Below are 57671 nucleotides of genomic sequence, written 5' to 3'. Positions count from 1 at the left end.
CGTCTTCGCCGGGCTCGTGCTGCTCCTGCTGGGCATTCCCGAGCTCGGAGTGGGTCAGGCCCGCGGCAGCGACCTGGCCACGGTGGCCAGCGTCGGGCTGCTGAGCGTGATCATCGCCTGGGTGCGGCGGCGCCGGGACACCCAGCTGGTCAGTGTGCGGACGGTCGCCGAGGCCGCCCAGCTGGCGGTGCTGCCTCCGGTCCCGGAGCGGGTCGGCCCGGTGCGCTGCGCCGGGCTGTACCGGGCGGCGCAGCGGGGCACGCTGGTCGGCGGCGACCTGGTGGACGTACGGGCCGGGCCGTACGGGGTGCGGGCGGTGGTGGCGGACGTGCAGGGCCACGGGCTGGCGGCCGTCGGGACGGTGGCGTCGCTGCTCGGCGCGTTCCGCGAGGCGGTCCTGGACGACCCGGTCCTGGCGGCGGTGGCGGCGCGGCTGGACCGGCGGCTGACGGCCGACGCGGCCGCGGACGCCGTCGCGCACCCGGAGCTGTTCGCGACGGCCCTGCTGCTGGAGTTCCCGCCCGGGCTGCCCGTCGTACGGGTGGTGTCGTGCGGGCATCCGCCGGCGCTGCTGCTCCGGGGCCCCGCGGTCACGGAAGTGGCCGTGGATCCGGGGCCCCCGCTGGGCCTGGGGCTGGCCGGGCCGGCCGGCGCGGTGGTGACCGAGGTCCCGCTGCTGCCGGGCGACCGGCTGCTCGCGCACACCGACGGGGTCACCGAGGCACGGGACGCGGCCGGGAACTTCTACCCGCTGTCCGTCCGGGTGCCGGTGCTGGCGAACGACCCGGCCGGGCTGGTCCCGGCCGTCTGGCGGGACCTCGCCGCCTTCACCCGGGGCGGCCCGCGCGACGACGTCGCGCTGCTGCTGCTGTCCCCGGACCACGAGATCCGTACGGGGCGTCATCGTCCATGAGGTACGGGAGGAATCATGTCCATGCTGATCATCAGGGGGACCTTCCGGGCGAAGGGCCTCCAGCCGGACGGTGACACCGTCTCCTTCACCCCGGACGACGTGGCGGACTGGAAGCGGGTGCCCGGCGTCCACCGGATCCTGCCGAAGGCCGACGGCCGCGCCGCCGTCCGGCTGGAGGGCGTCGACGCGCTGGAGACCCACTACGGGGACGGCGCGTCGGGGGTGCGGCACCAGCCCCTGCCGCCGGCCCACCGGGCCGCGGACGAGCTGCTGACATGGCTGGGTTTCACCGACTTCCACCGCGACGACGAGGAGACCATCACCTCCACGATCCCCGAGGCGGTGCCCGGCTTCGTCCTCACCGGCGGCGCCGACGTCCACGGCCGGTGCGTGGCCCTGGTCGGCCGCAAGAACCCGCCGGCGTTCAACGGGTACGAGATCGACGTCGGCGTCGACCAGTTGAAGAAGACCGCCAACCACCACCTGGTCAAGGAGGGCCTGGCCTATCCGACGTTCTACACCGGCTTCCCCGACCACCTGCGCACCGCCCTGGCCGTCGCCGCGAAGGCGGCGAGGGACGCGGTCCCCCGGAAGGGCGTCTGGGCCCAGGACGTGACCACCGACGGCTTCAAGGTCACCGGCATGGAGTCGATCACGGCCGACAACGGGGCGGTGATCCTCCCGAAGCTGTTCCGCCGCCTGAAGGACTACCTCGACCTCGGGCTGGAGGGCCCGCCCCTGGCCTGCCTGCCGGCCTTCCTCGCCGGAGCCGGCGACGGCTTCTACCTCCAGGGGAAGGCCGACCGGCTCACCGGCCTCCACCGCATCGTCAAGGTCGGCGGAGACGGGAACGGCGACGGCGGGACCATGAGGATGACCCGCCCGGTCGAGGAGATCACCTTCGACGAGAAGTGAACCGGGCCGGCCGGCGCACGGGCCGGCCGGCCGGCGCGTCAGCCCCCGTTGGCGACGATGAAGGCGCGGACCATCCGGCAGGTGACATTGGACGGGCGGTGGATCCCGACGCGCACCGCCATCGTCCGTATCTTGCGGTTGGTGGCGCGCTTGGCGTCGTACGTCCCCGTGTCGAGCAGGGAGATCGCCAGGCGCATCGCCTTCAGACGGCGGTTGTGGTTCTCGTACCACTCGCGGGGCAGACCCGCCGGCAGCGGCTTCTTCTTGGGCATCGAAATGATCGCGGCAGCGGCCATCTACAGCCTCCCAAACGGTAGTTGGCTTCCTGTCGTGCTCCTTCGATTTTAGTGGGGGGCACTGACAAAAGCCCTGGCCGCGCGGAGTCTGACTACCCTGGCCGGCATGGAGATCTGGATCAATCCCGCCTGTTCGAAGTGCCGGAGCGCGCTGACCCTGCTGGACGCGGAGGGCGCCGACTACACGGTGCGCCGCTACCTGGAGGACGTACCGTCCGAGGACGAGATCCGGGAGGTGCTCGGCCGTCTCGGCCTGGAGCCGTGGGACATCACGCGCACCTCCGACGCCCTCGCGAGGGAGACCGGCGTACGGGACCTGCCGCGCGAGGACACCGACGAGGCACGGGCCCGCTGGATCGCCCACCTCGCCGCCCACCCGAAGCTGATCCAGCGCCCGATCATCACCGCCGAGGACGGCACGGCCGTGGTCGCCCGCTCCGAGGAAGCCGTCCGCGACGCCCTCTCCCGCACGGGCGGGGCCTCCTAGACCGGCGCCAGGAGACGGGCGATCTCGGCGGGCGCCGTCAGCGGCAGCGCGTGGTGGGAGACGCCGGGCAGTACGCCGACCCGCGCGTCCGGCAGTGCGGCGCGCGCGGCGGCGGCGGCCCGGCGGGGGTCGTGGCAGCGGGCCCGCCCCGCGAAGAGGACCTCCACCGGCAGCCCGCCGAGCCCGGCCGGATCCGGGCGCGGGCCGGTGACCGGCCGCACGGTGGGGAAGGCGGCCGTCTCCTCCTGGAGCCGCGTCCAGGCGGGGTCGAGCGGGACCCCGCCGGTCTCCCAGGCCAGGAAGGAGCGGATCCGGGCCGGAGCGGGCCTGAGCAGCATGGGCAGCGCGCGCAGGACGTAGCCGGGGCGCAGCCCGGTGAAGACCTGGGTGGGGTCGAGCAGGACGAGCCGGCCGAGGCGCCCGGGCCGCCGCGCGGCGGCGTGGGCGGCGATCCAGGCCCCGTAGGAGTGCCCGGCCAGCGTGACGGGCCCCCCGTCGAGCCCGCCGAGGTCGCGCAGGCCGTCGAGGAGCGCGTCGAGCCAGCCCGCGAGGTCCTCGACGGTACGCATCCCCCGTCCGGGTGCCGGGACGCTCAGCCCGGGATCTCCGACCAGGTCCACGGCGTGCACCCGCCGGGTGCGGGCCGGTCCGGCGGCGACGCAGGCACCCCACACGGTGGAGGTGGCCCCGCCCCCAGGCAACAGCACGAGCGGCGGCGCCCCGAGGGGACCGCAGCTGTTGACGCGGGTCACTCCGTAGGGCGTGGGCACGTCGACGGCCTCGACGGGACCTGGCCACTGGGCGAGCACCTCGTCGTAGGCGGCACGGAAGGACGTCCGGGACATGGCTGGCTCCAATGCCTCGCTCGGCGATAATCTCGCTCAGCGAGAGATCCTAGGCCGGGACGATGCGGGAGGCAACGTGCACGACGACGCGGGCGATGCGGCGGGCGATGGCATGGGCGGCAACGTGGGCGGCAACCTCGAACTGGTGCACCTGCTGCGCGCGGTGGCCGTCGAGTTCGGCCTCCGTCAGGCGGAGTTCGCCGCCGCGCACGGCATGCACCCGACCGATGTGCGGGCCCTGATCTGCCTCCTGGACGCCGCCCGCGCCGCCGAACCCGCCACACCGGGCCTCCTGCGCTCCCGGCTCGGCCTCAACTCGGCGGGCACCACCGGCGTGCTCGACCGCCTGGAGCGCCTGGGCCACGTGGAGCGCGTCCGCGACCCCGCCGACCGCCGCCGCGTCCTGCTCCGGGTCCGGCCGGAGGCGGTCCGACTGGGCCAGGAGTTCTTCGGGCCGGCGATCGACACCCTGCTCGGCGCCCTCACCCCCCTCTCCCCCGCCGAACGCACCACCATCCGCGACTTCCTGACGGCGGCCCGCGAGGCATTCACCCCCTGAGGGCACACTCGGCCCAGACGGTCTTACGCGGAACCGAACCTGTTGATCGACGTCCCCCTGAGCATCTTGACTTCACCGACGCACGTGCAGTCCGTGAGCGTGGACTCCTACCGCTCGGCGTCGATCATCACCAAGCCCGAGGACGTACGAGACGCGGTGCGAGCCTTTGGAGACCTTGAGGGGGAGGTTTTGCCAGCACAGCAGAGCGTGGAACTCATCAGACGGCAGATGGAGAGCCTGAGATGAGCAGCCCCCACCCCCTATCCGGACTCCAGGGAACAACAGTGGCACGGGCGGGCGGGGGAACGTCTGGAGCGGGATCACGGCGGCCCGCTGAACTTGGGCGGGGTCAGGCCGGTTTGGGGGTTTCCCGTCAGTCCCATCGTCCTTCCGTGTCGGGCTGGTCCCTCAAGGGCGCTCCTTCGTCGCGTCGCTACGCGATGTCGCTGCGCTCCACCCTTGACCGACCAGCCCGCCCCGGAAAGACAAGGACTGCCGGGAAGCCCCCAAAGGAACGGTCACGGGGCAGGAAGGGGAGGGGCGGGTCCCTCAGCGATGTGGCGAGGGGCCAGGCGTTGGCCATGTCCCGCATTCGGGCCCCTGCGCTGCCCGGCAAGGCCGGGGGCCCGGCTACCCGCACCCCCATGCTGATCAGGACCCCGTCCGGGACCGGTGGGCGCGACAGATCGCTACGCGCTTCCCTCGGTTCGGCGTCCGGCCGTATCGGGTCAGGCGGCCAGGTGCCGGTAGAGCGCCTGGTGGCCCTCAGGGGTGGGGTGTATGCCGTCTATGAGCAGGTCGGGCTTGCCCCGCAGCGGCTCCCACAGGTCGACGAAGTCGATGTGGTTGTCCTCGCACCACGTCCGGAGGGATTCCCGCAGGGCCAGCGCCCGGTTCTCCGTGAAGCGCAGGCCCTCGTAGTCGCCGGTGCGGTCCTCGTCCAGCCAGATGGGGCCCAGGACGACGAGGCGGGCGTTGTGCGCGTGGGCCGTCGCGGCGAGCGCGTCGAGTCCGTCCGTGAGGTTCGCGAGTCCATCGGCGTGCGGTGCGGAGAGCGGTACGGCGGAGTCGTTGATCCCTGCGGCGAGGAGGATGGTGTCGGGCAGGCGGGGGGATAGCAGGGCGGGCGTCTGCTCGCTGACGTCCGCCAGGGTGGTGCCGGGTATGGCGAGGTTGAAGAGCCGGTGGGCCGTCTCGTTCTCGGCGATGTGGGCAGCCGCCAGACGGGCCGCCCAGCCGCCCTGCGGATCGCAGCGGCCGTAGGCGATGCTGTCGCCCACGATCACGATCCGCGCCGCCGGGCGCAGCGGATTCGCGTCCAGGTAGGCCCAGGCGCTCTCCCCGGAGGAGAGGACGACGCGCCGGCGGGTGTAGTCGTCGACCTCGTAGGCGTCGGCTGCGGCGAGTTCCCGGTCGGTGAGGTGGAGAACGGCTCCGTCGACCACGGTGCCGAACCTGCGCTCCAGGATCAGGTGGACGTCGAGGCCGCTGGCGGCGATCACGTCAGGGTCGGTGATCTTCAGCGGCCTGGTCGCGTGTCCGGCCAGGGACGCGGGACGGCTGGGCACGACCCAGCCGAAGAGTGCCTGCTGGACCTTCGGGTCCATCAGCGTGCCGAAGGAGAACAGGAGGTGGGGGCGCGAGTCGCTCACGATGGGGCTTTCCTCAGGAATCGGTCAACTATGTTGATCAAGGTACCCACTCCCCGCCGGCGCCTGACGCCGTCTCGTCGTCATGTGGTGCGGGCATCGGCGACGGGCGGTCGTCGGACGCCAAGGCGGGAGGAGCACGTGGCGATCTGACGCGCCTGCCGGCTCCCTGTGCTGCTCTGGTGGGCATGAGGTGTGGGCAGTCGGGCCCCGGCGCGGCCGGGCAGGGCACGGGCCCGGATGCGGGACACGGCCTTGGCCCGGTCCCTCGTCTCTTCGCTGGAGGAGCCGCTCCCCTCCTCCTGCCCCGTGACCGTTCCTTCGGGGGCTTCCCGGCAGTCTTTCGGCTTTCCGGGGCGGGCCGGCCGGTCAAGGGTGGAGCGAAGCGACATCGCGAAGCGACGCGACGAAGGAGCGCCCTTGACGGGCCGGCCCGACACGGAAGGACGATGGGACTGACGGGAAACCCCCGGACCCGCCCTGAGACGGACGCACCGAGCCCCGCTCCCACCCCCCGCCCCGGCCTTCACGACGTCCCCACGCCCCGCCCCGCTAGGGTGGCCCGAGGAGCAAACACAGACAAAACGCACCAAAGGACCGGCGCCGTGACGGAGCAGCAACCCGACCCCAAGCCCAGGACCACCCCTCGCCCGGCCCGTCGCGGGAGCGACTGGATGTTCGGAGGGGTGTACGGGACCGTGCTGGCCAGCGGGCTGCTGGCCGCGCTGGAGCAGCAGGGGGAGGCGTACACCCCCTTCTACGACGCCAGCTGGGTCCTGGTCACCGCCGTCACCGCCGCGCTCGCGCACGGGTACGCGCACCACATGGCCGACCAGCGGGCCGGTTCCGTCGTGCACCGGTGGCGGCTGCTGGGCCGGGCCCTGGGGAACGAGTGGCCGATGGTCGCGGCCACCCTCCCCACCGTCCTGCTGCTCCTGCTCGCGGGGCTCGCGCACTGGGAGCCGTACGGGGTGACGGCCACCGGGCTCGGGCTGAACACGGCGCTGCTGTTCGCGTGGGGGGCCTTCGTCGCGGTCCGGGTCGGCTACCGGATCGCCCCGGCGCTGCTCGTCGGCCTGGCCGACGCCGCGATCGGGCTGGCCGTCATCGTGGCCAACGCCCTCATCAAGTAGCCAGCTGACGCTCCGCCTCGGCCAGGATCCACGTCAGCCGGGCCCCGAACTCCGCTCCGCGCGGGTCCGGGACCCCCGTGCGGGCGGCGTCGAGCAGGGCGTCCAGGGCGCGCCCGTAGGCGCCCGGTACGTCGCTCCAGTCCGGCAGCGCGAAGACGCCTTCGGCACCCCGCAGTTCCAGCCCCACCCCGGCGGCCGCGTGCGGCGCGCTCAGGCTGAGCACGGCAGTGCTGGCGGCACCGGAGGCGTGCCGCAGGGCCAGTTGGACCAGGTCGGACGGGCCCCGGGTGGCGGAGACGGCGGTGACCTCGCCCAGGACCGGGATCAGGACGGAGAGGGCGTGCGGGCCGACGTCCCACAGCCCGCCCTTGGCCTTGCGCCAGGGCGAGTCGGCGTACGCGCCGGGTTCGCCGGTGGGCGGGAAGACCGCGCCGAGCCAGTGCGCGGAGGCGGTGAACCATCCGGTGCGTGCGGCCTGTTCGAGGACCCACCCGGCCGTGGGCTCGGCGAAGCGGAGGGTGAGGAAGACGACGGAGGCGACGCCGTGCGCCGCGGCGGCGTCGGCGACGGCCCGGGCGTCCTCCACCGTGGTGGCGACGGGCTTGTCGAGCAGCAGGTGGCAGCCGGCGGCGGCCGCGCGTACGGCGAGCGGGGCCTGCACGTCCGGCGGCAGGGCGAAGGCGGCGACGTCGCAGTCGGCGAACAGCGCGTCGGGGTCTTCGTACGCCTTCACCCCGTACGCCTGGGCCAGCTCGGCCGCGGCTTCGGGGCGCCGGCCCCAGACCCCGGCGAATTCGGCCCCGGGGTGCGCGGCGAGGGCGGGGGCGTGGGTGCGGCGGGCCCAGGGGCCGGTGCCGAGCAGGCCGACGCGGGGGCGGGGGCGTGCGGGGCCGTCGCCCGGGCCGCCGGCGGAGGAGTTCAAATCGTACGAAATGCTCACCCGCTCAGTGTGCCCCACTCGGACGGATGTACAGACACCGACCCGAACAAGCCACCCGACCTGCGGCGTAAACGCCGGTAACACGGGGTTCACACATGGGCAACCGACGAGAAATCGCCACGGGGCACGCTGCCGTCAACACCGCAGCGATCCGCAGCACCCGCAGAGTCAGGATGGTCCCGTGAGCTACAAGGCTGAATACATCTGGATCGACGGCACCGAGCCGACGGCGAAGCTCCGCTCCAAGACGAAGATCCTGACGGGCGCCACCGCCCCCGGCGTCGCGGAGCTGCCCATCTGGGGATTCGACGGTTCGAGCACGAACCAGGCCGAGGGTCACGCCTCGGACCGGGTCCTCCAGCCGGTCTTCTCCTGCCCGGACCCGATCCGCGGCGGGAACGACATCCTCGTGCTGTGCGAGGTACTCGACATCGACATGACCCCGCACGCGTCGAACACCCGCGCGCTGCTGCGGCCGGTCGCGGAGAGGTTCGCCGGTCAGGCGCCCGTCTTCGGCATCGAGCAGGAGTACACCTTCTTCGACGGCGCCCGCCCGCTCGGCTTCCCGGTGAACGGCTTCCCGGCGGCGCAGGGCGGCTACTACTGCGGGGTCGGCGCGGACGAGATCTTCGGCCGCGACATCGTCGAGAAGCACCTGGACCACTGCCTGGCCGCGGGCCTGGAGATCTCCGGCATCAACGCCGAGGTCATGCCCGGCCAGTGGGAGTTCCAGGTCGGCCCGCTCGGCCCGCTGGAGGTCTCGGACCAGCTGTGGATCGCGCGCTGGCTGCTGTACCGCACGGCCGAGGACTTCAACGTGTCGGCGACGCTGAACCCGAAGCCGGTGAAGGGCGACTGGAACGGCGCCGGCGCGCACACCAACTTCTCCACGAGGGCGATGCGCGAGGACTACCGCGCGATCATCTCGGCGTGCGAGGCGCTGGGCGAGGGCAGCAAGCCGCTGGACCACGTCAAGAACTACGGCGCGGGCATCGACGAGCGCCTGACGGGTCTGCACGAGACGGCCCCGTGGAACGAGTTCAGCTACGGCGTCTCCGACCGCGGCGCGTCGGTCCGCATCCCGTGGCAGGTGGAGAAGGACGGCAAGGGGTACATCGAGGACCGCCGTCCGAACGCGAACGTGGACCCGTACGTGGTGACCCGCCTGATCACGGACACCTGCTGCACGGGCCTGGAGAAGGACGGCCTGGTCTGACCGCGGCCACGGCCGCACCGTACTGACGGCGGCGCCCGCCTCCCCCCGGGGAGGCGGGCGCCGCCGCCGTCGTGGTCAGTGGCGGCCGTCACGGAGGCGATGCTCCGCCGTGCGGCCGGGAAGGAGGACGCGCGCGGGTTCGTGTTCCTCCCCGCGCGAGACGGTCGCGGCGCGGGGCTGTCGTGGGAGTGGGACGGTTCGGCCCACGATGCGATACGGGCGACCGGGCCCGACGGGCGGAAGCAGCTGTCCGGCTGACGGTTTGTCGCAATTGTGGCGGCCACACGAAGAGTTGACGACACTATGTGAGATTTCGATCCACCCAGTGAGATGACGCCTGCCCCGGGCCCCCGTTTCTGCTTCAATGGCGCCCATGGCCAGCCATCCGTACTTCCCGACAGGTCGCAGCGACCTGGAGCCGTTCTGGCCGTCCCGTCAGGACCACGACTTCGACCGGGTGTGTTGCCGCGCCGAGAACGCGCCGGCCCTCTAAAGCCTCCGGGACCTCACACCAGACCCGCCCGGGGCCTTCGGTCTGCGCGGTACGCAACGACTACGTGCACACGCACACGCACACGTACGTCTTCTGCCGACCACTCCGCGTGAAAGAGCTGACCACTCATGACGAGCACCCGTTCCTTCGCTCCCGCCGCCTCCGCTGCGACCTCCGCCCCCCTGCCCTTCCCGCCCGCTCCGCGCCACCGGCTGCGTGCCGTGGACCGCGACGAGGTGGCCCGGGTCGTGGACCTGCTCCCGCCCGGCGCCACCTGGCTGCCCGCGCCCCAGCACGCCGTTCCCGCGCTGCCGGGCCAGCCGCCGATGGTCGGCTACCTGGTTCTCGTACCGGCCGACCAGCAGCCGATCGCGTTCGCCCCGCAGTCCGTCCCCGCGCCCGCCGCCGGACCGGCCGCCGGACCGGCCCCGCACTCCGCCCGGCCCGCGCCCGCGTCCCCGCCGGCCGACGGCGACGCGCTCGTGCGGATCGACGCCGCGCAGCGCACGGCCGAGGTCGACGGCGAGCAGCTGGACCTGACGTACCTGGAGTTCGAGCTGCTCGCCCACCTGGTGGCGCACCCGCACCGGGTGCACAGCCGGGACCAGCTGGTGACCACGGTGTGGGGCTACGGGCACGTCGGCGACGGCCGCACGGTCGACGTCCACATCGCCCGGCTGCGCCGCAAGCTGGGCGCGGCGCACCGCGGGGCGATCCAGACCGTCCGCCGCGTGGGCTACAAGTACACGCCCTGACCGCCGGGACGACGGTGGGCCCGTACGCGGGAAAGCGCGTACGGGCCCACCGTCGCCCGGACCGTGCCTAGGCGGTCCGCGCCGCGCGCCGGCGCGCGGCGAACCCGGCGGTCAGGTCGATCACGAGGAAGGCCAGCAGGCTGATCCCCAGCAGCGGGACGAACCAGCCGACGACGGCCGTCGCGCAGGCGGACGGCAGCAGCACGGTCACCGGCAGCCTGCGCCAGGCGCCGCGCGGCTGGGCACGGCCCACCGACAGCCGGCGGTCCTTGGTGGGGCGGCGCATCCACCACATCCGGTAGCCCCACACGACCAGGAACATCACCGCCACGGCGAGCGCGGCCAGCGCGAGCTGGTTGGCGATGCCGAAGGTCAGGCCCATGTGGAGGTCGATGCCGAAGCGGGTGAGCTGGGCGAGGAGCGGGTAGTCGGCGAAGCGCAGGCCGTCCATGATCCGGCCGTCGGCGGGGTCGACGGCGACCGAGTCCAGGTGCACCGGGAGCGTCTTGTCGTTCTCCTTGACGACGTAGCCCTTGCCCTTGGCGGGCAGGGTCACGCGCAGGCTCTCGGTGACGCCGGCGGCGCGGGCGGCGGCCACGGCCCTGTCGATGCCGATGTCGGTGACGGGGGCCGGCGGGGGCATCTCCATGCCGTCGGTCATGACGTGCCCGGCGTGTTCGTCGCCGCCGTCGGCACCGGCGGCCGCGCCCGGCTGGAGCGTGGCGGTGACGGCGGGGGTGGCGCCGCCGAGCCGGTCCTGGAGCTGTCCGATGTTCTCGCCGGCGTAGTTCGACCAGGTCAGGCCGGTCACGGAGAGGCCGACGAGCCCGGCGGCGGCCCACAGGCCGACGGTGCCGTGCCAGGACAGGGTCTTGCGGCGGCCGGTGGCCTCGCGGTCGGGCAGGACGAGGTCGGCCTTGCGGGCGCGGCGGCGTCCGATCCACAGGGCGAGGCCGCCGAGCGCGACCACCCAGAGCCAGCTGGCGGCGAGTTCGCTGTAGGTGCGGCCGGACTCCCCGAGCTGGAGGCTCGCGTGGAACTCGCTCAGCCAGGCCCGCAGGGGCAGCGCGTCACCGGAGGTGGTCAGCCGGCCGCGGACGTCTGCGGTGTAGGGGTCGACGAAGACGGTGACGGTCTCGCCCTCGGCCAGGCCCGGCTCCTCCATGATCACCCGGGTGGTGGCGTCGTCCTCGGGCGCGGGCCACACGCCGAGCACCTTGCCCCGGGGGGCGGCGCCCTGGGCGGCCTTGACCTGGGTGCTGAGCGGCAGGGCCCGCTCGCCGACGCTGTCGACGGTCAGCTCGTGGGAGTAGAGGATGCGCTCGGCCTGCCAGGAGCCCGCGTACAGCAGGCCGGTGGCGGCGGCGAGGAAGAGGAACGGGGCTATCAGCAGCCCGGCGTAGAAGTGCACGCGCAGCAGCAGCGGCCGCAGCGCGGCCCAGCCCCCGGCGGTGCGGCGGGCGGGCCCGGCCGGTGTTCCGGAGTCCTGGGCGGGATCGTTCTGGAGCTCGTCAAGGGACATGTCGGTCCTGGGGTTCGGCGAAACGGGGGACCGGCCCCAGGTCTCGTCCGTCGCCCGGGAACGCGACGTCAGGCGTGCGCGGGGTGCGGGACGGGTGCCGCCGGAAGGCCTCCGGCCGCCCTGCGGGCGGGGCCGGTGGTGCCCGGTGCGTGCGCGCGCGAAGGGGCGCGCCGGCGGCCCGCGGCGACGCGGTGGGCGTACGCGGCGGGGACCGCCGGCCGGGCGGGGCTCTGGCGGCACGGCCTCGGGGCCGTGGTGCGGGTGTCTCGCCGGCCGGGCGGGCCGCGGCGGACCGCGGTGTGGGCGTGTACGGCCCCGCGCAGCCGGCGCGGGCGTTCGTACCGGGGGCGGTGCGCGGGCGGGGCCGGTACGGGGGCCACCCGGGTCCGCAGCAGCGCGAGCGCGCGGGCGACGGGCCGGGCGGCCAGCAGCGCGGTGGCGCCGAGGGCTCCGGCGAGCCGGAAGACGGCGGCCTCGCCCCGGGCGAGCCAGGCGGCGCAGAAGAGCCCGGCGAGGACGTGCGCGGCGATCATCCCGAGGCCGCCGTGCCCGGCCATGCCGGCCATGTCGGCCATGCCGGGGAGGTCGCCCATGCCGGCCATGTCGCCCATGCCGGCCGCCGCGCCCGCGAGGTCGCCCCCCGCGCCCGCCACCGCGTCCGGGCCGGCGGTGGCCGTGGCGCCGCCGAGGGGGGCGTCCATCGGCATGCCGGGCACGTGGTGGTGAGCGGGCATCGGCTCCGGCGAGGGAGCGGTGTGCCGGTGGCCGGCGGCCTGGCCGGCGGCCTGGCCGGCGGTGAAGGCGAGGTGGAGGACGCCCTGGACGGCGAGCAGCGCGGCGGTGATTCCGGCCGGGCCGCGGCGTCGTCCGGCGGCGGCCCAGGCGAGGACCCCGGTGAGGGCGAAAGCGGCCAGAAGGCTGCCGAAGGGGACGTTCATACCGGACATGTACGAATGCCCCATCGCACCCAATGCCACGCACACGGCCGCGAACATCGCGGCCCGCGTGCCGCGCATCGGCGCACGGGAGGGGGATCCAGTCATGTTCCGGTCATGGTCTCACGGGGCCCGCCGCAGCGCACCGGAGGGCGGTACCCGATCATGGTCCGGTGAATCCATCGCCATGGTCATGGTCAGTGCCGCTGGGAGCGGTCTACGCCGGCGCGGTCCAGCTCGGGGCCCACGCGCTCGAACGGCTGGATCCGGTCGAGCGGGAACGGGTGCTGCGCGGCTGCTCGACGAACGTCGACAACCTCGCCGCCGGCCGCTGGGAGACGCTGCTGAGCAGCGCCTGCGTGGTCGAGGAGCCCATGCCGCTGCCGTACGCCCTGCTGCTGGTCGCGGTGCTGGGCTACGCGGAGTACGCGTACGGGGCGTGGTGGACGGCCGCCGTCTTCCTCTTCGGGCACGCCGCGGCGACGCTCCTGGTCTACGGGGTCCTGCGCCGCACCGCCGGCCGGGAGACCCGCCGGGCCCTGGACGTGGGCACGAGCTACGGGTTCAACGCCGTCCTCGGCGCCCTGACCTCGGCGCTGCCGCGCGGGGCGGTGCGCAACGGCGCCCGGGCCGGCCTGCTGGCGGTCGCCGCGCAGCCGGTGCTGCGGCGCGGGCGGACCTTCACCGACGCGGGCCACCTGGTGGCGCTCGGCCTGGGGATAGGCCTGTCGGTCGCCCTCGATTGTCTTTCCGGTTCGAAGCATCGGAAAATCGCTCACATCTGACCGAATTGGTCCGATCCGGATGGACGGCGTGGCGGACCACGCACGCACCACCGGGCCGGGCACACCGTCCCGCGCCCGCCGCTTCGCCGAGCAGGCACCCGCCACTTTTCCGAGCAAGCCCACCCCGCTGGAGCCGCCACGATGACCGCCACCCCCTCCACCACCGTCGCCAACCTCCGCGACCTCGGGGGCATCCCGCTCGCCGGCGGCCGCACCGTCCGCCCCGGCCTCGTCCTGCGTGCGGGCGCGCTGGACCGGCTCGACCTCGACGCCGACCCGGCGGTGGCGGCGCTGGGGCTGCGGACCGTCATCGACCTGCGCAGCGACGCCGAGCGGGCGGACCACCCGGACCGGATACCCGACGGGGTCCGGCTGCTGGTGCGCGACGTGCTGGCCGACAAGATGAGCGACCGCCGGATGCCCGCCGCCACCCAGCTCAAGGACCTCCTCGCCGACCCGATCGTGGCCGAGGAGCACCTGGGCGGCGGCAAGGCGCGGGCCCTGTTCGGGTCCGTGTACCGCTCCTTCGTCAGCACCGGCTCCGCGCACACCGCGTACCGCACGCTGCTCACCGAGGCAGCCGACCCCGACGCGGGCCCGCTGCTCTTCCACTGCACCGCGGGCAAGGACCGCACGGGCTGGGGGGCGACGCTGATCCTCGCGCTGCTCGGCGCCGACGAGGACACCCTGATGGCCGAGTACCTGTCGGTGAACCCGGCGGTCAAGCAGGCCTTCGCCCCGCTGATCGAGGGCTTCACCGCCGCCGGCGGCGACCCGGACATCGCGCTGGCGCTGATCGGGGTGTTCCCCGCCTACCTGGAGGCCGGCCTGGACGAGGTCCGCGTCCGCTACGGCTCGATGGAGAAGTACGTGCACGAGGGCCTCGGGGTGTCCGAGGAGACGGTCGCGGCGCTGCGCGCCAGGCTGAGGGCCTGAGCCGCTCCGGACCCGGGACCCCGTACACCTCGGAAGCGGGGAATTCACTCGAACGGGCAAGCGAGGGTGGGTGACCATCCGACGATTCGCTCGTTCTGCTGAACGTGACTGCGCCGGATACCGCCACCCGACCCCTGACCCCCGACGTCGAACAGGCCGAGGCCGCGATCGTCGAGCACTACCCGCGGCTGGTGCGGCTCGCCTACCTGGTGCTGCCGCCCGCGCTCGGCCGCAACCGGCGGGTGCTCACCGCCCATTCGCTGACCCAGCGGGCACTGCCCCGCGGCCGGCGGGGCTCCGGCCCGGCAGCCGTGCAGGGCGGGGTGCCGGCGCAGCGCGGGGGGCTGGGCGGGCCCGAGTCGGGTTACGCGTACGTCCGGCTGCGCGTGCTGCGTTCCGCCCTGGAGGCGGGGATCCCGCTGACCTTCAAGGCGCTCCCGCTGCGCGGGCAGCTGCCCGCGCTGCTGCCGCAGGTCTGGGGGCTGCGGCTGTTCCCGCGCGCGGGCGGGGCCGAGGAACTGGCCCTGGACCAGTGGCTGGCCACCCTGAACGGCCCGGGCCGGGCCGCCTGCGTGCTGCGGGCACTGGAGGGGCTGGCCGAGCCGGACGTCCTCCGGGTGCTCGCGGAGGCCGGGGTCGCCGACCCGGCGGCGGCGGTCGCGGAGTCCGGGGACCCGGCGCACGACGCGCTGTTCGCCTCCCCCGAGTTCGACCCGTGCGTGCTCCAGGCCCGGCCCACCGACCTGCTGCGGCGGCGCCGGTTCGCGCGGGCCGGGCTGGCGGCCGCGGCCGCGCTGGCGGTGTGCGGCGCGCTGCTGGCGCTGCCGGGCGGCGGCTGGGGCTCGGACGGCCCCTCCGCTCCGCTGTACGCGCGCAACGCCGCGGCGGAACAGGCCCTGGACCCGGCGCAGCTGGTGCGGGTCGCGCCCACGGTGTGGCGTACGTCCTCCCGTACGGACTACTCCGCCTGGCCGGCGCGCGGCGACCGCGCCCAGGACGCGGAGCTGCTGCGCCGGGCGCTCGCGGTGTGGGCCCGGCCCGGCGGGCAGGTGGTGGTCTCGGCGACCCCGGGCACCCCGTCGGGGCCGCCGATGGGGCCGGCGCAGCTGCTGTTCGCGGGTACGGTCGACCAGGCCGTGGTGGTCCTGCTGTACGACGGGCTGCGCGTGGTGCGCTACGCGGAACCGCGCAACGGGACGGCGGGCGCCGCCCTCGACTTCGCCCGGGCCGACGGGGCGACGGCGGACACCGCGACCGCGCTGGTCCTGAGCCGGGTCGACGGCAACGTCCGCTACCTGACGGCCCCCTGGGTGACCGGCGCGGCCCTGCGCGACCTGCTCAAGCCCGGGGAGCAGGCGGCCCCGCTGAAGCTCACCCCGGACGGGGTCACCCCGCCGGTGCTCGGTCCCGCCCCGAACGGCGACTGCACCAGCTGGAGCGCGCTGTCGCTGACCGGTGACGGCGCCACCCGGCTGGTGACCGACCTGGGCGAACTGACCGCGGCCCGGCTCACGTCGGGCGCGCCGGGCGCGGCGCGGGACGTGACGGAGGCGGCGGAGCTGGGCGAGTGGTCGAAGACGGCGTGCCTGCTGCCGTCGGTGCGCTCGCACGGGGTGCGCTCCGTGAACGCGTGGACGTACGCGAAGCAGCCGCTGCCCGAGGGCGACGGGACGGCCACCTGGCTGTGCACCCGCGCCGAGACCTGGCAGGGCACGGCGGACCGGGTGCAGGCCCAGTTCCTGGCGCCGGGCGCGCCGCTGGCGGCCCAGGCGGCCAAGGCGGAGGGGTCCCCGGCGTGCGGGCCCCGGGAGCCGCGGGTGCTGGCGGGCGTGCTGTGGAAGTCCCGGGCCGGGCAGTGGTACGTACTGGCGGCGGGCAGCGCGCAGTTCGCCTCGCTGTCGGCGTCGGGCGCCGGCGTGAGCGGCAGCGCGAACGGCAACCGGCTGGCCCTGAAGGCGCCGGAGGGCGCGCAAGTGGACCTGTCGGGCAAGCTCACGGACGGCAGCAAGGCGGGGGCGCTCCGCTAGGCCGTCTCTTCCGGATCTTGCCTGACCCGCGTCGCCCGGCACCGCACCTCGCCGCGTGGTCGAGGCACCCGAGGACGTCCAGTAATCGGGAGCCTCTCCGCCTTGCGATGCACGGCACCGGACGACCCGGGCTTAACCGGCAAGATCCGAAAGAGACGCCTAGGCCGGCAGGGCCGGCCCGTCGCGGTCCCGCGCGGGTGCCCGGGTCCCGTCGGCGCCCCTCGGGCCTGGTCCTCCGGCCCACCCCTTGCCTCGCCTATCGACTTTCGATAGGTTTCCATCGTGACTCGATGGAAGGGCATGCCATGGGAAAGCTGACAGTGGGGGCGCTGCGCGCCGTGCTCGCGGTGGTGTTCGCCGGCACGGTCTTCGTCCAGGCGTCGATGGTCTGGGCACTGGTGGACGGCGACCCGGAGGACGGGTCGCTCCCGCTGACACCGCTGCGGGTGATCACGATCCTGGGCATGGCGGCGGCCCAGGTCGCGCTGGTCTGCGTCGGACGGCTGGTGACGATGGTGCGCCGCGGGACGGTGTTCTCCGACGCCGCCTTCCGCTACGTGGACGCCGTGATCGGCGCGATCGCGGCGGCCGCCCTCCTGTGGTTCGCGGTCACGGCCCTCAACGCGCCGGGCCAGCGGGAGGACCCGGGCGTCACCCTCATCATGGGCGGGGTCGGGGTGGCCATCCTGGGGGTGGCGCTCCTCGTGCTCGTGCTGCGGATGCTGCTCGCCCAGGCCGTCGCGCGCGACGTCGAGGCCTCGCGGCTGCGGGCCGAGCTGGACGAGGTGATCTGATGCCGATCACCGTGGACATCGACGTGATGCTGGCCCGGCGGAAGATGTCCGTGGGCGAACTCGCGGACCGGGTGGGGATCACTCCCGCCAATCTGGCGGTGCTCAAGAACGGCCGCGCCAAGGCGGTGCGCTTCGCGACGCTCGCCGCGCTGTGCGAGGTGCTGGAGTGCCAGCCCGGCGATCTGCTCCGCTGGGAGGCCGGGGACCCCGGGGACTGACGACCGGCCCCCGGCCCCCGGGCGGACGCGTCCCGGACGGGGCGGTCCGGGGAGCGCAGAGGGGTTTTCCTGACGGGTACCCATCAGTACATTGACGCCATGTCTAATAGGCCGCCCTCCCCCGCCCCCGCCCCCGTGGCGTCGGAACGCACGGACCTCGCCCCTCGCAACGTCTCCTTCTCCTGGGAGGACACCCCGCTGCACTGGCTGCCCGGCGAGCCCTTCGCCGGGCACACCATCAACGTGCTGCACCTGCTGCTGCCCGCCGGCGAGCGCTGGTTCGTGCACGTCTACAAGCAGGCCCTCCCCCACATCGAGGACGAGCGGCTGCGGGCGGACGTCATCGGCTTCATCGGACAGGAGGCGATGCACGCCGCCGCGCACGACGACGTCCTCCCCCACCTCAGGCGCCTCGGACTCGACCCGACCCCCTACACCGCCCAGGTGGACTGGCTCTTCGAGAAGCTCCTGGGCGACCGGACGCTGCCGCCGGGCCGGGCCCGCACCTGGTGGCTGAAGGAGCGGGTCGCGATGATCGCCGCGATCGAGCACTACACCGCGTTCCTGGGCGACTGGGTGCTCAACGCGAAGGAACTGGACCGGCGCGGCGCCGACCCGATGATGCTGGACCTGCTGCGCTGGCACGGCGCGGAGGAGGTCGAGCACCGGTCGGTCGCCTTCGACCTCTTCATGCACCTCGACGGCACCTACCGCCGCCGGGTGCGGACCTGGGCCACCGGCTTCGCCGCCCTGCTCTTCCTCTGGCAGCGCGGCGCCCGCTTCTTCATGGAGAACGACCCCCACCTGCCGGGCGCCAAGGCCTCCTACGGGCAGTTCCTGCGGGCCGGCCGCAGGGGCGTCCTCCCCTCGGCGCGGGCGATGGCCCGCTCCATCCCGACCTACCTCTCCCGTACGTACCACCCCTCCCAGGAAGGCTCGACCGCGCAGGCGCAGGCCTACCTGGCCTCCTCGCCCGGCGCCAACGGCGGGGTGCGGCCGTGAGGCGGGCCCTGGCCGTCACGGCGGTGGCGGGGGCCGCCGTCCTGGCCCGGCGCGCGCTGCTCGAACGGATCGGCCGCTCCCCCCTGTGGCCCCTGCCCGCGCTGGAGGACCCGGTGTCGGGGTACTCCCCGCGCCGGACGCTGCACGCCGTGGTCGTCTCCCGCACCGAGCCCGCCGAGGGGGTGCTGCGGCTGGTGCTGGAGGCGCAGGAGCTGCCGTCCTGGACCCCGGGCGCGCACGTGGACCTGACCCTGCCCTCGGGACGGGTGCGCCAGTACTCGCTGTGCGGGGACCCAGCCGAGGCCGGGCGGTGGACGATCGCCGTCCGGCTCGTCGAGGACGGCCGTGGCGGCTCCCGCGAGGTGCACGAGCGGCTGGTGGAGGGCACCCGGCTGCGACTGCGGCCGCCGCGCAACCGGTTCGAGCTGGAGCCCGCGGACGCGTACGCCTTCGTCGCGGGCGGCATCGGCATCACCCCGGTCCTGCCGATGCTCCGCGCGGCGAGCGCCGCCGGCGCCGACTGGACCCTGCTGTACGGCGGCCGCTCGCGCGCCTCGATGCCGTTCCTGCCCGAACTCGCCCCGTACGGCGACCGGGTGACGGTCGTCGCCGAGGACGAGGCGGGCCTGCCCGACCTGCGCCCGCTCGCCGGGATCCGGCCCGGCACCCTGGTCTACTGCTGCGGACCGGAACCCCTGATGCGGGCCGTCACCGCGGCCGTACCGGACCCGGGCGCGGTCCGGCTGGAGCGCTTCGCGGCGGCGGCGCCGGCCGCTGCGGAGCCCTTCACGGTGGAACTCGCCCGCACGGGCGCGACCGTCGAGGTCGGCCCCGGCGAGTCCACGCTCGCGGCGGTGCGCCGGGTCCTGCCCGACACCCCGTACTCCTGCGGGCAGGGCTTCTGCGGAACCTGCCGGCACCGGGTCCTGGCGGGCCGGGTGGACCACCGCGACGACCTCCTCACCGACGGGGAGCGGGCCGGCTCGATGCTGCTGTGCGTCTCCCGCGCCGCTTCGGGCCGGCTCGTGCTGGACCTGTAGCGGCGGGGTACTCACCCGTACGGCCCACCGCCGTACGGGAAGTAGGGTGTCGGCATGACAACCGGGGTGCGACGCAGGATGGGTGTCGAGGAGCGGCGGCAACAGCTGATCGGGGTGGCCCTGGAGCTGTTCAGCCACCGCTCCCCCGACGACGTGTCGATCGACGAGATCGCTGCGGCCGCCGGGATATCCCGCCCGCTCGTCTACCACTACTTCCCGGGCAAGCTCAGCCTGTACGAGGCCGCGCTGCGGCGGGCCGCCGACGAGCTGGCGCAGCGCTTCGTCGAACCGCAGGAGGGCCCGCTGGGTCTGCGGCTGCTGCGGGTGATGGGGCGGTACTTCGCCTTCGTCGACGAACACGGGCCCGGCTTCTCGGCGTTGCTGCGCGGCGGTCCCGCGGCGGGCAGCAGCCGGGCCAACGCGATGATCGACGAGGTGCGGCAGGCCGCGTACGAACAGATCCTCGTCCACATCGGCGTACAGGACCCGCCGGCCCGGCTCGAACTCATCGTGCGGTCCTGGGTGTCGCTGGCCGAGTCGACGGCGCTGCTGTGGCTGGACGGGCGCCGCATCCCCCGGGGCGAACTGGAACTCCAGCTGGTGCACGACTTCGCCGCGCTGGCGGCGGTGAGCGCCGCGTACGACGCGGAGATGGCGGGGATCCTCGTACGGATCCTGGCGGACGAGCCGGCCGACGGGCCCTTCGGGGAACTGGTCGGGCGGCTGGCGGCGCTGGTGCCGGGACCCCGCCGCGGCGAGTGAACGGCGCTGGCGATAATGCCAGGCGTGATCATTGACGACGGGATGTTGTTCCGGCCGGCCGCGGAGAAGGACGCCGGCACGCTGGTGAAGCTGTACGACCAGGCCGCCCGGTGGATGCGCGGGCGGGGCATCGACCAGTGGAAGCCGGGGGACAAGGACGCGGAGCACTTCCGCGCGCGCATGCGCGACGGTGAGGTCTGGCTCGCCGAGGACGCCGACGGCCACGTGGTGGGCGCCTACGAGCTCTGGTGGTCGGACGAGGAGGCCTGGGGCGTACAGCCCCCGGTCGCGGGATACGTGCACCGGCTGATGGTGGAGCGCGAGGCCGCGCCCGCCGGGGCGGGGATGCGGATCCTGGAGCACGCCGAGCACCGGATCGCCCGCACGGGCCGGGAACGGGCGCGGCTGGACTGCGTGGCGAGCAACCCGAAGCTGCTGGCGTACTACCGGAGCGCGGGCTACCGGGTGGTCGGCGAGTTCCCCTCGAAGCAGGCCAAGGACGGGCGGGTGTACGGGGTGGTCCTGCTGGAGCGGCGCCTCGACGTCTGAACCGGCCGCCCGGAACGCGGAACGGCGGCGCCGGAGGAACTCCGGCACCGCCGTCCTGTCGTGCGCGGGCGGGGGTCAGGCCCGCTTGAAGACCGCGACCGTGCGCGCCGGGACGGTGAACTCCCCCGTCGCCGGGTCGTACGCCGACCGCTTCACCGCCGGGTCCGAGCCGCCCGCCTGCACCGGGTGCAGGGCGTAGCCGGTGCCCGCGAGGGCGGGGACGCGCTGGTGCTGGTCGGCGGGGGTGGCGTTGAAGACCACCACCAGGTCGCCGAGGGCCATGGTGAGGACGCCCGGGGTCTCCTGCGGCCCGGAGAGCGGGAAGGACAGCCGCTGCTGCACCGCCTCGGCGGTGGTGAGGGCGAACGCGCTTTCCGTCGTGCGGATCCGCAGCAGGTCGCGGTAGGCGGCCGAGGCGCCCCGGATCTCCGCGCAGCCCGGGACCGGGCCGCTCAGCAGGGGCTGCGCGTAGGGCCACTTGGCGCGGTTGTCGGCGGCGGGCGGCAGGCCGCGGCCGAAGCCGTTGCCGTCGCGGCAGTCCCAGTGCAGGGCGTTGAACCAGTCGCCGCTGTCGAAGGAGTTGCGGTCCAGCGACTTCGAGCGGAGCAGGTCGGTGCCCGCCTGGGAGAGGGCCGGGCCCTGGGAGAGGGCGGCCGTGGCCATGGCCAGGACCTGCATGCGCGCCCGGTCGGCGGTCGAGGTGGCGGCGGGCAGCTTGTAGGCGAGGGCGTCGTACAGGGACTCGTTGTCGTGGGCGTCGGCGTAGGCGAGGGCGTCTCCGGGAGCCGCCGCGTAGCCGGCCGGGGCGCCGTTGTAGTCGACCTCGGAGCCCTTGGTGCGGCGGCCCGAGGAGTCGGTGAAGGCGTACCCGGCGAGGTTGCCGGAGAGGCCGACCTTCAGCAGGTCCTGGGCGTGCAGCAGGCGGGTGCGCTGCTCGGCGGGGGTGCCGTTGGCCGGGGAGCCGTTGGGGTCGGTGAACAGGCCCGAGGCGAAGCCCTGGACGCGGGGGTCCTCGTCGAAGGGGCCGCCTCCGCGCACGGCGTCGCGGGCGCGGTCGGAGAAGGTGGCGATGCCGGTTCCGGCCATGTTCTTCTGCGTGGCCTGGACGAAGCGGGCGTCGTCGGCGACCTCGCCGAAGTTCCAGCCCTCCCCGTAGAGGACGATCTTCTTGCCGTCGACGCCGTCCTTGGCGGGCGTCAGCTCGTCGAGGGCCTTGCGGACGGCGAGGATGTTGTCCTTCGGGTGGTGGCCCATCAGGTCGAAGCGGAAGCCGTCGACCTTGTACTGCTTGGCCCAGGTGACGACGGAGTCCACGACGAGACGGCCCATCATGGCGTTCTCGGGCGCGGTGTTGGCGCAGCAGGTGGAGCTGGCGACGGTTCCGTCGGGCAGGAGGCGCTGGTAGTAGCCGGGGACGATGCGGTCGAGGACCGACTTGTCCGACTGGCCGGAGGCCACGGTGTGGTTGTAGACCACGTCCATGACGGTGCGCAGGCCGGCGCCGTTCAGGGACTGGACCATCCTGCGGAACTCGACGGTGCGCGCGGTGCCGTTCGGGTCGCTGGCGTACGAGCCCTCGGGGACGGTGTAGTGCAGCGGGTCGTAGCCCCAGTTGTAGGCGTCCTTCGCGGCGGCGGTGCTCACGCAGGCCTGCTGTTGCGCGGAGTCCGGCGCGTACGCCGTGAGGTCGCAGGCGGGCTGGGTGCGGTCCTCCGGGTTCTCGGGGATGGTGCCGATGTCGAAGGCGGGCAGGAGGTGGACGTACGAGGTGCCGGCGGCGGCGAGCTCGCGCAGGTGCCGCATGCCGGCCGAGCCGGTGTCGGTGAAGGCCAGGTACTGGCCGGGGTGTCCGCTGCTGGGGTCCGCGACGGAGAAGTCACGGATGTGCAGCTCCTGGATCTGGGCGCCGGTGAAGGGGACGGGTGCGGGCTTGCGCAGCTCCTTCCAGCCGGGCGGGGCGAGCCGGGGGTCGGCCAGGTCGACGGCGAGGCTGTGGGTGGAGTCGGTGGTCAGGGCGGTGGAGTAGGGGTCGGTGACCAGGTTGCGGACGATCCGGCGGGTGCTGGGGGCCCAGACGGTGACGGCGTAGCGGTAGGGCTTGCCGGTCCAGGAGCGTTCGCCGCGCACCGACCAGATGCCGGTGGTGTCGTCGCGGCGCATGGCGACGGTGCGGCCGTCGATCTCCAGGGAGACCTCCTGGGCGGTGGGGGCCCAGACGGACAGGGTGGGGCGGCCGTCCTTGAAGACGGGTCCGAGGGCCTTGTCGCCGGTGTTCGCCGCGTAGAGGTCGTCGAGGACTCCGGCGAGCTGGACGCCGGTGGCGGCGAGCACCGCCCCGTTCGCGGTGCGGGCGCTCGCGACGAGCTGGCCGCGCAGGGCTTCGCGTACCCGGTCGCGGTCGCGGGGGTCGACGGTGAGGGCGCTGTACCCGGCGAGGTGCGGGAACTTCTGCTTCTGGGCGGGGGTGAGCTGGGAGCGGGCCAGCCGCAGCCACTGGGCGCCGTTCTCGCTGAGGACGCCGTCCTGTGCGGTGATCCGGCCGTCGCGGGAGGCGAGGAGCTGGAGGGAGGCGGCGGCCTGCGGGGCGTTCCAGGCGAGGGTGTCGCGGTCGATCCAGACGGCCTCCGCCTTGGTGAGGTCCAGGGCGGCGGCGGAGCCGGCGGGCTGCGGCAGGAGGTACTTCTCGCGGCCGCCCAGCATCCACACCTCGTGGCCGGTGGCCTTCAGGTCGAGGGACTGGTCGGCGGGGAGGTCCTTCTGGTCGCCGTTGTGGAGGATGTAGCTGAGGCTCGTGGCGCCGGGGGCGAGGGGGACCTCGTAGACGGCGCCGTACGAGTCGGTGCGCGCCGGGAGCAGCGGCCTGGACCAGTCGGTGGGGGTGGCGGCGCCGGTCCACACGTGCAGGCCCCAGCCGTCGTAGGCGCCGTCGGGGCGCTGGTAGTGCAGGACGGCCTTGGCCGGGTCCTGGGGCGGCTGGGCGGGGCGGTCGGTGCGGACGGCCTCCGTGCCCTGTTCGAGCCAGATCTCGCCGGTCTTGGTGACGTCGAGGGTGCGGTCGGCGGCGACGTCCTTGTTGCCGTCCTTGTCGATGACCAGGTAGCCGACGGAGGAGGCGCCGGGCTTGAGGCGGACGTACGCGAAGGCGCCGTAGGCGTCCCGGCCGGTGAAGGGATGTCCCTCGGGCCAGGGGGTGGCTTCGCCCTCGGCGATGTCGCCCCAGGCGTAGAGCCGCCAGCCGGTGTAGTCGCCGTCGGGGCGGTGGTAGTGGACGACGGCGTAGTCGCGCTGGGTGGCGGTGGGGACGGTGGGCGGCGGGGTCTGCCCGGTGGCGGAGGTGGTGAGGGCGGCGGCGGTGCGGCCGGCTGAGTCGACGGCGACGGCCTTGTAGTGCAGGGGGGTGCCGGCCGGGGTGGCCGGGTCGATGGTCTGGGTGACCTTGTAGGGGGCGTGGTCGGCGGAGCCGAGGACCTCCCAGCGGCCGGTGCCGGTCTGGGCGGCGAACACGACCCGGGTGAGGGCGCCGGGGCCGCCGCCCGTGACGTCGGCGGACAGCTCGACGGTGCCGGTGGCGCCGGGGGCGGGGGCCTTGAGGAGCAGGGCGGGCCGGGCGGCCGGGGCGGGCAGGGGGGCGGTGGCCCGGAGGACGACGGCGCCGAGGGCGGGCAGGTTCACGGTGAGCTTGCCGGCGGGGGAGGCGGTGACCGGGGCGGGACCCGCGTAGGGGGTGCCGCCGGGGCCGGTGGCTCCGTACAGGGGGCGGTAGCGGGCGCCGGGCGGGGCGTCGATGTCGATGGTGCGGGGGGTGCCGCTGTTGTTGGTGGCGACCAGGTACTCGGTGCGGGTCCTGGGGTCGGTGCGGGCGAAGGCGTAGGCGGAGCCGTCGGCGAGGCGCTCGCTCTGGATGCCGTCGCGCAGGGCCGGGTGGGCCTTGGTCAGCTTCGAGAGAGCACTGATCTGCGTGTAGAGCGGGTGCTCCGGATCGTAGGCGTCGCTCCCGTGCGTGCGCGCCGTTCCGAGCTGGTCGTCGTCCAGGTAGTCGGCGACGCGGGTGGCGAACAGGGGCGCGCGGGCGTCCTTGTCACCGCCGGAGCCGGTGAAGCCCTGCTCGTCGCCGGAGTAGATCACCGGGTTGCCGCGGGAGAGGAACATCAGCTCGTTGGCGAGCCGGTAGCGGTCGAGCAGTTCCCGTTCCCCCGCCGCGGGCCGGTCCTGCTTGAGGAAGTGGGCGAAGCGGCCCATGTCGTGGTTGCCGAGGAAGGTCACCTGCTCGTAGGCGTTGGCCTTGTCGGTGGTGTACCGGTAGTCGTCGGCGAGTACGGAGCCCAGCCGGCCGGCGGGCGCGCCCTGGGAGGCGTACGCGCGGATGGCGTCCTGGAGCGGGAAGTCGAGGGTGGCGTCGAGGCGGCCGCGGGTGACGTACGGGGAGGTGACGGCGGTGTCGGCGGAGTACACCTCGCCGAACATGAAGAAGTCCTCGCGGCCGCGCTTGGCGGCGTACGCGTCGAGGGCGGTGGCCCACTGGGTCCAGAAGGCGGTGTTGACGTGCTTGACCGTGTCGATGCGGAAGCCGTCGATCTCGTAGTCCCTGACCCACTTCTCGTAGATCTTCTCCATCCCGCTGACGACCTCGGGGCGCTCGGTCCACAGGTCGTCGAGGCCGGAGAAGTCGCCGTGCCCGGAGGATTCCCCGGCGAAGGTGGAGTCGCCCCGGTTGTGGTACATCGCCGGGTCGTTGAGCCAGGCGGGGACCTTGAGGTCCTTCTTCGCGTCGGGCACGAAGGGGGTGCGGGGGAAGGAGCCCGGACCGGTGGCGGGGAACTTGCGCTTCCCGTCGGCGTAGTCCGCGTCGTCGAAGGGGACCCCGTCCTTGGTCAGGTAGGGGAAGGCCCCCTTCGACAGGTACGCGTGCGAACCCTCGCGGTAGTCGACGACGTCGGCGGTGTGGTTGGTGATGACGTCGAAGAAGACCTTCATCCCCTTCCCGTGCGCCTTGTCGATGAGCCGTTCCAGGTCGGCGTTGGTGCCGAAGTGCGGGTCGACCTGGGTGAAGTCGGTGATCCAGTAACCGTGGTAGCCGGCCGAGACGTCGGCGCCCGCGCCCTGCACGGGCTGGTTCTTGAAGATCGGCGCCAGCCAGATGGCGGTGGTGCCGAGCCCCTTGATGTAGTCGAGCCGGTCGGTGAGCCCCTTGAGGTCCCCGCCCTGGTAGAAGCCCTTGTCCGTGGGGTCCAGGCCGGTCTCCAGCCGGCCTCCGGTCAGCCCGCCGCGGTCGTTGCGCGGGTCGCCGTTCGCGAACCGGTCCGGGAGCACGAAGTAGAACTGCTCCCGGGTCAGGTCGTGGCGGGCGGGTTCCGCGGCGAGTGTGGCGTCCGAGGGCGGTGCCGGGGGCCGCGCGGCGGCGGCCGCGGGAAGGGCGGGCAGGAGCGTCACGGCCAGGGCGGCGGCGAGGGCTCCTGCGGCGGGGCGTATCAAGGGGTCTCCTTGGGGTCGGGCTGAGGTGCCGGGAGGGGTCAGTTGCGCCAGGTGTCGGTCAGCGTGACCTTGCCGTTGGCGGGGACGGTGGCGTTGCGGTTGGCGCCGCTCTCCCAGGTGACGTTCCCGGAGGCGTCCTTGCGGACGTACTTGTAGGCGAAGGCGGTCCCGGCCGGCAGGGTCACGTCGAGCTTCCACACGGGGTAGGCGGCCGGGTCGAGCTTGAGGGCGGCGGTGGTGTTCCAGCCGCCGAGCTCGGGGCGGTCGCCGGTGACGTAGACGTTCTGGCCGGGGACGGTGGTGGCGTTGACGGCGAACGAGGCGCCGGTTTCGGCGGCCGGCGGGGTTCCGGTACACGTCTTGGCGTTGACGTGCAGGGCGAGGGCGGTGCCGGCTCCGAGGGTGGCGGTGAACCGGCCGGCGGAGTCCACGGCCACGGCGCGGCCGCTCTGCACGTCGCAGTAGGTGCCGGCGGGCAGGGAGCTCTGGAAGGTGCGGGTCAGCGCGCCCGTCTCGTGGTTGATGGCGACGTACGCCTTGGCGCCGCGTCCGAAGGCGATCTGGTCGCCGCCGTTGTCCCACCAGTCGGTGACGCCCTGCCCGCGGGCGGTGTTGCGGAGGCCGACCATGGCGGAGATCTCCGGCCAGGCGTGCTGGCACTTCCACCCGTCGGAGTAACAGGCCCTGACGGTGCCGCCGTTGGGCGGGCCGGCGTCCTTGTCGGTCCACTCGTAGCCGGAGTGCACGTCCGGGGAGCCGTAGGGCCAGGCCAGCATGAAGACGTTGGCGAGGGTGTAGGGGGAGCCGTTCTTGTAGGTGAGGGTCTCGCCGTTGCGTTCGGTGTCGTGGTTGTCGACGAACACCCCGGACCTGGCGGAGGCCATGTACCCCCAGCCCTCCCCGAAGTTCTTCAGGTGGGCGAGGTTCTCGTTCTGGAACACGCGCTTGAGGTCCCGGGCGTACCGGAACTCCTGCACGTCGCCGTTGCCGAGGTACTCGGACGGCGACACGGCCTCCCCGGCGCCGAATATGGCCTCCTGCTTCCAGTAGACGGACGGGTCGGCCAGCCGGGACTTGATGGCGGCGAGGTCGGCGGCGGGCATGTGCTTGGCGGCGTCGATCCGGAAGCCGTCGACGCCGAGGGAGAGCAGGTCGTTCAGGTAGGCGGCGATCCGCCCGCGCACGTACTCCTCGCCGGTGTCGAGGTCGGCGAGCTTGACCAGCTCGCAGCTCTGGACGTTGCCCTTGTCCTGGTAGTTCGAGATCTCCGCCCGGCAGTCGTCCATGTCGGCGCCGGAGTAGAGGCCGGGGTAGGCGTACTTGCCGTACGTCGACCCGCCGGTGCCCGTGAGGGTGGCGCCGGGGTCGGCGGGGCCGGCCATGTGGTTGATGACGGCGTCGGCGACGACCTTCACGCCGGCGGCGTGGCAGGTGTCGACCATGCTCTTGAAGGCGGCGCGGTCACCGAGCCGCCCGGCGATCTTGTAGCTGACGGGCTGGTACGAGGTCCACCACTGCGGGCCCTGGACGTGCTCCTGCGGCGGCGAGACCTGGACGTACCCGTACCCGGCGGGTCCGAGGGAGGCCGTACAGGCGGTGGCGACGTCGGCGAACCGCCACTCGAACAGCACGGCGGTCACGTCCTTCTCCCCGGGCGGGGCCGCGGAGGCCTGCGGCGCCTGCGCGGTGAGGGTGGCGGCGGCGAGCGCGGCCGCGGCCAGGGCGGCTCTGGCGGCGCGCGTGGGAACGGATCGAGCCATGGGGGGGGTCCTCCTGGCGGGAAGGTGGGGATTGCACGCGACCGTAGGGGGCGCCCAGGAGTGTTGCAAGAGTTTGCGCAAGAGATTGCAGAATTGTTTCCGGCCGTCACCCGGCCGGGGTGGCTCCGGATGCGGACCCGACGGTCTCCGGGAGGGTTCGGGGCGGTCCCCCGGCGCTGACACGAGGGAGGCGGGCCCGGCGGCCGTACGGGGCCGGCGCCCGCACCGGAGGCGGCCGGAAGGCCGCGGCAGCCGGTGCGGGACGGCCCTCAGCGGGCGAGGAACGGGAGGAGCGCCGCCGTGAGTTCGGCGGGGGCGTCCAGGGCGATGAGGTGGGCGGCGGCGGGGAATTCGACCAGCGTCGCGCCCGGGATGCCGGCGGCGTAGCGCCGGCCGATGTCCTGGAAGTCGGCGACGTCGAGCTTGCCGATCCCCACGAGGGTGGGGACGGAGATGTCCGCGACGTCCCCGGCTCCGGGCCCCTGGGCGTGCTCGTCGCGGACCGCCATGTTCACGAGCGAGGTGCGCATGGACCCACGGACGCGGTCGGCCAGGCCGGGGGCGACGTCCTCCCAGCCGCGGGCCGGTCCGCGCAGCCACATGTCCAGGTTGACGCCGGTGGCGGCGTCCACGTCGCCCGCGGCCATCGCGGCCGTCTCCGCCGCGTCGTACGCGTGCATCTCCGCGGACCAGTCGTAGCCCGGCCAGGGCGCGGTGAACAGCGCCAGGGAGTGCACCCGGTCCGGATGGGCCAGGGTGAAGTCCACGGCCACGCGGCCGCCCCAGGACGCGCCGACGAGCCGTACGCGCGCGTGGCCGAGGTGGTCCAGGAGGCGGCGCAGGTCGCCGGTGTCGCTGTACGGGCCGGCCGGCGGGGCGGATTCGCCGAAGCCGCGCAGGTCGTAACGGATGACGGTGTACCGCTCCGCCAGAGCGGGCACGACCGCGTCCCACATGCGGTGGTCGGCGACGCCGGCGTGCACGAGGACGAGCGGTGGTCCGTCACCGGTGACGACGTAGGAGAGGTGGCCGAGGTCATCGGCAAGTGTGATCATCCGCAGATGCTCGCACGGGGCACGCGGCAGGGAAACGGCCGGGCGGACGGGGGCGAGGAAGCCGAAACGATTCGGCTACCGGCATTGGAGTGAACGGCCGTTCCCAACGGCGCCCTTGGACGGTTGGACCGGCCGACGCGCAGATCGACCGGCGCGTCCGTCCAGTGATCCTTAGGGGAGTCATGCGCATTCGTTCTGCTGTCACCGCGTCCGTCCTGGCTGCCGGCATCCTGCTCGGCGGGGCCGGTGCCGCCCTGGCCAACGACGGGGTCGAGATCGACTACTTCGACGGTGGCCGCAAGGCCTACTCGTCGAACTGCTCGTCCTTCGCCGCGATCCCCCACAACCTCCCGGCGTTCGCCGGTCCGGTCTACAGCTCGAGCTGCCTCACGGAAGGCGCGAAGGAGTGGGCGGAGGGCTCCCACCTGGGCGCCTGACCCGAAACGCCTGACCCCGCGGGGGCGGTCCGACAGCAACGTCGGCCGCCCCCGCGGCGTTACCGCAGCGAGGGCCGGCCCGGGCGCGTCATCGGCGCGCCCACCCGGCGGTAACGGTCCCCGTCCACGACGACGGTCCGGGTGCCCTTCCTCGCGATGCTCACGCGGCGCACCCCTCAGGGCGAGCCGGATGCCCGCCCGGCCGGCCCGGTCCCCTCCTCCCGGGCCGTGCCCGTCGAGCCGCGGACCACCAGCTCCGGCTGGAAGACGTACTCCGTGCGCTGGACCGGGGTGCCGGCCACCGCCTCCAGGAGGGCGCCCACCGCGGCCGTGGCCATGGCGCGGACCGGCTGGCGGATCGTCGTCAGCGGGGGGTCCGTGAAGGCGATCAGCGGGGAGTCGTCGAAGCCGACCACCGAGACGTCCTCCGGCACGCGCAGCCCCCTCTCCCGCGCGGCGCGGATCACGCCGAGCGCCATCATGTCGCTGGCGCAGACCACCCCCGTGCAGCCCCGGTCGAGCAGGGCGCCGCCCGCCGCGTGGCCGCCCTCGACGGTGAACAGGGTGCGCTGGACGAGCCCTTCCTCCCCCGCCCCGGGCCGCGCCGCCAGGAAGCCCTGCTCCTTGCGCGCCGAGGGGACGTAGCGGGTCGGCCCGATGGCCAGGCCGATGCGCCGGTGTCCCAGTTCCTCGAGGTGGCGCACGGCCATGTCGGCGGCCGCCCGGTCGTCCGGGGAGACGAAGGGGGCGCTGATGGCCTCGTTGAAGCCGTTGATGAGGACGAACGGCAGCCCCCGGGCCGCGAGCCGCTGGTAGCGGGACGGGTCCTGGGAGGCGTCGGCGTGCAGGCCGGAGAGGAAGACGATCCCGGTGACGCCGCGTTCCTCCAGCTGTTCGACCAGCTCGTCCTCGGTGGCCCCGCCCGGGGTCTGGGTGCACAGCACCGGCGTGTAGCCGTGCCCCGCCAGGGCCTGCTCGATGACCTGGGCGAACGCCGGGAAGATCGGGTTCGTCAGCTCCGGGATCAGCAGCCCCACCAGCCCGTTGCTGCGGCGTTTGAGCCTGACCGGGCGTTCGTAACCGAGCAGGTCCATGGCGGCCAGCACCCGGTGCCGGGTGCCGGCCGCCACGCCCGCCTTGCCGTTGAGGACACGGCTGACGGTCGCCTCGCTGACCTCGGCCTGCGCGGCGATGTCCGTCAGCCGCAGGGGTGAGGTCACCCCTGCCACCACACCGCCGTGTCACCGGGCAGGACGTCGGGGTCGGCCAGCGCGCCGCTCGCCAGGAGCACGGAACCCGGCGCGGGTATGCGTACGGCCTCGCCCGTCGTGTTGACGGTGCACACGAAGGCGCCCCGGCGGAACATGAGGACCCCCCGCGGGGCGTCCAGCCACTCCACCGCGTCGCCCGCACCGAGGTCGGTGTGCTCGCGCCGGATCCGCAGGGCGGTGCGGTACAGCTCGAGCGTCGACTCCGGGTCGCCGGTCTGCGCGGCGACGCTGAGCCCGGCCCACTCCGGGGGCTGCGGGAGCCAGCTGCCGCCGCCGCCGAATCCGTACGGGGCCTCGTCGCCCGACCAGGGGAGCGGTACGCGGCATCCGTCGCGCAGCCCGTCCTGACCGTTCTCCTTGAAGAACGAGGGGTCCTGGCGCACCTCGTCCGGGAGGTCGGTGACCTCCGGCAGGCCGAGCTCCTCGCCCTGGTAGACGTACGCGGACCCGGGCAGGGCCAGCATCAGCAGCGCGGCCGCCCGCGCCCGGGCCAGGCTGCCGAACCGGGTGCGGTGGCGGACCACGTCGTGGTTGGACAGCACCCAGGTGGTGGGGGCTCCGACGGGCCGCATCGCGTCGAGGGAGTCGTCGATGGCGGCGCGCAGCGCGGCCGCGTCCCAGCCGGTGCTGAGGTAGTGGAAGTTGAAGGCCTGGTGGAGCTCGTCGGGGCGCAGGTAGAGCGCGGTGCGGTCGGCGCTCGGCGTCCAGGCCTCGGCGACGCCGATGCGGTCGCCGGCGTACTCGTCGAGCACCGTCCGCCAGGACCGGTAGATCTCGTGGACGCCGTCCTGGTCGAAGAAGGGCAGCACCTGGTTGCCGAGCAGCTTCAGCTGTTCGTCGCGTCCGAGGTCCGGCAGTCCGGGGGCCTTGACCAGCCCGTGGGCGACGTCGATCCGGAACCCGTCGACGCCGAGGTCGAGCCAGAAGCGGAGCACGGAGCGGAACTCGTCCTGGACGGCCGGGTGTTCCCAGTTGAAGTCGGGCTGCTCGGGGGCGAAGAGGTGCAGGTACCACTCGCCGTCCGCCACGCGCGTCCACGCCGGGCCGCCGAAGATGGACTCCCAGTCGTTGGGCGGGAGTTCGCCGTTCGCGCCCTTGCCGGGCCGGAAGTGGAAGCGTTCGCGCAGGGTGCTGCCGGGGCCTTCCCGCAGGGCCTGCTTGAACCATTCGTGCTGGTCGGAGCAGTGGTTGGGGACGAGGTCGACGATGATCCGCATGCCGAGCGCGTGCGCTTCGCGGATGACGGCGTCGGCGTCGTGCAGGGTGCCGAACATCGGGTCGATGGCCCGGTAGTCGGCGACGTCGTAGCCGGCGTCGGCCTGCGGGGAGGCGTAGAAGGGGCTGAGCCACACGGCGTCGACGCCCAGGTCGCGCAGGTAGGGCAGGCGGCTCCGGATGCCTTCGAGGTCCCCCATGCCGTCGCCGTTGGAGTCGGCGAAGCTGCGCGGATAGACCTGGTAGATCACCGCGTCTCTCCACCAGCCGGGCTGGGTCCCGGTCGGGGTGGGGAGCGCGTCGGCGAGGTGCTGGGTCATGGTGTCCTTGGAGAGATCGGGCCGGTGGAGCGGGGCGGGCGCGGGTGGTCAGCCCTTGGTGGCGCCCGCCGTCATGCCGGCGACGAGGTGACGCTGGGCGAAGAGGAAGAAGACCGCCGCCGGGATCGCGATGAGGACGGATGCCGCGCTCATGGCGCCCCAGTTGGAGGTGTACTGAGTGACGAAGGTCTGCAGCCCGCCCGCGAGGGTCAGGTTCTCCTCACCGACCATGAAGGCGGAGGCGTACGCGACCTCGCCCCAGGCGGTGATGAAGGCGTAGAAGCCCGTCACGGCGAGGCCGGGCCTGGCGAGCGGCAGGATCAGGCGCCAGAAGGTGCCGAAGGGGTTGAGTCCGTCGACGCGGCCGGATTCGTCGATCTCGACCGGGATGGTGTCGAAGAAGCCCTTCATCATCCAGGCGCAGAACGGCACGGCGATGGTGAGGTACGTGATGATCAGGCCGAGCGGCTGGTTCAGCAGCCCGAGCTCTCCCATCAGGTTGTAGAGCGGGACGATCAGGATGGCCATCGGGAACATCTGCGTGATGAGCAGGGTCCACATCAGCGGCTTCATGCCCGGGAACTTGAAGCGGCTGACCGCGTAGCCGGTGGTGGCGGCGATGAACACGCCGAGCACGGTGGTGACGCCGGCGACCAGCACGGAGTTCGCGAACCAGCTGAGGAAGTGGCTGGACTCCAGCAGGTAGGAGTAGTTGGAGAGCGTGGGCTCCTTCACGAAGTCCGTGGTGATCGCGTGCTCGGCCGGCTTGAGCGAGGTCAGCAGGATCCACAGCACGGGGAAGACGGCGATCACGGACGCGACGACGAGCGTGGCGTGCAGGCCGAAGGAGGCGAGCGGGGAGCGGCTGCCGCGCGGGCGGGCGGCGGCACGCGGCCCGCCGGCGGCGGTCTGCTTGGCGGAGGTCACGGTCACCACACCTCTCCCTGCTTGCGCAGCGAGCGCCGGTAGACCAGCGCGAAGATCATGAGCAGGGCGAGGATGAGCACGCCCCACGTCGCCGAGCCGGCGAAGTCGCGCGGGCTCGCGATGAAGGCCTCGCGGAACGCCTGGGTCACCAGGATCTCGGTGGAGTCGCCGGGTCCGCCCCGGGTCAGCAGGAAGATCACCGGGAACATGTTGAAGGTCCAGATGGTGGAGAGCAGGATCACCGTCATGCTCACGGCGCGCAGTCCGGGCAGGGTGATGTGCCGGAACCGCTGCCAGGGCCCGGCGCCGTCCATCTCGGCGGCCTCGTACAGCTCGCCGGGGATCGACTGGAGACCGCCGAGCAGGGCGACCATCATGAAGGGGACGCCGAGCCAGACGTTGACGGCGACGACGGAGAGCTTGGCCCAGGTGGGGTCGTCGAGCCACGGGACGGCGGCGATGCCGCCCCCGTCGAGGATCTTGTTGAGGATGCCGTTGTCGCGGTTGAAGAGGAACCGCCAGGCGAAGACCGAGACGAAGCCGGGCACCGCCCACGGCAGGATGAGCGCCATCCGGTAGGCGGCGCGGCCCCGGAACCGCCGGTTGAGCATGGTGGCCAGACCGAGGCCGAGGGCGAAGGTGATGGACACGCAGGCGACGGTCCACACCACCGTCCACACCAGCCGCTGCCAGAAGAGGGGGTCGCCGAGGACCGCCGTGTAGTTGTCGAACCCGACGAACTCGTACGTGGCCTCGATGTGGCGCACACCGATGGTGCGGGCGACGTTGCGCTCGTTGGCGTCGGTCAGCGACAGGTAGACGCCGCGCACGAGCGGCCAGCCGACGATCACGCCGAGGACGAGCACGACCGGGGCGACCATGGCCCAGGCGTACCAGTGCGTGGCGAGGGCGCGGGCGAAACCGCCGCGCGGGCTTCCGGGGGCAGTCGTGCGGCTGGGGCCGCGGGCGGCGAGGTCCTTCTCGCCGCCCGCGGCCTTCGCCACCGACCGGCTGGTGTCAGCAGCCATCGTCCGTACTACTTCCAGCCCTTGAGGATCTTGCGGAACTCGGCGCCGGCCGCCTTGGCCGCGTCCTCGGGGGTCGAGGCGCCGGTGACGGCCTTGGTGTACTCGACCTTCAGCGGCTCGAAGAGGGAGCCGTTCTCGGGGATCCAGGCCCGCTCGACGGCCTTGTCGACGGCCGGCTTGAAGAACTGGACCATCTCGCTGCTCTTGACGTCCGGCTGCTCGTAGGCGGCGGTGCGCGTCGGCAGCAGGCTCAGGTCCTTGGCGGACTTGACCTGGACCTCCTGGGAGGTCATGTACTCGACGAAGGCGTGCGCGGCGGCGGTGTTCTTGGAGCCGGCGTACACGGCGAGGTCGTGGCCGCCCTGCGGGGCACCGGCCTTGGCGGAGCCGGCCGGGACGGGGGCGACGCCGAGGTTGGACTTGTCCTTGAACTGGTCGCCCGCGTAGCTGTCCGCGACGGCCCAGGGACCGTTGATCATCATCGCCACCTCCCCGGACTTGAAGGCGGTCTGCATGTTGGTCCAGCCGTCCGTGGCGTTGGTGACCGCCGCGCCGGAGGTGATCAGGTCGCGGGCGGCCTTGAAGCCCTTGACGCCGGCCGCGTTGTCGACGGTGACCGTCTTGGTCTTGGCGTCGACGAGGTCGCCGCCCTCGCCGTAGATGAACGGCAGGAACCAGTAGGAGTCGTCGCCGCGCAGGTAGAGGCCGGTCTTGCCGGTCTTGGCCTTGATGGCGGTGGCGGCGGTCTTCAGCTCCTCCAGCGTCTTGGGCGGCTGGACGCCGGCGTCGGCGAGCATCTTCTTGTTGTAGAAGAGGCCGAGGCTGTCGATGACCTGCGGGACGGCGTAGGTCTTGCCCTCGAACTTGCCGCTGGCCGCGGCCTGCGGCAGGAACTCCGCGTCGATCTTCTTCGCGGTCTCGGCCGGGACCTCGTCGAGGTAGCCGAGCGAGGCGAAGTCGGCGACCCAGCCGACGTCGGCGCGGATCACGTCGGGCGCGTCGGCGCCGCTGCTGAAGGCGTTCTTGACCTTGTTCTGGGCGTCACCGTAAGGGACGTTGACGTACTTGACCGTCACCTTCGGGTGCTTCGCGGTGAAGGCCTCGGCGATCTTCTGGAAGCTCGCCTTCTCGGCGTCGTTCGAGGTGTCCCACCAGGTGACGGTGCCGGACAGCTCACCGCCGGCCTTGGTCTCGCCACCGTCGCCCTTGGTGTCACCGCCGCAAGCCGTCGCCGCGAGCGCCAGGGTCGCGACCAGCGCGGTGGCCGCTATGCCACGCCGCATATGAACTCCTTCGATGATCCCGGCCGCGCCCTCGCGGTCCCGAGTTGCCAGGAACGTAACAAGCCTGAAAGCCGACGGAAAGACCTTGCGGCAATTTTCTGCAAGCGGAGGCGATCGTTACATCCGTGTGTCCCTACGGTTGCCGACGCTTGCTGGTGGATCGTGTGCTCTTCTCTCCCACGGGCCCGCAACCACGGGGTGTGTACGCGCGTTGACTCCGGTATGAACCACGAGTTGACGGCCGTCCCGCTTGCAAGAGCTTCCAGCGACCCGACCGTGACCGGCGGCTGGTGGCGCGATGCCGTCATCTACCAGGTGTACGTCCGGTCCTTCGCAGACAGCGACGGCGACGGCGTCGGGGACCTCCGCGGGGTGCGGGAGCGGCTCCCCCACCTGGCCCGGCTCGGGGTGGACGCCGTGTGGCTGACCCCCTTCTACGTCTCCCCGCAGGCGGACGGCGGCTACGACGTCGCCGACTACCGGGCCGTCGACCCCCTCTTCGGCGACCTCGCCGACGCCGACGAGCTCGTCCGGGCCGCCCACGCGCTGGGCCTGCGGGTGATCGTGGACGTGGTGCCGAACCACACCTCCGAGGCGCACCCCTGGTTCCGGGACGCCCTCGCGGGGGTCCCCGGCGCCCGTGAGCGGTACCTGTTCCGGCCGGGGCGCGGCGCGGACGGGTCGCTGCCGCCGAACGACTGGGAGTCCGTCTTCGGCGGCCCGGCCTGGACCCGCGTCCCGGACGGCGACTGGTACCTGCACCTCTTCGCGCCCGAGCAGCCCGACCTGGACTGGGAGCACCCGGAGGTCGCGCAGGAGTTCGCCTCCGTCCTGCGCTTCTGGCTCGACCTGGGCGTCGACGGCTTCCGCGTGGACGTCGCCCACGGCATGGTCAAGGCCCCGGGCCTGCCCGACATCGGCCGCGGCGCGCAGGCCACGCTGATCGGCTCCGAACCGCTGCCCTTCTTCGACCAGGACGGGGTCCACGAGATCCACCGCTCCTGGCGGCGCCTGCTGGACTCGTACGAGGGCCGGCGCATCGCGGTCGCGGAGGCGTGGGCGCCGACCTCGGAGCGGCTCGCGCTGTACGTACGGCCCGACGAACTGCACCAGGCCTTCAACTTCAGGTTCCTGAACTGCCCCTGGGACCCGGTGGCGATGCGGACCGTCATCGACGAGTCCCTGGCCGCCACCGCCTCGGTGGGCGCCCCGACGACCTGGGTGCTGTCCAACCACGACGTCGTACGGCACGTCACCCGCTACGGGGGCGGGGCGCGCGGCCTGGCCCGGGCGCGGGCGGCGGCACTGCTGATGCTGGCGCTGCCCGGGTCGGCGTACGTCTACCAGGGCGAGGAGCTCGGCCTGCCGGAGGTGACCGACCTCCCGGACGGGGCCCGCCAGGACCCGGCGTTCCGTCGCGGCCGGCGGCGGACCGCGGTGGCCGCGGCCCGCACGGGGACGGGGACGGCGGCGGCCGGGGCGGGGACGGCACCCGGGGCCGGAGCCGGGACGGCGGCGGCGGCGGCCGGGACGGCGGCGGCGGTGGCCGTGGCGGAGACGGTGGCGGTGGTGGAGACGGAGGCCGTGGCCGAGGCGGAGGGGCAGGACGGGCTGCGCGACGGGTGCCGCGTCCCGCTCCCCTGGTCCGGCGACGAGCCCCCGTACGGCTTCGGCCCCGGCGGCAGCTGGCTCCCGCAGCCCGCCGACTGGGCGGGCCTGACCGTCGCCGCCCAGACCGGCGACCCGCACTCCACGCTGGAGCTGTACCGCGCCGCGCTGGAACTGCGCCGGGCCATGCCGGGCCTGGGCGCGCCGGAGTCGGGCCAGGGCGGGTGCCGCGAGGAGTGGCCCGGGGCGGGGGCGGGGCCCGCGGTCTTCGCGCGGGGCATGCGCTGGCGGCCCGCGCCCGACGGGGTCCTCCTCTTCACCCGCCCCGGCTTCGCCTGCACCCTCAACACCCGGCCCGAGCCGGTGGAGCTGCCCTCCCCCGGCCGGCCGGTGCTCTCCAGCGCCCCGGTGGAGACCGACGGGCGCACGGTCCGTCTTCCCCCCGATTCCTGCACGTGGTGGGCGATGTGAGCCGGCTACCGGTACAGTCCAATCCCGTGACCGCACGGCTAGCCGACATCGCAGCCCAGGCGGGGGTCAGCGAAGCCACAGTCAGCCGCGTGCTCAACGGCAAGCCCGGTGTGGCCGCGGGCACCCGCGAGTCCGTGCTGGCCGCGCTCGACGTGCTCGGCTACGAGCGGCCCGTACGGCTGCGCCAGCGCAGCGCGGGCCTCGTCGGGCTCATAACCCCCGAGCTGGACAACCCCATCTTCCCCGCCCTGGCGCAGGTCATCGGCCAGGCGCTGACCCGGCAGGGATACACGCCGGTGCTGGCGACGCAGACGCCCGGCGGCTCCACCGAGGACGAACTGACCGAGATGCTGGTGGACCGCGGGGTCTCCGGGATCATCTTCGTCTCGGGACTGCACGCCGACACCACCGCCGACATGGGCCGCTACGACCAACTCCGCGGCCAGGGCGTCCCGTACGTCCTCATCAACGGTTTCTCCGACAAGGTGCGGGCCCCCTTCGTCTCCCCCGACGACCGGGCCGCGATGCAGCTCGCCGTGACCCACCTGACGGCGCTGGGGCACACCCGGATCGGCCTCGCGGTCGGCCCCAAGCGGTTCGTGCCGGTCCTCCGCAAGATCGAGGGCTTCGTGAGCGCGATGCGGGAGCGCCTCGGGCTGACCGAGGCGGAGGCGCAGGAGCTGGTCCAGCACTCCCTCTACAGCCTGGAAGGCGGCCAGGCCGCCGCGGCCGCCCTCATCGGGCGGGGCTGCACGGCGGTGGTGTGCGCGAGCGACATGATGGCGCTCGGCGCGATCCGGGCCGCCCGGCAGCAGGGGCTGCGGGTGCCGCAGGACGTGTCGGTGGTCGGCTTCGACGACTCCCCGCTCATAGCGTTCACCGATCCGCCGCTGACCACCATCCGGCAGCCGGTGCAGGCCATGGGGCAGGCCGCGGTGCGGACCCTGCTGGAGGAGATCGGCGGTACGCCGGCCCCGCACAGCGAGTTCGTGTTCCTGCCCGAGCTGGTGGTCCGCGGCTCCACCGCCTCGGGGCCGGGGCAGCGGCGCAGCCCGTAAGGGGTGCGGGGTAGTCCGCAGGGCGGAGGAGAGGCGTCGAAGACCGTCCCGAGGGATGATCGGAGGCGGGAAGGCATCTGGCAGACTCTCTGCCCATGGGTGAAGCGAGCGTGAAGACACTGGAAACCCGGACGGACGTCTCGTCACCCCACGTGACGGAGCAGGAGACCCGTCCGGCGCCGGAGCGCTCGCTGCTGGACCGGCTGCGGGTCCCGCGACGGCCGCGGATCTGGTTCGAGGTCCTGCTGATCGCCGTCAGCTACTGGACGTACTCGCTGATCCGCAACGCGGTGCCCGAGCAGAAGGCGGCCGCGCTCGCGAACGCCGACTGGATCTGGTCCGTGGAACACGGGCTCGGCATCGCCGTGGAGCGGTCCGTCAACCACGCCGTGAACTCGGTGACGTGGCTGATCGTCGGCATGAACTACTACTACGCCACGCTGCACTTCGTCGTGACGATCGGCGTCCTGGTGTGGATCTACCGGTTCCATCCCGGGCGTTACGCCGCCACCCGCCTCGTCCTCTTCGCCACCACCGGCGTCGCCCTGGTCGGTTACTACCTCTACCCGCTCGCGCCGCCGCGGCTGATGAACGGGGAGACCTTCGTCGACACCGTGCTCGTGCACCACACCTGGGGTTCCATGGCGTCGGGGAACCTGAAGAACATGTCGAACCAGTACGCGGCGATGCCCTCCATGCACATAGGGTGGTCGCTCTGGTGCGGCCTGACGATCTTCGCGGTGGCCTCCGCGCCGTGGGCGCGGATCCTGGGCCTGCTGTACCCCGCGGTGACCCTCGTCGTGATCGTGGCCACCGCCAACCACTTCTGGCTCGACGCCGTCGGCGGCATGCTGTGCCTGGCCTTCGGGTACTCCGTCTCCCGCGCCTGGTACGGGACGCTGCCGCACCGGCTGCCGCGCCGGCCGCTGCACACCGGTCCGCACCCGGCGTCGGAGCTGCTGAACCGCTTCCGCCGGGCGTAGGCCGTCTCTTCCGGATCTTGCCTGACCCGCGTCGCCCCTAGAGCCCGTTGTGGGTGATCCGGCCGCCGGACACGGTCAGGCGTACGGGTGCCTCCGCGAACTCGTCGGGGGCGGCGGTGACCGGGTCGAGGGCGAAGGCCGTCAGGTCCGCGCGGCAGCCCGGGGCGATCCGGCCCGCGACGGCCTGCTCCCCGGCAGCGAGGGCCGCGTGGGAGGTCATGCCCTCCAGTGCCATCAGCCCGGTCAGGGAGCGGCCGCCGGATGCCGCGCCGCGGGGGCGCTGGGCGGTGGCGAGGACCTGGCGGGCGTCGTGGTGGGCGACGGGCCAGTCCGAGCCGAGGGCCAGGACGGCGCCCGCGTCGCGCAGGTCCCGGCAGCGCCAGGCGCGGCCGGCGCGTTCGTCCCCGAGCCGCCTGGACCACTCGTCGGTGCGGTCGGCGCGGGTGCGGGCCGTGTGCGGGGGCTGCATGGAGGCGATCACCCCGAGCTCGGCGAACCGTGTCAGCTGGTCGTCGGGGACGGTCTCGACGTGCTCGATCCGGTGCCGCATGCGGGCGGGTGCGCCGAGGGCCGCGATGGTGTCCAGCACGTGCCGGACGGCCGCGTCACCGACGGCGTGGGTGGCGGTGCGGACCCCGGCCGCGTCGAGGACCCGTACGGCCCGGCCGTACGCGTGCGGGTCGGGCCAGAAGGCCGCGGTGCCACGGCCGTGGCAGTCGGCGTGCTCCAGCCAGGCAGTGCCGCCCTCGACGGTGCCGTCCATGAAGAACTTGACGCCGCCGATCCGCCAGTCGCGTCCGTGGACGCCCTGGAGGCCGATCAGCCCGTCCAGGGCGGCGGCGTCGGCGCCGGGCATGCACCAGGGTGACAGCCGCAGCCGCAGGGGCAGGTCCGTCTGGTACTCGACGGTGGAGAGCAGGGCCGGGACGCCTCCGTCGCCGAGGTCCATGACGTGGGCGCCGGTGAGTCCGGTGGCGGCCATGGCGTCGAGCACGGCGAGCAGGCGGGAGCGGCGCTCCGCGGGGCGGGGCCGGGGGGTGAGCGCACCGACCAGGGACATCGCGGCGTGCTCGACGAGGTGCCCGGTGGGGCGGCCGTCGCCATCGCAGACGATCTCGGAGCGGTGGTCGAAGGCGCGCGGGCCGGTGATGCCGGCGGCGGCCAGGGCCGGGCCGGTGGCGAGGGCGGAGTGGCCGTCGTAGAAGCCGAGGTAGGCAGGGGTCCCGCCGAGGACGTCCTCGACGAGGTCCCGGTCGACGGGGCGGCCGCCGAAGGCGTTGTGGTCGAGCCCGAAGCCCAGGACCCAGCCGCCGGTGCGGTCGGCGGTGCGCAGGACGGCCCGTAGCCGGTCGAGGTCCCGGACGGCCGAGAGGTCGGTCCCGGTGACTGCCTCGGCGCCCCAGACGGGGTGGCTGTGGGCGTCGGTGAGGCCGGGGGTGAGGGTGGCTCCGCCCAGGTCGAGGACCCGGGTGCCGGGGCCGCGCCAGTCGCGTACGTCGGCCTCCTCCCCGACGGCCACGATCTCGCCGCCGCGCACGGCCACGGCGCCGGCGCGGGGGCGGCGGGGGTCGAGGGTGCGGACGCGGGCTCCGGTGAGGACGGTGTCGGCGGCGGGCACGGGGGCTGTCCCTCCTTGTGTCTCTCCTCGGCCGGGCGGCGGGGGGCCGTCGGGGGTGCGGTCACGCGCCGTAGAACAGGTCGTCCACCACCGCGCGGGCCCGGCGGGTGGTGCGGCGGTAGTCGTCCAGGACCTCGCCGACCCTGCCCTCCGGGTAGCCCAGGTAGCGGCCGACGGCGGCCAGTTCGCGGGCGTCCGAGGGGAAGGTGTCCCCGGCGCGGCCGCGGACCAGCATCACGGCGTTGCGGACGCGGGTGGCCAGGACCCAGGCGTCGTCGAGGATCTGGGCCTCCTCGGTGGGGAGCAGCCCGGCGGCGTGGGCGGCGGCCAGGGCGTGGCGGGTGCGGGTGGTGCGCAGGCCGGGTTCTGCCCAGGCGTGCCGCATCTGGAGCAGCTGGACGGTCCACTCGACGTCGCTGAGCCCGCCGCGGCCGAGCTTGGTGTGCAGGGTGGGGTCGGCGCCCCGCGGCAGGCGTTCGGACTCCATGCGCGCCTTGAGGCGGCGGATCTCGCGGACCGCGTCCTCGCCGAGGCCTTCGACGGGGTAGCGCAGCGGGTCGATCAGCTCGATGAAGCGGCGGCCCAGGTCGACGTCCCCGGCGACGGGCTCGGCGCGCAGCAGGGCCTGGCTCTCCCAGGTCAGGGACCAGCGCCGGTAGTAGGCGGCGTAGGAGGTGAGGGTGCGTACGAGGGGTCCGGAGCGGCCCTCGGGGCGCAGGTCGGCGTCGATGAGCAGCGGCGGGTCGGCGGTGGGCAGCTGGAGCAGCCTGCGCATCTCGGCGATGACGGTCTGGGCGGCCTTGGCGGCTTCCTGCTCGTCGACGCCCTCGCGGGGTTCGTGGACGAAGAGCACGTCGGCGTCGGAGCCGTAGCCCAGTTCGTGCCCGCCGAAGCGGCCGACGCCGATGACGGCGAAGCGGGTGGGGAGGGTGTCGCCCCACTGCTCGCGCACGGCGGCGCGCAGGGCTCCGGCGATGGTGGCGGCGGTGAGGTCGGAGACGGCGTCGCCGACCCGGTCGACGAGGGCGCCGCAGTCCTTCTCGGCGGGGCTGTCCTCGGTGCCGTAGGAGGCGATGATGTCGGCGGCGGCGGTGCGGAACAGCTCGCGGCGGCGGACGCCCCGGGCGGCGGCGACGGCGGCCTCCGCGCTGTCGGCGCGGCCGACGGCGGCGAGCACCTCCTGCTCGAGGGCTTCGTGCGTACGGGGCTGAAGGCCTTCGGGGTCGCCGAGCAGGGCGACGGCCTCGGGGGCGCGCATGAGGAGGTCGGGGGCGAGGCGCCCGGCGGAGAGCACGCGGGCGAGGTTCTCGGCGGCGGCGCCCTCGTCGCGCAGCAGGCGCAGGTACCAGGGGGTCTTGCCGAGGGCGTCGGAGACCTTGCGGAAGCCGAGGAGTCCGGCGTCCGGGTCGGCGGAGTCGGCGAACCAGCCGAGGAGGACCGGCAGCAGGGTGCGCTGGATGGCGGCCTTGCGGCTGACGCCGGAGGCGAGGGCCTCCAGGTGGCGCAGGGCGGAGGCCGGGTCGGCGTAGCCGAGGGCCTCGAGGCGCTGGCCGGCGGCGCGCGGGGAGAGCCGTGCCTCGCCCGGGGCGAGCTGGGCGACGGCGTCGAGCAGGGGCCGGTAGAAGAGCTTCTCGTGCAGGCGGCGCACGACGGAGGCGTGCCGGCGCCAGGCCTTGTTGAGCTCGGCGACGGGTTCGGTGCGCAGGCCCATGGAGCGGCCGAGGCGGCGCAGGTCGGCCTCGTCCTCGGGGACGAGGTGGGTGCGGCGCAGCCGGTAGAGCTGGATGCGGTGCTCCATGGCGCGCAGGAAGCGGTACGCGTCGTGGAGCTGGGCGGCGTCGGCGCGGCCGACGTAGCCGCCGGCGGCGAGGGCGTGCAGGGCGTCGAGGGTGGTGCCGGAGTGGAGGGTGGCGTCGCTGCGGCCGTGGACGAGCTGGAGCAGCTGGACGGCGAACTCGACGTCGCGCAGACCGCCGGGGCCGAGTTTGAGTTCGCGGTCGACCTGGGCGGCGGGGATGTTGTCGACGACGCGGCGGCGCATCTTCTGGACGTCGGCGACGAAGTTCTCGCGTTCGGCGGCCTGCCAGACGAGGGGGGTTATGGCGGCGACGTACTGGGCCCCGAGGTCGGGGTCGCCGGCGACGGCTCGGGCCTTGAGGAGGGCCTGGAACTCCCAGGTCTTGGCCCAGCGCTGGTAGTAGGCGAGGTGGGAGGAGAGGGTGCGGACGAGGGGGCCGTTGCGGCCCTCGGGGCGCAGGTTGGCGTCGACGGGCCAGATGGTGCCCTCGACGGTGGTCTCGGAGCAGATCCGCATGAGGTGGGAGGCGAGGCGGGTGGCGGCCTGGAGCGCCTTGTGCTCGTCCGCGCCGTTGGCGGCCTCCCCGACGAAGATCACGTCGACGTCGGAGACGTAGTTGAGTTCGTTGCCGCCGCACTTGCCCATGGCGATCACCGCGAGCCGGCACTGGACGGCGTCCTCGGGGGCGGCGGCGGTCACCATGCGCAGGGCCGCGCGGAGGGTGGCGGTGGCGAGGTCGGCGAGTTCGGCGGCGGTCTGGGCGACGTCGGTGGTGCCGCAGACGTCGCGGGCGGCGATGGACAGCAGGCAGCGGCGGTAGGCGACGCGCAGGGCGACGGGGTCGTGGGCGTCGGCGAGGCCCTGCTCGAACTCGGCGAGGCCGGGGTGCAGGTCGGCGGCCTCGTAGGTGACGAGGGCCTGCCAGTCGCGGGGGTGGCGGGCGAGGTGGTCGGCCAGGGCTTCGGAGGAGCCGAGCACGCCGAGGAGGCGGTCGCGCAGGGGTTTGGCGCTGACGAGGGTGTCGAGGAGCAGGGGCAGCTCCTCGGGGGTCTGGGCCTCGGCGAGGCGCACCAGCCCGTGCAGGGCGAGGTCGGGGTCGGCGGTGGCGCCGAGGGCGTCGAGGAGGACCGGGTCGGCGCGTACGGCGGCCAGCGCGTCGGCGTCGAGGAGCCGGGCGGCGTGCGTGGGGTCGGTGAACCCGCTGCGCAGCAGCCTGATGAAGGTGCTGCTCCTGCGTCCCGGGACTGTCATCCCGCCGCCTCCCGAGTGTGTCGCTGCCGATGGGGTGTGGCCGGCCTGGGAGCGAGCCTAGCCGGAGCAGGCGTTCGACTCACCGGGCACCGTGGCCGATATCATGAGGCGGATTATCGGATTATCTGCTTACTTGTTAGATCTATGTGCCCGGGGGCCCGGTCCCCACCCGACCGGCCGCGAGGAGCCCCCATGTCCGACGGACCCGCCGGCTCCGCCGCGACCCCGCCCTCCTCGCACGCGCCCGAGCCGTCCTCGACCCCTGCTGTACGGGTCCCCCGGCAGCGCGGCACCTCCGCGGCACCGGCGGGGAGCCGCGCCGGGGCCGGCACGGGTGGCGGCACCGGGGCCGCGCGCGGGGCCGAGGCCGTCCCGGGCGGGGGCGAGGCCGTCTCCGGCGGGCCCGGCGCCGTCTCCGGCGGGCCCGGCGCGGCGGCGGGCGGCGCGCGCGGTACCCGGGAGGACCACGGCGCGGCCGCCCGGCATCCGGTCGCGCGGAAGATCGTCAAGGCCGTCGGGCTGGTCGCCGCCACCGCCGCGGGCAGTATGCTCGTGCTCCGCGGCAACGAGGCCCTCGCCGCCCTCGACGCGCCCGTCACCGCCGATTCCCGGGCCACCACCGCCACCGCCGTGGACGCCCCCGACCCCGGCCGCGTCCTCCAGATCGTCGCCCACCCCGATGACGACCTGTACTTCATGAACCCGGACCTGCGGTACTCCATAGCCGCCGGCCACCCCGTCACCTCCGTCTACCTCACCTCCGGCGAGGCCGACGGCATCAACGCGGGCGCCGCCAAGCAGGCCTCCACCCCGCCCGACAAGCCCGCCTACGCCGAGGCCCGCCAGAACGGCATCCGCGCCGCCTACGCCAAGATGGCCACCGGCGACCGCAGCAGCGCCTGGAAGCGGACGGTGGTCCCGACCAAGGGCGGCGGGTACGCCGAGGTCGACGTCCTCGTCGCCAAGCCCGAGATCAACCTCGTCTGGCTGCAGCTGCGCGAGGCCGGCAACGTCTACGCGGACGTCCCCGACAGCCTCCACGGCCTGTGGGACGGCAAGGTCCCGCACCTGGAGTCGGTGCTCGCGTCCGGCTCCCCGGTCAAGCACGGGTTCACGTACACCAAGGACCAGGTGGTCGAGTCCATAGCCGGCATCCTGGAGCGGTACCGGCCCACCACCATCCGCGTCCAGGACCCGACGCCCGGCCGGTTCCAGGACACGAAGCGGTACACGGACCACCAGGACCACTTCTACGGCGCCCGCTTCGTGCAGCTGGCCACCGCCGCCTACGCGCGGGAGGTCAAGGACCGCCCGCACTTCGCGGTGCAGAACTACATCGGCTACTTCAACGGCTCCCTCCCCAGCACCCTCGACCCCGGCGAGGCGAAGGAGAAGCTGGACATCCTGGACACCTACGCCTGGCTCGACCGGGAGAACCACTGCGGCAGCGAAGCCGGCTGCGGCGACCTCAAGGTCGCCGACCGCCCCTCGGGCAACCGCTGGACGCAGACCGTCAACTACGCGCGCGGCACCAGCACCTCGTGGCTCACCTCCGACGGCGAGCACGGCCTGTGGGCCTTCAAGGTGCTCGACGGCCAGGTCGCCGTCTGGCACCGCACCGGCCTGATCGGCAGCTGGAGCGGACCGCGCCTGCTCCCCGGCACCGGCATGGACCCGGGCATCTCCACCGTCACCCTGGGGGACGGCCGGATAGCCGCCTTCGGCACCCGCACCTCCATCGGCGACAAGCCCGCCGACTACCTGCGCGAGGTCGTGTACGCGGTCCAGCGGGCCCCCGGCTCCGAGGAGTTCGGCCCCTGGCAGTCGCTCGGCACCCCGGAGACCGCCGACGACGCGTGGACCTCCGACATCAGCGCGCCCGCCGTGTCCGTCGACGGCACCGGGGCGCTCGCCGTGTACGTGCGCGACGGCGCCTCCACCCTGCGCGGCCGCGTCCAGCGTCCCGACGGGGAGTGGGGCCCGTGGGAGGGGCTCGGCGGCTCCGGGCTGCACGGCACTCCGGCCACCGCGACCGACGGGGCCGGGCGGCGGATGGTCTTCGCCGCCACGACGAAGACGGTGACGGGCTGGGCGCAGCCGGAACCCGGCGCCCCGCTGGGCCCGGCCACCCCCACCGGGCTGCCGGAGACCACCCTGCCGCTGACGGCGCAGGGGCGCGGGGGCGGGGTGCGGCTGCTGTTCCGCAAGCCGGGCTCGGGCAACGTGCGCTCCGCGCTGGTGACGGCCGGGGACGGGCTGCGGGTGCACGGCCTGACCGACCTGGGCGGGCTCCAGGGCTTCGGGCCGGTGACGGCGAGCGGGCACGTGCTGGCGGGCCGCTCTGCGGGCGGCCAGCTGGGCTCGGACGTCGGGCCGAGCGGGGCGTGGCAGCGCTCGCCGCTGATGTTCGTGGGGGCGCCGTCCAGCACGATGACGGGGAAGAACCTGGTCAGCCTGGCCGTGGTCGGCCTCGACGCGCGGCTGTACGTCACCTCGTCGGCGGACGACACGGACGCGCACCTGGCTCCGTGGCAGCCGGTGGGGCCGCGCAACACCCGCGCCGGAGGGCGGTAGCCGGACCGGCGCGGCCGGGCGGGGGGGGCGTACGGGGGCGGCGGGGGGCGCGCGGGGGGCGGGGGCAGGGCCCTCTCAACCGCCGTGCCGCGACCGCCGCGACGGCCGCGACCGCTTGCGGGATCCCCTCCTCCACCGCGTCCACGATCCGGTCGGTTCGCACCGGCGCGGCACGGGCAGGGCACCATCACTTCCGGTCGTTTTCGGAAAAGCGCGCGTCATCGTCGAAATCGGTGAACCAACTCCCCCGATTCGGCCTCTCAGTGACTGCACAGCGGTTCTTCCTGCCCGAAGCGACCTCAAGAGGCCGTGACCATGCCCCTTTCCCGCCGCCGTCTCCTCCTCGCGGCCGTGCTGCCCCTGCTCACCGTGGGGGCCTCCGGCGTGCTCGCCGTCACCTCCGGCCAGCAGACGGCGGCCGAGACCGGCGAGGGGAAGAACCCGGTCGCCGCCCTGCCCGCGAGCACGACCTCGGGCACGGTCGTCCAGGTCGTCGCGCACCCCGACGACGACCTGTTCTTCATGAACCCCGACCTCAGCCGCTCCCTGCTGGCCGGGCTGCCCGTCACCACCGTCTACCTCACCTCCGGCGAGGCGGACGGCCGCAACGAAGCGCGCGGCGGAGAGGCCAAGGACCCGGAGCAGCCCGCCGACCGCGCCCGGTACGCGGAGGCCCGGCAGAACGGCATACGCTCCGCCTACGCCGAGATGGCCACCGGCGACCGCGCAGGCGCCTGGAAGCGCACGGTCATACCCACGGCGGGCGGCGGGCAGGCCGAGCTCGACGTCCTCGTCGCCCGCCCCCAGGTCAACCTGGTCTGGCTCCAGCTGCGCGAGGCCCGCAACCCGGCCGCGGACAACCCGGACAGCCTGCGCGGCCTGTGGAACGGCCGGATACCGGCGCTGGGTTCCCAGCTCACCACCGGCACCCCCGTCAAGCAGGAGTTCTCGTACACCAAGGACCAGGTGATCGAGTCCATATCCGGGATCCTGGAGCGGTACCGGCCGACGACGATACGGACGCAGGACCCGACGCCGAACCGGTACGCCGCCACCGGGAAGTACACCGACCACCAGGACCACATGTACGGCGCCCGCTTCGTGCAGGCCGCCACCGCGCTGTACGCGGAGCGGGTCGCGGACCGGCCGCGGTTCTCCGTCCAGAGCTACCTCGGCTACCACAACGGCAGCCTCCCGCACGCGCTGGACCCGCAGACCGCCGAGACGAAGACCGGCTTCCTGAGGACGTACGCCTGGCACGACCGGGCCGACTACTGCGGTTCCCCCTCCGGCTGCGGCGACCGCAAGGTGGCGGGCAGCCCCACCGGCCGCCACTGGGCCCAGTCGCTGCGCTACGCCCGCGCCGACACCACCTCCTGGCTCACCGAGGGCACCCCCGGCCGGCTCTGGGCCTTCGCCGCGCTGGACGGGCGGATGGCCGTCTGGACGCGCGACCGGGCCGGGACCTGGACGGGGCCCGTCCTGCTCCCCGGCTCCGGCATCGACCCGGGCGCCGCCACCGTCCGCCTCCCCGACGGCCGCGTCGCGGTCCTCGCCACCCGCACCGTGCTCGGGCCCCGCCCCGCCGACTACCGGCGGGAGGTGGTGTACGCGGTCCAGTCCGCGCCCGGCGGGCCGTTCGGGGCGTGGGCCTCCCTCGGCACCCCCGAGCCGGACGACGAGCCCGGCACCTCCGCCATCAGCACCCCCTCGGCCGCCGTCGACGCCGAGGGCCGCCTCACCGTCTACCTCCGCGACTCCCGCCGCACCCTGCGCGCCCGCGCCCAGCAGCCGTCGGGGGCCTTCACCGACTGGGAACAGCTGGGCGGCGAGGACCTCCAGAGCGACCCGGTCGCGGTGGTCGACGCCGCCGGCCGGCGCCACGTGTACGCCGCCACCACCGCGTCCGTGCTGGCCTGGACGCAGCCCGCCCCCGGCGCCCCGCTCTCGGGGCCGCACCCCACCGGACTGCCCGCCACCACGGTCCCCCTCTCGGCGGCCCGGGACGGCGCGGGCATCCGCCTCTACTTCCGCCGCCCCGACTCCGGGGTGGTCCGCAGCGCGCTCGTCACGGCGGGCGCGGGCGCCCCGCGGGTCTCGGGGGTCTCCGAGTCCGGCGGCCGGGCCGGCTACGGCGCGGTCGGCGCCGCGGGCCGCACGGTGACGGGCCGCGCGGACACCGGCACCGTCGCCGCGACCACCCTGGGCGGGCCGCCCGCCTGGACGGAGTCCGGGATGCTGTACGCGGGCGCCCCGTCGGCGGTACTCGGCCCGGCCGGCGCCACGACCACGGCCGTCCTGGGCCTGGACGCCCGGCTCCACACCACGACCACCGGCCCCGCCGGATCCCGCCCCACCTGGCACCCGGCGGTCCGGACGCCCCCGGCCTGACCCGCCGCCGCGCAGGCGGGCACGGGCCGCCCGCCGATATCCTGGGAGGAGCATCGAGCATCGGGGGCATCCCGCCCGGAGGGCCGCACGATGAACCAGCACCGTTTCCTCACGCTCCTCGCCGCCCCGCTCCTCGCCTCCTCGGCCGTCCTCACCCCGGCGGCCGCCGCCGCCCCGGCGGCCGCGCCCGCCGTCGGCTCCTGCGAGCTGGTGGCGACCGGGGAGGGCAGGCACTCCTCGTACGACCTCGTCCTGGAGGGATTCGAGCCGGGCCAGTCCGTCACGATCAACGGCCCGCGGACGAACCAGCGCGCCCGCGTGGACGACGAGGGCGCACTCGACAAGCACGACGTCCGCTACGGCACGTACACCGTCAGCTCCAAGGGCAGCCGCATCGGCTGCACCACACCGCCCCGGGGCCAGCAGGAGGGCGGCAAGCAGGGGAAGGTCAAGGTCACCAAGGTCGAGGTCGTCACCCTCACCAAACCCGGCACCGTGGTCGACTGCTCCAAGCCGAGCAGGGCCGAGTTCGACGGCCGGATCACCGGGTCGGGCAAGGGTGACGTCGACTACTACTGGACCTACGCCTCCAGCTCGGAGCCCTTCGCCAAGGGCAAGGCCCACTTCGAAGCGGGCATCCAGGGCGTCTCGCTCCTCAAGGTGGTCGACCTCCCGGCGACCGTCAACGGCATGTCCCCGAGCGTCTTCATGACCCTCCACGTCCCGTCGGCGGGCCTGAGCGCCCGCAGCGACCAGGTAACCCTCACCTGCTCCAAGCCTTAAGCCCCACCGCAACGCCAACGGGCCGCCGGCCCCCGACCGACGGCCCGCCCGGCCGGAACCAACCCCTACAGCACCGGGAGGTTCTTGCGGAGTTCGAAGGCCGTGACCTCCGAGCGGTATTCCTCCCACTCCTGCTTCTTGTTGCGCAGGAAGAAGTCGAAGACGTGTTCGCCGAGGGTTTCGGCGACCAGTTCGCTGCGTTCCATCAGGGAGATGGCCTCGCCCAGGTTCTGCGGGAGGGGTTCGATGCCCATCGCCCGGCGTTCGGCGTCGGAGAGGGCCCAGACGTCGTCATCGGCGCCCGCCGGGAGTTCGTAGCCCTCCTCGATGCCCTTGAGGCCCGCCGCCAGGAGTACGGCGTACGTCAGGTAGGGGTTGGCGCCGGAGTCGATCGAGCGGACCTCGACCCGGGAGGAACCCGTCTTGCCCGGCTTGTACATCGGGACGCGGATCAGGGCCGAGCGGTTGTTGTGGCCCCAGCAGATGTACGAGGGGGCCTCGCCGCCGGAGCCGGCGGTGCGGGAGGAGCCGCCCCAGATGCGCTTGTAGGAGTTGACCCACTGGTTGGTGACGGCGGCCGTCTCCGCGGCGTGCTTCAGGAGGCCCGCGATGAAGGAGCGGCCCACCTTCGAGAGCTGGTACTCGGCGCCCGATTCGTAGAAGGCGTTGCGGTCGCCCTCGAAGAGGGACAGGTGGGTGTGCATGCCCGAGCCCGGGTACTCGGAGAAGGGCTTCGGCATGAACGTGGCCTGGACGCCCTGCTCGAGGGCGACCTGCTTCATGACCAGGCGGAACGTCATGATGTTGTCGGCGGTGGAGAGGGCGTCGGCGTAGCGGAGGTCGATCTCCTGCTGGCCCGGGGCGCCCTCGTGGTGGCTGAACTCGACCGAGATGCCCATGGATTCGAGCATGGTGATCGCCTGGCGGCGGAAGTCCATGCCCACGTTCTGCGGCGTGTGGTCGAAGTAGCCGGAGTTGTCGGCCGGGACGGGGCGGGTGCCGTCCAGCGGCTTGTCCTTCAGCAGGAAGAACTCGATCTCCGGGTGGGTGTAGAAGGTGAAGCCCAGGTCGGAGGTCTTGGCCAGGATGCGCTTGAGGACGTAGCGCGGGTCCGCGAACGAGGGCGAGCCGTCCGGCATCAGGATGTCGCAGAACATCCGGGCCGTCCCGGGGGCCTCGGCGCGCCACGGCAGTATCTGGAAGGTCCCGGGGTCCGGCTTGGCGATCATGTCGGACTCGTAGACCCGGGCGAAGCCCTCGATCGCCGAGCCGTCGAAGCCGATGCCCTCGTCGAAGGCCTGCTCCAGCTCGGCGGGGGCGACCGCGACGGACTTCAGGAAGCCCAGCACATCGGTGAACCACAGGCGCACGAAGCGGATGTCGCGCTCCTCGAGCGTCCGGAGGACGAATTCCTGCTGCTTGTCCATGCCTTCATCCTCGCAGTTCAGACGATCCGTGCACCACCATCCCAAAGGGGCGGAGGAGCGCGGTCGGGCCCGTCCAGTATCGCCAGTGGTGGTTTCCGCCACATTACGCACCCCCCAGAGCCGATGGCACCCCCGCTCCGACCGCGCACAAGTCATGAGCATTACCATCGGCGCCCATGGGGGGCTGGGAGGACACGGGGAGCGGGCGCCGCGGGCGTCCCGTCCGGCGCGCCTTCCTCGTGCTGCTGATCGCGGCCGGGGTGGCGGCCGGCGTGGCGTTCCTCTGCGTGCGGCCCGCGGCGGCGGAACCCGGACGGGTGCACGCCGCGCACGGTGGGCACGCCGCGCACGCCACCTGTGTGTCCCCGTACGACCCTCCGGGGTGTTCCCCCCTCTCCCACGTCACCCCGGCCGTGCTGCCCGCCCCGCCGCCCGCCGTGGCCCCGCCCCGCGGCGGGCCGGTGCCCGCCGCCCGCCCGGGCGCGGCCGCGGGGCCGGTGCGGCCGCCCGGGACCCTCGCGCGCGCCCCCGGCCTGCACGTCCTGCAAGTGCTGCGGACCTGAGCGCTCCGGCGCACCGGACGGCACCACCGGCTCCACCCCCACACCCCCTCAGCAGAAGGAACAGGGCACATGGCCAGCAGGACGTCACAGCAGAACTCCCGCCAGCAGCGCATAGCCGAGATGCGCCGCGCCGAGCAGGCGCGCGAGCGGCGCAACAAGATCCTCGCGATCAGCGTCTCCACGGCGATCGTCGCCGGACTCGTCGGATTCGGCGCCTGGGTGCTGATCGACCAGAAGCAGAAGGAGAAGGACGCGGAGGCGGCCCGCAAGGCGCCGGTCTCGGGCGAGCAGACCTGGGACGCGAAGAAGCTCGGCCGCAACCACGTCGAGACCCCGGTCAAGTACGAGATGAACCCGCCCGTCGGCGGCGACCACCACCCCCGCTGGATGAACTGCGACGGCGACGTCTACAAGAACCCGGTCCCGGAGGTGAACGCCGTGCACTCGCTGGAGCACGGCGCGGTCTGGGTGACGTACAACGACAAGGCCGACAAGGCCGAGGTCGACAAGCTCGCGGAGAAGGTCGGCAAGACCCCGTACACCCTGCTCAGCCCCGTCAAGGAGCAGGCCGGCGCGATCATGCTCAGCGCCTGGGGCAAGCAGCTGACGGTGGACAAGGCGGACGACCCGCGCGTGGCGCAGTTCTTCACCAAGTACGTGCAGGGCCAGCAGACCCCCGAGCCGGGCGCGGCCTGCACCAACGGGGTGGGCGAGAAGTGACCCGTACGTACTGGGCGGCGGGCGCGGCCGTCGTGCTCGCCGTGCTGTTCGCGGTGGGGGCCACGGTCGCCACCGCGAACGGCCCGGACGGTGACGGCGGGCGCTCCCCGTCCGCCGCCGCGCCGGCCCTGTACTCGCCGGACGCGGGTTTCGCCCGGGACATGGCGGTGCACCACCAGCAGGCGGTGGAGATGTCCTTCATCGTCCGCGACCGCACCCAGGACGAGCCCGTGCGCAGCCTGGCGTACGACATCGCGAACACCCAGGCCAACCAGCGCGGCATGCTGCTGGGCTGGCTGGACCTGTGGGGGCTGCCGAAGGTGGTGGCGGACGAGCCGCCGATGTCCTGGATGTCCTCGCAAGGGGGCCACGCGGGACACACCGGTGCCAAGCCCGGGGCGCTGATGCCCGGGATGGCCACGAAGGAGGAGCTCTCGCGGCTCGGGGCGGCGAACGGCCGGGACGCCGAGGTGCTGTACCTCCAGCTGATGACCGACCACCACAAGGGCGGCGTCGCCATGGCCGAGGGCTGTGCCCGCCAGTGCGCCACCCCGGCGGAGCGGGCGCTGGCCCAGGGCATGGTCGAGGCGCAGCAGTCGGAGCTGACGCTGATGGCGGACATGCTGCGCGGGCGCGGGGCGGCGCCGCGGTAGCCGCCCGGCCCGGCGGGGCTACCCGGGGGCGTGCAGGACCGCCCGCGCCACCTGGTGCGGGCGGTCCAGCATGACCAGGTGTCCGGCCGGTTCGGCGACCTCGAAGCGGGCCCCGAGCACTTCGGCGAGGGCCGCCTGGCGGCCGAGCCAGCGCCGGGCGGCGCCGCCCGGGGAGCCGTCGTGGCCGGCCAGGACGGTGACGGGCGCCGTCAGCGGGTGCTCCGCGCGCAGGGCGAGCAGCTCGGCGGCGGTGTCGGGGTAGCGGGAGTTCTCCAGGAGGGCCCCGCGCCAGACCCGGCCCGTGCGGTAGCAGCGGCGTACGAGGTCCCGCGGGGCCGGATCCGCGGCCCGGCCGGCCCGGGAGGCCCGTACGGCCCCGCCGCGCAGCGCGGGTCCGAGCGCGGCCGGGAGCCCGGCGGCGGTCACGGCCCGGCCGAGCGCGCGGGCGGCGCCGGTGCGCAGCGCGGCGGGCAGCACCGTACGGGGCGCCTCCTCGACGCTGGAGTCGACCAGGACGAGGGCGGCGGTGCGCTCCGGGTACAGGCGGGCGAAGGCCTCGGCGTGGAACCCGGCGAGGGAGTGCCCGACGACGGTGACGGGCTCACCGCCCGGGCCGGGCGCACCCCCCGGGCCCGGCCGGCCGCCCAGGCCCAGCCCGTCCAGCAGGCCCGCGATCCGGCGGGCCTCCCCGGCGGCGCCGGGCGGCTCGGCCGCGGGGGCGCTCAGCCCGTGTCCCGGCCGGTCGAAGCGGATCACGGTCCGGTCCCGGGCCACGAGCAGGGCCGCGACCGGGTCCCAGTCGAACCAGGCCATGGCGAGCCCGGCGCTCAGCACCACGGGCGGCCCGGTGCCCTCGACGACGACGTGCAGCGGGATCCCGTCCACGCGGACGAAGCGGGGCGGGGGGTTCACGTACGGCGCTCCTCGTGGACGGAACGGGCCAGCAGCCCCAGCCAGAGCGCGACCAGCAGCACCTGGAGCCGCTGTCCCGCGCCGAGCGCCCAGGTGCCGTGCCCGGCGGTGAACAGGGCGATGGCGGTCAGCGTCCAGGCGGTGGCGATCAGCTGCATGGTGACGAGGGCGGGTCCGTAGCGGGCGAGGGGCGCGAGCCGCCCGTACCGCCGGGCGGCGACGGTGAGCGCCACCGTTCCGATGAGGGCGCCGGTCATGGCGAGGCTGCTGCTGATGGCGTGGGCCTGATGGGTGGCCGGGACGAGTCCGGCGGTCTCGCGGGCGGCGCATTCGGGGTCGGCGGTGGGCCGGCAGCTGAGCGGCAGCCAGGCGTCGGCGGCGGTGGCCGCGCCGAAGAGGGTGATCCCGCACCAGCCGGCGACGGCCCAGGCGCCCCGGGACGGGGGGTGGCGGACCAGGCGTGCCAGGGCGAGCAGCCCGCCGAGGAGGACGAGCAGGCCGGCGGTGAAGTCGGTGGCCCGGAAGAGGCCGCCGAGGGGCTGGTCCTGGGCGGCGAGTTCGCTGACGTAGGCCTCGACGGGGTTGAGGCCGGTGGAGAGGACGACTTCGAGCACCCAGGCGGTGTACGCGGCCGCGCCGAGACCGATGAGGAGGGCGACGGGCCGGGTGCTCGGGGGCGCGTCTCCCGGGGGGCGGTGCGGACGTTCCGGGCGTTCTGTACGCATGGGGTGAATGATCCTCAGCAGATCCGGCATCGGCGTGCGGCGCCCCCGGGCGGTGCCGCAGCCGGGATCGCCGGGATGCGCGCCCAGGGCCATCCGGCCGAGTCCCGCACGGGGAGAACGTGTGCGCCGCCCGCCGCGTTCCCCGGGCCGGAGTCCAGATTCCGGCACATCGGCCGATTCCGTTCCCGGGCCGGGGGCGGGGGGCGAATCCGCTTGGAGGGGGCCGGGGGGCATGGCAGGCTGCCCGCATCGTCCGTACACCGCGTTCCGCGCTCCGTACGCCGCACACTCCAAGGACGCCTCAGGCATGAGCACGCCCCCGAACCCGCCCGGGACCCCGTCCGGTCCGCCGCCCGAGCCGGCGGACGCGCCCATACCCGGGGCGGGGAAGCCGTCACTGGAGAAGCCGTCACGGGAGAAGCCGTCACGGGAGGACCCGTCTCCGGTGGAACCGTCTCCGCAGGGGCCGCAGACGGACACCGCGTCGCCCGGGCCGTCCGCGCCGGAGCCGGCGGCCACCGCCCCCGAGCCGGTGCGGCCGTCGCTGACGAAGACCCCACCGGCGGACGCCCCACCCGCCGCCGCGCAGCCCGCGGACGCCCCGCCCGCCGACGCCCCGCCCGCCGCCGTCCCGCCCGCCGCCGGGGCGCAGCCCGCCCAGGTCCCGGCGCCGCCGGCCGGGGAGTTCAACCCGTGGGCCGCGCCCGCCCCGGGTGCGGTCCCGCCACAGGCCCCGCCGAGCGCCCCCGCCCCGCCCACCGGCGCCTGGGGCCACCCCGGCCCGCCGCCGGCGCCGCCCTACGCCGCGTACCCGGGACACGCCGCGTACCCCGGCTTCCGGCCCGGGCCCGTCGCGCCGTCCAACGGGATGGCCGTGGCCGCGCTGGTCCTGGGCCTGGTGGCCGTGCCGCTGGCGGTCGTCCCGTTCGTGTTCTGGATCGGCGCGCTCCTCGGCCTGACCGCCGTCGGCCTCGGCATCGCCGCCCTCGTGCGCGCCCTGGCCGGCGCCCCGCGCAAGGTGATGTCGTTCGTGGGCGTCGGCCTCGGCGTGCTCAGTCTGGGCGTCTGCGCCGGCGGCTGGTTCCTCACCGTCGCCGTCGTCGACCGGGCCGTGGAGCGCGCCGGGCGCGAGAGCACCGTGGATCCGGAGTGGGACCGGGAGTGGGACCAGGAGTGGGACGGGGAGTGGGACGAGGACGACCTGCTCGAAGGGGACGGGGACGCCGTCCCGCCCCCGTCGGGCCCGGGCATCACGACGCCGCTCGCCTTCGGCCGTACGTACACGTACCCCAGCGGGATCCAGGTGAGCGTCGCCGAACCCCGGAAGTACACCACCAGCAGCCAGTGGATCGAGGTGGGCAACGCGGTGCGGGTGGACTTCACCATCACCAACACCTCCGACCGGCCCCACCGGGTCGTCCACGCGATCCCCGCGGTCCTCGACGAGCAGGGCAGGCCCGGCAAGCTCGTCTTCGACGGCCGGATGCCCCAGCGCGTCGAGCAGCTGATCGAGCCGGGCCACTCGGCGTCCGGCAGCGCCGCCTACGAGGTGCCGGAGGGCACGAAGTCCGTCAGCGCCGGCCTCTCCCCCGGCGTCCTGCTGCCCCCGGCGAAGTTCACCGGACCGGTCCGCTGAACCGTCCGCCCGGCCCCGGAACCGGCGGCGCCACGGCCCGGCTCAGGACATCGCGTCAGAAAGACGATTAGACTGGGCCCGTGCCTCAACTACGCCTCGCTCTGAATCAGATCGACTCGCAGGTCGGCAACATCGCCGCCAACTCCGACTCGGTCGTGCACTGGACGCGGCACTCCGCCGAGCAGGGCGCCCACCTCGTGGCGTTCCCGGAGATGACGCTGACGGGCTACCCCGTCGAGGACCTGGCCCTGCGGGCGTCCTTCGTGGACGCGTCCCGTACCGCGCTGGCCGCGCTGGCCCGGCGGCTGGCGGACGAGGGGCTCGGGGGGCTTCCCGTCGTCGTCGGCTACCTCGACCGCAGCGAGCGGGCCGTCTCCCGGCTGGGACGGCCCGCCGGGTCCCCGGAGAACGCGGCCGCCGTGCTGTACCGCGGCCGGGTCGTCCTGCGGTTCGCCAAGCACCACCTGCCCAACTACGGGGTCTTCGACGAGTTCCGGTACTTCGTGCCGGGCGAGACCCAGCCCGTCATCCGGGTGCACGGCGTCGACGTCGCCCTGGCCATCTGCGAGGACCTCTGGCAGGAGGGCGGCCGCGTCCCGGCCACCCGCGCCGCCGGGGCCGGGCTGCTGATCTCCGTCAACGCGTCCCCGTACGAGCGCAACAAGGACGACGTGCGCCTCGAACTGGTCCGCAAGCGCGCCCAGGAGGCCGGCTGCACCCTCGCCTACGTGGCGATGATGGGCGGCCAGGACGACCTGGTCTTCGACGGCGACTCGATCGTCGTGGACGCGTCCGGCGAGGTCATCGCCCGCGCCCCGCAGTTCTCCGAGGGCTGCGTCCTGGTCGACCTGGACCTGCCCGCCGCGCGGGCGGACGCCCCCGAGGGGGTGGTGGACGACGGCCTGCGCATCGACCGCGTGATCCTCTCCGAGGAGCCGGTGGAGCCGTACGAGCCGGTCGT

General features: G+C 73.9%; 48 protein-coding genes (2 of these 48 only partly in view). 29 read left to right on the top strand and 19 right to left on the bottom strand.

Annotated elements, in window-relative coordinates:
• Nucleotides 1-913: the 3' portion of a PP2C family protein-serine/threonine phosphatase gene (locus tag ACZ514_RS25605; RefSeq protein ID WP_468174369.1), read on the top strand. 191 nt of this gene lie to the left of the window's left edge; 913 of the gene's 1104 nt are visible here — the last part of the coding sequence; its start codon lies off the left edge, out of view; the stop codon is at nt 911-913.
• Between the two features lie 21 nt (nt 914-934).
• Nucleotides 935-1828, top strand: a complete 894-nt coding sequence (locus tag ACZ514_RS25600; protein WP_469125770.1) for a nuclease — start codon at nt 935-937, stop codon at nt 1826-1828.
• Between the two features lie 38 nt (nt 1829-1866).
• Here ACZ514_RS25600 and ACZ514_RS25595 read toward each other — a convergent pair whose 3' ends face one another.
• Entirely contained in the window at nt 1867-2124 is a 258-nt protein-coding gene (locus tag ACZ514_RS25595) for a hypothetical protein (RefSeq protein ID WP_007263742.1), read from the bottom strand.
• A gap of 106 nt (nt 2125-2230) precedes the next feature.
• Here ACZ514_RS25595 and ACZ514_RS25590 point away from each other — a divergent pair, with 106 nt between their 5' ends.
• Nucleotides 2231-2611: an ArsC/Spx/MgsR family protein gene (locus ACZ514_RS25590; protein ID WP_468174373.1), complete on the top strand. Its 381-nt coding sequence runs from the start codon at nt 2231-2233 to the stop codon at nt 2609-2611.
• Here the strand turns inward: ACZ514_RS25590 and ACZ514_RS25585 are convergent.
• Nucleotides 2608-3456 (bottom strand): alpha/beta fold hydrolase, encoded by an 849-nt coding sequence (locus ACZ514_RS25585; RefSeq protein WP_469125769.1) that lies wholly within the window; start codon nt 3454-3456, stop codon nt 2608-2610. The two genes, ACZ514_RS25590 and ACZ514_RS25585, sit on opposite strands and share 4 nt — an antisense overlap.
• Nucleotides 3457-3568: 112 nt before the next feature.
• Here ACZ514_RS25585 and ACZ514_RS25580 point away from each other — a divergent pair, with 112 nt between their 5' ends.
• Together ACZ514_RS25580 and ACZ514_RS25575 are read left to right on the top strand one after the other, a co-directional pair.
• Nucleotides 3569-4015, top strand: a complete 447-nt coding sequence (locus ACZ514_RS25580; RefSeq protein ID WP_469125801.1) for a MarR family winged helix-turn-helix transcriptional regulator — start codon at nt 3569-3571, stop codon at nt 4013-4015.
• 39 nt (nt 4016-4054) lie between these two features.
• Complete coding sequence (locus tag ACZ514_RS25575; RefSeq protein WP_469125800.1) at nt 4055-4261, top strand: hypothetical protein; 207 nt, start codon at nt 4055-4057, stop codon at nt 4259-4261.
• Nucleotides 4262-4743: 482 nt separating this feature from the next.
• Here ACZ514_RS25575 and ACZ514_RS25570 read toward each other — a convergent pair whose 3' ends face one another.
• Nucleotides 4744-5667, bottom strand: coding sequence for a GDSL-type esterase/lipase family protein (locus ACZ514_RS25570; RefSeq protein WP_469125768.1), 924 nt, complete (start codon nt 5665-5667; stop codon nt 4744-4746).
• Nucleotides 5668-6269: 602 nt separating this feature from the next.
• Here ACZ514_RS25570 and ACZ514_RS25565 point away from each other — a divergent pair.
• A complete protein-coding gene (locus ACZ514_RS25565; protein WP_469125767.1) occupies nt 6270-6797 on the top strand; it encodes a hypothetical protein in 528 nt (175 codons plus the stop codon).
• Here the strand turns inward: ACZ514_RS25565 and ACZ514_RS25560 are convergent.
• A complete protein-coding gene (locus ACZ514_RS25560; protein WP_468699635.1) occupies nt 6790-7719 on the bottom strand; it encodes a Gfo/Idh/MocA family protein in 930 nt (309 codons plus the stop codon). The genes ACZ514_RS25565 and ACZ514_RS25560 overlap by 8 nt on opposite strands.
• 199 nt (nt 7720-7918) lie before the next feature.
• Here ACZ514_RS25560 and glnII point away from each other — a divergent pair, with 199 nt between their 5' ends.
• Both glnII and ACZ514_RS25550 read left to right on the top strand, forming a co-directional pair.
• Nucleotides 7919-8953, top strand: a complete 1035-nt coding sequence (glnII, locus tag ACZ514_RS25555; RefSeq protein WP_468174383.1) for a glutamine synthetase — start codon at nt 7919-7921, stop codon at nt 8951-8953.
• A 621-nt stretch (nt 8954-9574) separates the two neighbouring features.
• The gene (locus tag ACZ514_RS25550; RefSeq protein WP_469125766.1) at nt 9575-10201 is read left to right on the top strand and encodes a winged helix-turn-helix domain-containing protein; all 627 of its coding nucleotides are present in this window, start codon (nt 9575-9577) and stop codon (nt 10199-10201) included.
• 67 nt (nt 10202-10268) lie between these two features.
• On the opposite strand, the gene ACZ514_RS25545 is transcribed toward ACZ514_RS25550, so the two are convergent.
• Nucleotides 10269-11723, bottom strand: coding sequence for a PepSY-associated TM helix domain-containing protein (locus ACZ514_RS25545; RefSeq protein ID WP_469125765.1), 1455 nt, complete (start codon nt 11721-11723; stop codon nt 10269-10271).
• Nucleotides 11724-11791: 68 nt separating this feature from the next.
• Complete coding sequence (locus tag ACZ514_RS25540) at nt 11792-12766, bottom strand: hypothetical protein (RefSeq protein ID WP_469125764.1); 975 nt, start codon at nt 12764-12766, stop codon at nt 11792-11794.
• Nucleotides 12767-12858: 92 nt separating this feature from the next.
• Between ACZ514_RS25540 and ACZ514_RS25535 the strand changes: the two genes are divergently transcribed.
• The 9 genes from ACZ514_RS25535 to ACZ514_RS25495 all read left to right on the top strand — a co-directional run bounded on the left by ACZ514_RS25535 (nt 12859) and on the right by ACZ514_RS25495 (nt 20771).
• Complete coding sequence (locus ACZ514_RS25535) at nt 12859-13443, top strand: rhomboid-like protein (RefSeq protein ID WP_468174958.1); 585 nt, start codon at nt 12859-12861, stop codon at nt 13441-13443.
• A 141-nt stretch (nt 13444-13584) separates the two neighbouring features.
• A complete protein-coding gene (locus ACZ514_RS25530; RefSeq protein WP_468699559.1) occupies nt 13585-14379 on the top strand; it encodes a tyrosine-protein phosphatase in 795 nt (264 codons plus the stop codon).
• 104 nt (nt 14380-14483) lie between these two features.
• Nucleotides 14484-16406 carry a hypothetical protein gene (locus ACZ514_RS25525; RefSeq protein WP_468699560.1) on the top strand — a complete coding sequence of 641 codons (1923 nt, stop codon included), beginning with the start codon at nt 14484-14486 and terminating at the stop codon, nt 16404-16406.
• Nucleotides 16407-16711: 305 nt separating this feature from the next.
• Nucleotides 16712-17200, top strand: a complete 489-nt coding sequence (locus ACZ514_RS25520) for a DUF2975 domain-containing protein (protein WP_468699561.1) — start codon at nt 16712-16714, stop codon at nt 17198-17200.
• Nucleotides 17200-17418 carry a helix-turn-helix domain-containing protein gene (locus ACZ514_RS25515; protein ID WP_468174946.1) on the top strand — a complete coding sequence of 73 codons (219 nt, stop codon included), beginning with the start codon at nt 17200-17202 and terminating at the stop codon, nt 17416-17418. Before ACZ514_RS25520 ends, ACZ514_RS25515 begins: the two co-directional genes overlap by 1 nt.
• Nucleotides 17419-17517: 99 nt before the next feature.
• Nucleotides 17518-18420, top strand: coding sequence for a metal-dependent hydrolase (locus ACZ514_RS25510; protein ID WP_468174943.1), 903 nt, complete (start codon nt 17518-17520; stop codon nt 18418-18420).
• On the top strand, nt 18417-19460 hold the full coding sequence (locus tag ACZ514_RS25505; protein WP_469125763.1) for a PDR/VanB family oxidoreductase: 1044 nt from the start codon (nt 18417-18419) through the stop codon (nt 19458-19460). The genes ACZ514_RS25510 and ACZ514_RS25505 overlap by 4 nt, the downstream gene beginning before the upstream one ends.
• 54 nt (nt 19461-19514) lie before the next feature.
• Complete coding sequence (locus ACZ514_RS25500) at nt 19515-20222, top strand: TetR/AcrR family transcriptional regulator (protein ID WP_469125762.1); 708 nt, start codon at nt 19515-19517, stop codon at nt 20220-20222.
• A 24-nt stretch (nt 20223-20246) separates the two neighbouring features.
• Nucleotides 20247-20771: a GNAT family N-acetyltransferase gene (locus tag ACZ514_RS25495; protein ID WP_468174937.1), complete on the top strand. Its 525-nt coding sequence runs from the start codon at nt 20247-20249 to the stop codon at nt 20769-20771.
• Nucleotides 20772-20846: 75 nt separating this feature from the next.
• On the opposite strand, the gene pulA is transcribed toward ACZ514_RS25495, so the two are convergent.
• From pulA to ACZ514_RS25480, 3 genes are all read right to left on the bottom strand, one after another.
• Nucleotides 20847-26243: a pullulanase-type alpha-1,6-glucosidase gene (gene pulA, locus ACZ514_RS25490; RefSeq protein WP_469125761.1), complete on the bottom strand. Its 5397-nt coding sequence runs from the start codon at nt 26241-26243 to the stop codon at nt 20847-20849.
• Nucleotides 26244-26281: 38 nt separating this feature from the next.
• On the bottom strand, nt 26282-28003 hold the full coding sequence (locus tag ACZ514_RS25485; protein ID WP_469125760.1) for a carbohydrate-binding module family 20 domain-containing protein: 1722 nt from the start codon (nt 28001-28003) through the stop codon (nt 26282-26284).
• A 269-nt stretch (nt 28004-28272) separates the two neighbouring features.
• Entirely contained in the window at nt 28273-29058 is a 786-nt protein-coding gene (locus tag ACZ514_RS25480) for an alpha/beta fold hydrolase (protein ID WP_469125759.1), read from the bottom strand.
• Nucleotides 29059-29240: 182 nt separating this feature from the next.
• On the opposite strand from ACZ514_RS25480, the gene ACZ514_RS25475 reads away from it, so the two are divergent.
• Nucleotides 29241-29495 carry a hypothetical protein gene (locus ACZ514_RS25475; RefSeq protein ID WP_468174925.1) on the top strand — a complete coding sequence of 85 codons (255 nt, stop codon included), beginning with the start codon at nt 29241-29243 and terminating at the stop codon, nt 29493-29495.
• A gap of 176 nt (nt 29496-29671) precedes the next feature.
• On the opposite strand, the gene ACZ514_RS25470 is transcribed toward ACZ514_RS25475, so the two are convergent.
• Genes ACZ514_RS25470 through ACZ514_RS25450 form a run of 5 tightly spaced genes read right to left on the bottom strand, consistent with a single transcriptional unit; the run spans nt 29672 to nt 35539 of the window.
• Complete coding sequence (locus ACZ514_RS25470; protein WP_468174923.1) at nt 29672-30724, bottom strand: LacI family DNA-binding transcriptional regulator; 1053 nt, start codon at nt 30722-30724, stop codon at nt 29672-29674.
• The gene (locus tag ACZ514_RS25465; protein WP_469125758.1) at nt 30712-32301 is read right to left on the bottom strand and encodes a glycoside hydrolase family 13 protein; all 1590 of its coding nucleotides are present in this window, start codon (nt 32299-32301) and stop codon (nt 30712-30714) included. Before ACZ514_RS25465 ends, ACZ514_RS25470 begins: the two co-directional genes overlap by 13 nt.
• A gap of 48 nt (nt 32302-32349) precedes the next feature.
• Nucleotides 32350-33234, bottom strand: a complete 885-nt coding sequence (locus ACZ514_RS25460) for a sugar ABC transporter permease (protein WP_468174917.1) — start codon at nt 33232-33234, stop codon at nt 32350-32352.
• Nucleotides 33231-34256 carry a carbohydrate ABC transporter permease gene (locus ACZ514_RS25455; protein ID WP_468174914.1) on the bottom strand — a complete coding sequence of 342 codons (1026 nt, stop codon included), beginning with the start codon at nt 34254-34256 and terminating at the stop codon, nt 33231-33233. The genes ACZ514_RS25460 and ACZ514_RS25455 overlap by 4 nt, the downstream gene beginning before the upstream one ends.
• 8 nt (nt 34257-34264) lie before the next feature.
• A complete protein-coding gene (locus ACZ514_RS25450) occupies nt 34265-35539 on the bottom strand; it encodes an extracellular solute-binding protein (protein WP_469125757.1) in 1275 nt (424 codons plus the stop codon).
• A gap of 222 nt (nt 35540-35761) precedes the next feature.
• On the opposite strand from ACZ514_RS25450, the gene ACZ514_RS25445 reads away from it, so the two are divergent.
• The 3 genes from ACZ514_RS25445 to ACZ514_RS25435 all read left to right on the top strand — a co-directional run bounded on the left by ACZ514_RS25445 (nt 35762) and on the right by ACZ514_RS25435 (nt 39659).
• Nucleotides 35762-37618 carry a glycoside hydrolase family 13 protein gene (locus ACZ514_RS25445; RefSeq protein ID WP_469125756.1) on the top strand — a complete coding sequence of 619 codons (1857 nt, stop codon included), beginning with the start codon at nt 35762-35764 and terminating at the stop codon, nt 37616-37618.
• A gap of 26 nt (nt 37619-37644) precedes the next feature.
• Entirely contained in the window at nt 37645-38676 is a 1032-nt protein-coding gene (locus ACZ514_RS25440; RefSeq protein ID WP_468174906.1) for a LacI family DNA-binding transcriptional regulator, read from the top strand.
• Between the two features lie 95 nt (nt 38677-38771).
• Nucleotides 38772-39659, top strand: coding sequence for a phosphatase PAP2 family protein (locus ACZ514_RS25435; protein WP_468174903.1), 888 nt, complete (start codon nt 38772-38774; stop codon nt 39657-39659).
• A gap of 37 nt (nt 39660-39696) precedes the next feature.
• On the opposite strand, the gene ACZ514_RS25430 is transcribed toward ACZ514_RS25435, so the two are convergent.
• Nucleotides 39697-41277: an amidohydrolase gene (locus tag ACZ514_RS25430; protein WP_469125755.1), complete on the bottom strand. Its 1581-nt coding sequence runs from the start codon at nt 41275-41277 to the stop codon at nt 39697-39699.
• Between the two features lie 61 nt (nt 41278-41338).
• Nucleotides 41339-44326, bottom strand: coding sequence for a bifunctional [glutamine synthetase] adenylyltransferase/[glutamine synthetase]-adenylyl-L-tyrosine phosphorylase (locus ACZ514_RS25425; RefSeq protein ID WP_469125754.1), 2988 nt, complete (start codon nt 44324-44326; stop codon nt 41339-41341).
• A gap of 192 nt (nt 44327-44518) precedes the next feature.
• Here ACZ514_RS25425 and ACZ514_RS25420 point away from each other — a divergent pair, with 192 nt between their 5' ends.
• The 3 genes from ACZ514_RS25420 to ACZ514_RS25410 all read left to right on the top strand — a co-directional run bounded on the left by ACZ514_RS25420 (nt 44519) and on the right by ACZ514_RS25410 (nt 50074).
• Nucleotides 44519-46900, top strand: coding sequence for a PIG-L family deacetylase (locus ACZ514_RS25420; protein WP_469125753.1), 2382 nt, complete (start codon nt 44519-44521; stop codon nt 46898-46900).
• Between the two features lie 315 nt (nt 46901-47215).
• Nucleotides 47216-49291, top strand: coding sequence for a PIG-L family deacetylase (locus ACZ514_RS25415; protein WP_469125752.1), 2076 nt, complete (start codon nt 47216-47218; stop codon nt 49289-49291).
• A gap of 90 nt (nt 49292-49381) precedes the next feature.
• A complete protein-coding gene (locus tag ACZ514_RS25410) occupies nt 49382-50074 on the top strand; it encodes a hypothetical protein (RefSeq protein ID WP_469125751.1) in 693 nt (230 codons plus the stop codon).
• A 65-nt stretch (nt 50075-50139) separates the two neighbouring features.
• Here the strand turns inward: ACZ514_RS25410 and ACZ514_RS25405 are convergent, their stop codons facing one another.
• Nucleotides 50140-51501 (bottom strand): glutamine synthetase family protein, encoded by a 1362-nt coding sequence (locus ACZ514_RS25405; protein ID WP_344153501.1) that lies wholly within the window; start codon nt 51499-51501, stop codon nt 50140-50142.
• Between the two features lie 176 nt (nt 51502-51677).
• On the opposite strand from ACZ514_RS25405, the gene ACZ514_RS25400 reads away from it, so the two are divergent.
• The 3 genes from ACZ514_RS25400 to ACZ514_RS25390 all read left to right on the top strand — a co-directional run bounded on the left by ACZ514_RS25400 (nt 51678) and on the right by ACZ514_RS25390 (nt 53437).
• Nucleotides 51678-52064 carry a hypothetical protein gene (locus ACZ514_RS25400; RefSeq protein WP_468174879.1) on the top strand — a complete coding sequence of 129 codons (387 nt, stop codon included), beginning with the start codon at nt 51678-51680 and terminating at the stop codon, nt 52062-52064.
• A gap of 69 nt (nt 52065-52133) precedes the next feature.
• Nucleotides 52134-52784 carry a DUF3105 domain-containing protein gene (locus ACZ514_RS25395; RefSeq protein ID WP_468174877.1) on the top strand — a complete coding sequence of 217 codons (651 nt, stop codon included), beginning with the start codon at nt 52134-52136 and terminating at the stop codon, nt 52782-52784.
• A complete protein-coding gene (locus tag ACZ514_RS25390; RefSeq protein WP_469125750.1) occupies nt 52781-53437 on the top strand; it encodes a DUF305 domain-containing protein in 657 nt (218 codons plus the stop codon). The genes ACZ514_RS25395 and ACZ514_RS25390 overlap by 4 nt, the downstream gene beginning before the upstream one ends.
• Nucleotides 53438-53455: 18 nt before the next feature.
• On the opposite strand, the gene ACZ514_RS25385 is transcribed toward ACZ514_RS25390, so the two are convergent.
• Together ACZ514_RS25385 and ACZ514_RS25380 are read right to left on the bottom strand one after the other, a co-directional pair.
• Entirely contained in the window at nt 53456-54349 is an 894-nt protein-coding gene (locus ACZ514_RS25385) for an alpha/beta fold hydrolase (protein ID WP_469125749.1), read from the bottom strand.
• Complete coding sequence (locus ACZ514_RS25380; protein ID WP_468174868.1) at nt 54346-55074, bottom strand: DUF998 domain-containing protein; 729 nt, start codon at nt 55072-55074, stop codon at nt 54346-54348. Before ACZ514_RS25380 ends, ACZ514_RS25385 begins: the two co-directional genes overlap by 4 nt.
• Before the next feature lie 445 nt (nt 55075-55519).
• Between ACZ514_RS25380 and ACZ514_RS25375 the strand changes: the two genes are divergently transcribed.
• Nucleotides 55520-56710, top strand: a complete 1191-nt coding sequence (locus tag ACZ514_RS25375; protein WP_469125748.1) for a DUF4190 domain-containing protein — start codon at nt 55520-55522, stop codon at nt 56708-56710.
• 80 nt (nt 56711-56790) lie between these two features.
• Nucleotides 56791-57671, top strand: partial view of an NAD+ synthase gene (locus ACZ514_RS25370; RefSeq protein ID WP_468174863.1) — the 5' portion only. It continues 874 nt past the right edge of the window; the window shows 881 of its 1755 coding nt (coding positions 1-881); it begins with the start codon at nt 56791-56793; the stop codon falls past the right edge of the window.

The sequence above is a fragment of the Streptomyces sp. NPDC034086 genome (genome assembly GCF_055575515.1).
Note: the sequence above shows the minus strand (reverse complement) of the source record. Positions and strands in the feature narration are given on the sequence as shown.

Coding starts and splice junctions, on each gene's coding strand:
- ACZ514_RS25530 (WP_468699559.1), top strand. CDS start 13,585: ATGACCGCCACCCCCTCCACCACCGTCGCCAACCTCCGCGACCTCGGG.
- ACZ514_RS25500 (WP_469125762.1), top strand. CDS start 19,515: ATGACAACCGGGGTGCGACGCAGGATGGGTGTCGAGGAGCGGCGGCAA.
- ACZ514_RS25540 (WP_469125764.1), bottom strand. CDS start 12,766: ATGACTGGATCCCCCTCCCGTGCGCCGATGCGCGGCACGCGGGCCGCG.
- ACZ514_RS25510 (WP_468174943.1), top strand. CDS start 17,518: ATGTCTAATAGGCCGCCCTCCCCCGCCCCCGCCCCCGTGGCGTCGGAA.
- ACZ514_RS25425 (WP_469125754.1), bottom strand. CDS start 44,326: ATGACAGTCCCGGGACGCAGGAGCAGCACCTTCATCAGGCTGCTGCGC.
- ACZ514_RS25485 (WP_469125760.1), bottom strand. CDS start 28,003: ATGGCTCGATCCGTTCCCACGCGCGCCGCCAGAGCCGCCCTGGCCGCG.
- ACZ514_RS25595 (WP_007263742.1), bottom strand. CDS start 2,124: ATGGCCGCTGCCGCGATCATTTCGATGCCCAAGAAGAAGCCGCTGCCG.
- ACZ514_RS25395 (WP_468174877.1), top strand. CDS start 52,134: ATGGCCAGCAGGACGTCACAGCAGAACTCCCGCCAGCAGCGCATAGCC.
- ACZ514_RS25515 (WP_468174946.1), top strand. CDS start 17,200: ATGCCGATCACCGTGGACATCGACGTGATGCTGGCCCGGCGGAAGATG.
- ACZ514_RS25580 (WP_469125801.1), top strand. CDS start 3,569: ATGGGCGGCAACGTGGGCGGCAACCTCGAACTGGTGCACCTGCTGCGC.
- ACZ514_RS25405 (WP_344153501.1), bottom strand. CDS start 51,501: ATGGACAAGCAGCAGGAATTCGTCCTCCGGACGCTCGAGGAGCGCGAC.
- ACZ514_RS25410 (WP_469125751.1), top strand. CDS start 49,382: ATGAACCAGCACCGTTTCCTCACGCTCCTCGCCGCCCCGCTCCTCGCC.
- ACZ514_RS25600 (WP_469125770.1), top strand. CDS start 935: ATGCTGATCATCAGGGGGACCTTCCGGGCGAAGGGCCTCCAGCCGGAC.
- ACZ514_RS25475 (WP_468174925.1), top strand. CDS start 29,241: ATGCGCATTCGTTCTGCTGTCACCGCGTCCGTCCTGGCTGCCGGCATC.
- ACZ514_RS25450 (WP_469125757.1), bottom strand. CDS start 35,539: ATGCGGCGTGGCATAGCGGCCACCGCGCTGGTCGCGACCCTGGCGCTC.
- ACZ514_RS25520 (WP_468699561.1), top strand. CDS start 16,712: ATGGGAAAGCTGACAGTGGGGGCGCTGCGCGCCGTGCTCGCGGTGGTG.
- ACZ514_RS25455 (WP_468174914.1), bottom strand. CDS start 34,256: ATGGCTGCTGACACCAGCCGGTCGGTGGCGAAGGCCGCGGGCGGCGAG.
- ACZ514_RS25380 (WP_468174868.1), bottom strand. CDS start 55,074: ATGCGTACAGAACGCCCGGAACGTCCGCACCGCCCCCCGGGAGACGCG.
- ACZ514_RS25550 (WP_469125766.1), top strand. CDS start 9,575: ATGACGAGCACCCGTTCCTTCGCTCCCGCCGCCTCCGCTGCGACCTCC.
- ACZ514_RS25415 (WP_469125752.1), top strand. CDS start 47,216: ATGCCCCTTTCCCGCCGCCGTCTCCTCCTCGCGGCCGTGCTGCCCCTG.
- ACZ514_RS25545 (WP_469125765.1), bottom strand. CDS start 11,723: ATGTCCCTTGACGAGCTCCAGAACGATCCCGCCCAGGACTCCGGAACA.
- ACZ514_RS25585 (WP_469125769.1), bottom strand. CDS start 3,456: ATGTCCCGGACGTCCTTCCGTGCCGCCTACGACGAGGTGCTCGCCCAG.
- ACZ514_RS25445 (WP_469125756.1), top strand. CDS start 35,762: ATGAACCACGAGTTGACGGCCGTCCCGCTTGCAAGAGCTTCCAGCGAC.
- ACZ514_RS25480 (WP_469125759.1), bottom strand. CDS start 29,058: ATGATCACACTTGCCGATGACCTCGGCCACCTCTCCTACGTCGTCACC.
- ACZ514_RS25400 (WP_468174879.1), top strand. CDS start 51,678: ATGGGGGGCTGGGAGGACACGGGGAGCGGGCGCCGCGGGCGTCCCGTC.
- ACZ514_RS25590 (WP_468174373.1), top strand. CDS start 2,231: ATGGAGATCTGGATCAATCCCGCCTGTTCGAAGTGCCGGAGCGCGCTG.
- ACZ514_RS25465 (WP_469125758.1), bottom strand. CDS start 32,301: ATGACCCAGCACCTCGCCGACGCGCTCCCCACCCCGACCGGGACCCAG.
- ACZ514_RS25420 (WP_469125753.1), top strand. CDS start 44,519: ATGTCCGACGGACCCGCCGGCTCCGCCGCGACCCCGCCCTCCTCGCAC.
- ACZ514_RS25435 (WP_468174903.1), top strand. CDS start 38,772: ATGGGTGAAGCGAGCGTGAAGACACTGGAAACCCGGACGGACGTCTCG.